Annotated in this window: 47 protein-coding genes and 1 pseudogene (2 of these 48 cut by a window edge); 24 read left to right on the top strand and 24 right to left on the bottom strand. The window is 62.7% G+C overall.

All coding sequences use genetic code 11. The annotated features are described in order from the left end of the window. Window positions 1-1,727, top strand: partial view of a translocation/assembly module TamB domain-containing protein gene (locus PSV38_RS19395; RefSeq protein WP_300550432.1) — the 3' portion only. 2,506 nt of this gene lie to the left of the window's left edge; 1,727 of the gene's 4,233 nt are visible here — the last part of the coding sequence; the start codon falls outside the window, past its left edge; it ends in the stop codon at window positions 1,725-1,727. A gap of 12 nt (window positions 1,728-1,739) precedes the next feature. Here PSV38_RS19395 and PSV38_RS19390 read toward each other — a convergent pair whose 3' ends face one another. After that, window positions 1,740-2,117: a DUF3592 domain-containing protein gene (locus tag PSV38_RS19390; protein WP_300550430.1), complete on the bottom strand. Its 378-nt coding sequence runs from the start codon at window positions 2,115-2,117 to the stop codon at window positions 1,740-1,742. Window positions 2,118-2,169: 52 nt separating this feature from the next. Between PSV38_RS19390 and yfbR the strand changes: the two genes are divergently transcribed. Both yfbR and PSV38_RS19380 read left to right on the top strand, forming a co-directional pair. Then, window positions 2,170-2,763, top strand: coding sequence for a 5'-deoxynucleotidase (gene yfbR / locus PSV38_RS19385; protein WP_300550429.1), 594 nt, complete (start codon window positions 2,170-2,172; stop codon window positions 2,761-2,763). Window positions 2,764-2,765: 2 nt separating this feature from the next. Next, window positions 2,766-3,701, top strand: a complete 936-nt coding sequence (locus PSV38_RS19380) for a 3'-5' exonuclease (protein WP_300550427.1) — start codon at window positions 2,766-2,768, stop codon at window positions 3,699-3,701. A gap of 21 nt (window positions 3,702-3,722) precedes the next feature. Here PSV38_RS19380 and PSV38_RS19375 read toward each other — a convergent pair whose 3' ends face one another. The 16 genes and pseudogenes from PSV38_RS19375 to PSV38_RS19305 form a co-directional block, all read right to left on the bottom strand. Next, the gene (locus tag PSV38_RS19375) at window positions 3,723-4,043 is read right to left on the bottom strand and encodes a hypothetical protein (RefSeq protein ID WP_300550425.1); all 321 of its coding nucleotides are present in this window, start codon (window positions 4,041-4,043) and stop codon (window positions 3,723-3,725) included. A 51-nt stretch (window positions 4,044-4,094) separates the two neighbouring features. After that, window positions 4,095-5,048, bottom strand: coding sequence for a DUF808 domain-containing protein (locus tag PSV38_RS19370; protein WP_300550424.1), 954 nt, complete (start codon window positions 5,046-5,048; stop codon window positions 4,095-4,097). 71 nt (window positions 5,049-5,119) lie between these two features. After that, a complete protein-coding gene (gene fumC, locus PSV38_RS19365) occupies window positions 5,120-6,511 on the bottom strand; it encodes a class II fumarate hydratase (protein ID WP_300550422.1) in 1,392 nt (463 codons plus the stop codon). Between the two features lie 81 nt (window positions 6,512-6,592). Then, window positions 6,593-7,654, bottom strand: a complete 1,062-nt coding sequence (locus tag PSV38_RS19360) for a chemotaxis response regulator protein-glutamate methylesterase (RefSeq protein WP_300550420.1) — start codon at window positions 7,652-7,654, stop codon at window positions 6,593-6,595. 10 nt (window positions 7,655-7,664) lie between these two features. Next, entirely contained in the window at window positions 7,665-8,171 is a 507-nt protein-coding gene (locus PSV38_RS19355) for a chemotaxis protein CheD (RefSeq protein WP_300550418.1), read from the bottom strand. Window position 8,172: 1 nt separating this feature from the next. Next, the gene (locus PSV38_RS19350) at window positions 8,173-8,985 is read right to left on the bottom strand and encodes a protein-glutamate O-methyltransferase CheR (RefSeq protein ID WP_300550416.1); all 813 of its coding nucleotides are present in this window, start codon (window positions 8,983-8,985) and stop codon (window positions 8,173-8,175) included. A 51-nt stretch (window positions 8,986-9,036) separates the two neighbouring features. Then, on the bottom strand, window positions 9,037-9,564 hold the full coding sequence (locus tag PSV38_RS19345) for a chemotaxis protein CheW (protein ID WP_300550414.1): 528 nt from the start codon (window positions 9,562-9,564) through the stop codon (window positions 9,037-9,039). Between the two features lie 10 nt (window positions 9,565-9,574). Next, a complete protein-coding gene (locus PSV38_RS20485) occupies window positions 9,575-10,831 on the bottom strand; it encodes a methyl-accepting chemotaxis protein (RefSeq protein ID WP_366526674.1) in 1,257 nt (418 codons plus the stop codon). A 45-nt stretch (window positions 10,832-10,876) separates the two neighbouring features. Further along, window positions 10,877-11,569, bottom strand: a pseudogene (locus PSV38_RS20480) (PAS domain-containing protein); the annotation flags it as partial. A gap of 194 nt (window positions 11,570-11,763) precedes the next feature. Next, window positions 11,764-14,046 carry a chemotaxis protein CheA gene (locus tag PSV38_RS19335; protein WP_300550410.1) on the bottom strand — a complete coding sequence of 761 codons (2,283 nt, stop codon included), beginning with the start codon at window positions 14,044-14,046 and terminating at the stop codon, window positions 11,764-11,766. Beyond that, window positions 14,039-14,359 carry an STAS domain-containing protein gene (locus tag PSV38_RS19330; RefSeq protein ID WP_300550409.1) on the bottom strand — a complete coding sequence of 107 codons (321 nt, stop codon included), beginning with the start codon at window positions 14,357-14,359 and terminating at the stop codon, window positions 14,039-14,041. The genes PSV38_RS19335 and PSV38_RS19330 overlap by 8 nt, the downstream gene beginning before the upstream one ends. A 133-nt stretch (window positions 14,360-14,492) precedes the next feature. Then, window positions 14,493-14,870: a response regulator gene (locus PSV38_RS19325; protein ID WP_300550407.1), complete on the bottom strand. Its 378-nt coding sequence runs from the start codon at window positions 14,868-14,870 to the stop codon at window positions 14,493-14,495. 20 nt (window positions 14,871-14,890) lie between these two features. Beyond that, window positions 14,891-16,066, bottom strand: coding sequence for a methyl-accepting chemotaxis protein (locus PSV38_RS19320; RefSeq protein ID WP_300550405.1), 1,176 nt, complete (start codon window positions 16,064-16,066; stop codon window positions 14,891-14,893). Between the two features lie 66 nt (window positions 16,067-16,132). Continuing rightward, window positions 16,133-18,562 (bottom strand): response regulator, encoded by a 2,430-nt coding sequence (locus tag PSV38_RS19315; protein ID WP_300550404.1) that lies wholly within the window; start codon window positions 18,560-18,562, stop codon window positions 16,133-16,135. Between the two features lie 53 nt (window positions 18,563-18,615). Then, entirely contained in the window at window positions 18,616-19,035 is a 420-nt protein-coding gene (locus PSV38_RS19310; protein ID WP_300550402.1) for a response regulator, read from the bottom strand. Between the two features lie 96 nt (window positions 19,036-19,131). Then, a complete protein-coding gene (locus tag PSV38_RS19305; protein WP_300550399.1) occupies window positions 19,132-23,424 on the bottom strand; it encodes a CHASE domain-containing protein in 4,293 nt (1,430 codons plus the stop codon). A gap of 475 nt (window positions 23,425-23,899) precedes the next feature. On the opposite strand from PSV38_RS19305, the gene PSV38_RS19300 reads away from it, so the two are divergent. The 11 genes from PSV38_RS19300 to PSV38_RS19250 all read left to right on the top strand — a co-directional run bounded on the left by PSV38_RS19300 (window position 23,900) and on the right by PSV38_RS19250 (window position 38,412). Next, complete coding sequence (locus tag PSV38_RS19300) at window positions 23,900-24,238, top strand: hypothetical protein (RefSeq protein ID WP_300550397.1); 339 nt, start codon at window positions 23,900-23,902, stop codon at window positions 24,236-24,238. Window positions 24,239-24,331: 93 nt separating this feature from the next. Further along, window positions 24,332-25,204, top strand: coding sequence for a transglutaminase family protein (locus PSV38_RS19295; RefSeq protein ID WP_300550396.1), 873 nt, complete (start codon window positions 24,332-24,334; stop codon window positions 25,202-25,204). Between the two features lie 55 nt (window positions 25,205-25,259). Continuing rightward, entirely contained in the window at window positions 25,260-26,258 is a 999-nt protein-coding gene (locus PSV38_RS19290) for an LD-carboxypeptidase (RefSeq protein WP_300550394.1), read from the top strand. A 34-nt stretch (window positions 26,259-26,292) separates the two neighbouring features. Continuing rightward, entirely contained in the window at window positions 26,293-28,482 is a 2,190-nt protein-coding gene (locus PSV38_RS19285) for an ABC transporter substrate-binding protein (RefSeq protein ID WP_300550393.1), read from the top strand. 16 nt (window positions 28,483-28,498) lie between these two features. Further along, window positions 28,499-29,482, top strand: a complete 984-nt coding sequence (locus tag PSV38_RS19280; protein ID WP_300550391.1) for an ABC transporter permease — start codon at window positions 28,499-28,501, stop codon at window positions 29,480-29,482. Window positions 29,483-29,496: 14 nt separating this feature from the next. Continuing rightward, window positions 29,497-30,954, top strand: coding sequence for an ABC transporter permease (locus PSV38_RS19275; protein WP_300550389.1), 1,458 nt, complete (start codon window positions 29,497-29,499; stop codon window positions 30,952-30,954). Between the two features lie 10 nt (window positions 30,955-30,964). Beyond that, complete coding sequence (locus PSV38_RS19270; protein WP_300550387.1) at window positions 30,965-32,818, top strand: ABC transporter ATP-binding protein; 1,854 nt, start codon at window positions 30,965-30,967, stop codon at window positions 32,816-32,818. Window positions 32,819-32,882: 64 nt separating this feature from the next. Next, entirely contained in the window at window positions 32,883-34,667 is a 1,785-nt protein-coding gene (locus PSV38_RS19265; protein ID WP_300550385.1) for an extracellular solute-binding protein, read from the top strand. 3 nt (window positions 34,668-34,670) lie between these two features. Then, window positions 34,671-35,711: a microcin C ABC transporter permease YejB gene (yejB, locus tag PSV38_RS19260; protein ID WP_300550383.1), complete on the top strand. Its 1,041-nt coding sequence runs from the start codon at window positions 34,671-34,673 to the stop codon at window positions 35,709-35,711. Next, window positions 35,711-36,778, top strand: coding sequence for an ABC transporter permease (locus PSV38_RS19255; RefSeq protein ID WP_300550382.1), 1,068 nt, complete (start codon window positions 35,711-35,713; stop codon window positions 36,776-36,778). Before yejB ends, PSV38_RS19255 begins: the two co-directional genes overlap by 1 nt. Then, window positions 36,775-38,412 (top strand): dipeptide ABC transporter ATP-binding protein, encoded by a 1,638-nt coding sequence (locus PSV38_RS19250; RefSeq protein WP_300550380.1) that lies wholly within the window; start codon window positions 36,775-36,777, stop codon window positions 38,410-38,412. Before PSV38_RS19255 ends, PSV38_RS19250 begins: the two co-directional genes overlap by 4 nt. Here the strand turns inward: PSV38_RS19250 and PSV38_RS19245 are convergent. Together PSV38_RS19245 and fabI are read right to left on the bottom strand one after the other, a co-directional pair. Beyond that, window positions 38,402-40,060, bottom strand: a complete 1,659-nt coding sequence (locus PSV38_RS19245; protein ID WP_300550378.1) for an NAD(P)/FAD-dependent oxidoreductase — start codon at window positions 40,058-40,060, stop codon at window positions 38,402-38,404. The two genes, PSV38_RS19250 and PSV38_RS19245, sit on opposite strands and share 11 nt — an antisense overlap. 58 nt (window positions 40,061-40,118) lie before the next feature. Further along, window positions 40,119-40,910, bottom strand: coding sequence for an enoyl-ACP reductase FabI (gene fabI, locus PSV38_RS19240; RefSeq protein ID WP_300550376.1), 792 nt, complete (start codon window positions 40,908-40,910; stop codon window positions 40,119-40,121). A gap of 241 nt (window positions 40,911-41,151) precedes the next feature. Between fabI and rimP the strand changes: the two genes are divergently transcribed. From rimP to dusA, 8 genes are all read left to right on the top strand, one after another. After that, complete coding sequence (gene rimP / locus PSV38_RS19235) at window positions 41,152-41,745, top strand: ribosome maturation factor RimP (RefSeq protein WP_300550374.1); 594 nt, start codon at window positions 41,152-41,154, stop codon at window positions 41,743-41,745. Further along, the gene (gene nusA / locus PSV38_RS19230) at window positions 41,742-43,217 is read left to right on the top strand and encodes a transcription termination factor NusA (RefSeq protein ID WP_300550372.1); all 1,476 of its coding nucleotides are present in this window, start codon (window positions 41,742-41,744) and stop codon (window positions 43,215-43,217) included. Before rimP ends, nusA begins: the two co-directional genes overlap by 4 nt. A gap of 55 nt (window positions 43,218-43,272) precedes the next feature. Beyond that, on the top strand, window positions 43,273-46,308 hold the full coding sequence (gene infB / locus PSV38_RS19225) for a translation initiation factor IF-2 (RefSeq protein WP_300550371.1): 3,036 nt from the start codon (window positions 43,273-43,275) through the stop codon (window positions 46,306-46,308). 88 nt (window positions 46,309-46,396) lie between these two features. Then, on the top strand, window positions 46,397-46,804 hold the full coding sequence (gene rbfA, locus PSV38_RS19220; RefSeq protein WP_300550369.1) for a 30S ribosome-binding factor RbfA: 408 nt from the start codon (window positions 46,397-46,399) through the stop codon (window positions 46,802-46,804). Further along, on the top strand, window positions 46,801-47,763 hold the full coding sequence (gene truB, locus PSV38_RS19215; RefSeq protein ID WP_300550367.1) for a tRNA pseudouridine(55) synthase TruB: 963 nt from the start codon (window positions 46,801-46,803) through the stop codon (window positions 47,761-47,763). Before rbfA ends, truB begins: the two co-directional genes overlap by 4 nt. Before the next feature lie 21 nt (window positions 47,764-47,784). Further along, complete coding sequence (gene typA / locus PSV38_RS19210) at window positions 47,785-49,608, top strand: translational GTPase TypA (protein ID WP_300550366.1); 1,824 nt, start codon at window positions 47,785-47,787, stop codon at window positions 49,606-49,608. Window positions 49,609-49,651: 43 nt separating this feature from the next. Then, a complete protein-coding gene (locus tag PSV38_RS19205) occupies window positions 49,652-50,749 on the top strand; it encodes an enoyl-CoA hydratase/isomerase family protein (protein ID WP_300550364.1) in 1,098 nt (365 codons plus the stop codon). Between the two features lie 14 nt (window positions 50,750-50,763). After that, window positions 50,764-51,798 carry a tRNA dihydrouridine(20/20a) synthase DusA gene (dusA, locus tag PSV38_RS19200; RefSeq protein WP_300550362.1) on the top strand — a complete coding sequence of 345 codons (1,035 nt, stop codon included), beginning with the start codon at window positions 50,764-50,766 and terminating at the stop codon, window positions 51,796-51,798. A 77-nt stretch (window positions 51,799-51,875) separates the two neighbouring features. Here the strand turns inward: dusA and rplI are convergent, their stop codons facing one another. The 5 genes from rplI to ppsA all read right to left on the bottom strand — a co-directional run bounded on the left by rplI (window position 51,876) and on the right by ppsA (window position 55,949). Further along, a complete protein-coding gene (rplI, locus tag PSV38_RS19195; protein WP_300550361.1) occupies window positions 51,876-52,328 on the bottom strand; it encodes a 50S ribosomal protein L9 in 453 nt (150 codons plus the stop codon). A 12-nt stretch (window positions 52,329-52,340) separates the two neighbouring features. Continuing rightward, window positions 52,341-52,634, bottom strand: coding sequence for a 30S ribosomal protein S18 (rpsR, locus tag PSV38_RS19190; RefSeq protein ID WP_230182552.1), 294 nt, complete (start codon window positions 52,632-52,634; stop codon window positions 52,341-52,343). Between the two features lie 12 nt (window positions 52,635-52,646). Further along, a complete protein-coding gene (gene priB, locus PSV38_RS19185) occupies window positions 52,647-52,928 on the bottom strand; it encodes a primosomal replication protein N (protein WP_366526673.1) in 282 nt (93 codons plus the stop codon). 41 nt (window positions 52,929-52,969) lie between these two features. Next, window positions 52,970-53,341, bottom strand: a complete 372-nt coding sequence (gene rpsF, locus PSV38_RS19180) for a 30S ribosomal protein S6 (protein WP_300550357.1) — start codon at window positions 53,339-53,341, stop codon at window positions 52,970-52,972. A gap of 202 nt (window positions 53,342-53,543) precedes the next feature. Beyond that, on the bottom strand, window positions 53,544-55,949 hold the full coding sequence (ppsA, locus tag PSV38_RS19175) for a phosphoenolpyruvate synthase (protein WP_300550355.1): 2,406 nt from the start codon (window positions 55,947-55,949) through the stop codon (window positions 53,544-53,546). Between the two features lie 202 nt (window positions 55,950-56,151). On the opposite strand from ppsA, the gene PSV38_RS19170 reads away from it, so the two are divergent. Together PSV38_RS19170 and PSV38_RS19165 are read left to right on the top strand one after the other, a co-directional pair. After that, complete coding sequence (locus tag PSV38_RS19170; RefSeq protein WP_300550354.1) at window positions 56,152-56,970, top strand: pyruvate, water dikinase regulatory protein; 819 nt, start codon at window positions 56,152-56,154, stop codon at window positions 56,968-56,970. Continuing rightward, a protein-coding gene (locus PSV38_RS19165; RefSeq protein WP_300550352.1) for a fused MFS/spermidine synthase crosses the window boundary here: on the top strand, window positions 56,970-57,671 show its 5' portion. It continues 117 nt past the right edge of the window; the window shows 702 of its 819 coding nt (coding positions 1-702); its start codon is at window positions 56,970-56,972; its stop codon lies off the right edge, out of view. Before PSV38_RS19170 ends, PSV38_RS19165 begins: the two co-directional genes overlap by 1 nt.

Raw genomic sequence — 57,671 nt, 5'->3', positions numbered from 1 at the left:
AGTTGAGTTGGCGCGAGCCTCGCCGAGCTGGCGTGACAGGCGGTCAGACCAAGGTCAGCATCGAGCTGGAGCCCATCAAGCTGGCCGAAGTGTTGGCGCGCTGGCAGCCGCAGTCTGGCTGGGGGGGCGACTTGACCGTGGTGGGCCAGCTGCACATGCAGCACAGTCCTGAACAGCCTTGGCGGGTCGATGGCCAGCTGGTTCGGCGCGATGGCGACCTGAGCCTGGCCGAGACCGCGATCGAAGGCAGCATGGTTCAAACCTTGGGCATCAAGCAAGCACGCCTGGAGCTGAAAGCCCGCGAGGGTGTCTGGACCTTGTCCGAGCAGTTTGACGGACGCGTGGTGGGTCTGGTGAACGGCCAGCAAATCGTGCGAACGCAGTCGCGAGACAGCCTGCCCTCCGCGGGCGACAGCCTGGCCGGCACGCTGGACGTGAAGATTGCCAATCTGCGCCCGTGGGGCGTTTGGGCCCCACCGGGGTGGCGCTTGTCTGGGCAAGTGCAGGCCAATGCGGTGCTGTCGGGTACTTTGGGTGCGCCTTTGTACAAGGGTCAGGTGAATGGACAGAACCTGGGGGCCAGTCATGCCTTGCTGGGCGTCAATTTGTCGGAGGGCCTCTTGCAGTTGAGCCTGGATGGTGACCATGCCCGCCTGACGCAGTTCAAGGCCAAAGGCGGTGAGCCAGGCGGCAGCATCAGCCTGGACGGAGATGCGCTGTTGGGTGCCCAGCCCGAAGCCCGGCTGAACCTGTCCGTTGATCACTTTGCCTTGCTTCAGCGGGTGGACCGCCGCCTGCTGGTCAGCGGGCAGGGCAAGCTGATTTTGGGCGCGGAAGACATCAAGGCCGATGGCCGCTTCATGGTGGACGAAGGACTGATCGACATCAGCAAGGCGGACGCCCCGACCATTGGCGACGACGTCAATGTCCTCAATCGACCGGGGGATGCGCCTGCCAATGGCGAGCAAACCGCAGATGCCAGCGCCGTGTCGCCCAAACGCAAAGTTCAGGCGAACATTGAGGTCGACCTGGGGTCCAAGCTGCGCCTGAAGGGCCGGGGCCTGAATTCGCTGCTCGTGGGCAAGCTGACTTTGACCACGCCCAACGGCCGGATGGCGCTGCATGGCACGGTCAAGACCGAGTCGGGCTCGTACGTGGCGTATGCGCAGAACTTGGTGATTGAGCGGGGCTCGATCGCTTTCACGGGCCCCATCGACAACCCCCGGCTGGACATCCAGGCGATGCGCGCCGAATCACCCACCGCGGCAGCGTCTGACGTGAAGGTGGGCGTCACCATCACCGGAACGGCGCAGGACCCGCGTGTGCGGCTGTATTCCGACCCGGCCATGTCGGAGACCGAAAAACTGTCCTGGCTGATCCTGGGCCGTGGTCCGGCTGGCCTGGGTGGGGCCGACATTGGTTTGCTGCAGACCGCCGCGTCGGCCTTGCTGGCGGGCGAGGGCGGCACCCCCAAGGATTCGGTGCTGGGGGCCATCGGCCTGGACGAATTGTCGGTGCGACAGTCCGACAACGGCGACGCGCGCGAAACCGTGGTCAACGTGGGCAAGCAGATCTCGCGCAAGTGGTACGTGGGCTATGAGCGCAGCCTGAATGAAACCGCGGGCAACTGGCAGTTGATCTACCGGCTGGCGCAGCGCTTCACCTTGCGGGCGCAGGCGGGGCAAGACAATGCGCTGGACCTGATCTGGTCCTGGCGGTTTGATTGAAGAGGCCTGGCCCTAGCCCGAGATCAGCACGCTGGATTGCGGCTTGGCAGGATCGTAGAACACCGGCACCTGGGTGCCAGCCGGAAACTTTAGCTGAATGGCCAGCGCTTCAGCCTCCGTGCTGAAGCGGGGCAACAGGGCGCGGATGCGGTTGTTTTTGTAGTTCTGGCCGTTGACGCTGTAGCTGTAGTTGATGTCGATCCGCCATTCACGCGTGAAGCTGGCCCCGTCGTTCGACTCGTTCTCTGCCACCACCCGCGAGTCGATGATCAAGCCGGTAGCTGTGGGCCACTGCGGGCTGGCCTTGCGGTCCTGGTAGCCGCGCCACATCAGGAGGGCCAGCCCCGCAACAACCGCGCCGATGATCCATTTTTCCCAGTCGATGCTCATGGTCTCAGTGTGCCGCAAAGGCGCGACAGGACATTGGCGATATATTCCCCGCATGTCGAACACCAGCCCCTTTTACGCCCACCTGGCCCGCCTGCGTTTCATCAAGCGCTGGGGCTTGATGCGCAACGCCGTCGAAGAAGATGTGGCCCAGCACAGTTGGGAAGTGGCCGTGCTGGCCCATGCTCTGGCGGTGATTCGCCGCGATGTGCTGGGCGTGCCGGTGGACCCCAACGCGGTCGCCGCGCGCGCCTTGTTCCACGACGCGACCGAAGCCATCACGGGCGATCTGCCGACCCCAGTGAAGTATTCGCCGGCCATGCGCCAGGCCACGTCCCATCTGGAGCACGAAGTCAGCCAGGAAATGCTGGCCCTGCTGCCAGCGGCCATCCAGCCCGCGCTGCGCGAGGTCTTGGACCACGAGCAATGGCCTGCCGACCATGCCCAACTGGTCAAGGCCGCCGACCGCCTCGCCGCTTGGTTGAAGTGCCGGGCCGAACTGCGCTACGGCAACACCGAGTTCGAGCAGGCCGCTCAGCAGATCAAGGGCAAGATCGACCAGCACATGATCCCCGAGGTGCGTTACTTCCTGGACCACTTCGGCCCGGCCTTTGAGCTAACGCTCGACTCCCTGATGCGTGGCGACTGACCATGAACGACACCGCTTTGCTCGATCCCTCCTTCGACACCCCCGAAGCCCTGGCCAAGGTGCTGGAAGCGCATCCCGACTACCGTGTGCTGCGCCGTCTGGTGCCGCGCAAAACCTTCGGCCACAAGGCCACGGGTGCCAAGGCCAAGGTGCTGATCCTGGACACCGAAACCACGGGCCTGGACTGGCGCAAGGACAAGATCATCGAATTGGCCCTGCTGCTGGTGGAAGTGGACCTGGAGGCCGGCCTGCCCATCCGCATACTGGAGGTCTACGACGAGCTGGAAGACCCCGGCATGCCCATTCCCGAAGCCGCCCTGCGCGTCACCGGCATCACCGATGAGATGGTCCGTGGCCAGCGCTTGAACGAAGCGCGCATTGCCACCTTGCTGGAAGGTGTGTCGCTGGTCATTGCGCACAATGCCCGTTTTGACCGCGCCTTCGTGGAAGGCCGCCTGCCTGCTTTCGCGGCACTGCCCTGGGCCTGCTCCCTGGCTGAGATTGACTGGAGCGAAGAGGGCCGCGGTTCCGCCAAGCTGGAATTTCTGGCGGCCGAACTGGGCTTGTTTTACGACGCCCACCGGGCCGAGATGGACTGCCATGCCTTGCTGGCGGTGCTGAGCCAGCCCTTGCCAAAATCAGGCCACTCTGGGTTGAAAGCCCTGCTGAACGCCGGCCAAACCACCAGCTACAAGGTGATGGCCACCGGCTCGCCGTTTGATTCGAAAGACGCCTTGAAGGCGCGTGGCTATCGCTGGGACGCCGAGCGCAAGGTTTGGCACACCAGCGCCAACGATGCCGAGCTGCTGGAGGCCGAGTGCACCTGGCTCAAGGCCTCGGTCTATGGTCGGCGTGCGGCGCGCATCGAGATCGAGCAACTCACGGCCATCGATCGGTTCGCCCCACGCTCAGGGCTGCTTCAACTGCGGGATCTGTGAGTCAGTCTGGCCCAGGGTTCTTCAGCGCAGGATGTTGTAGCCCCGGCCCGTCAGGCAGCGCTTGAGCACGCTCATGCGGTCGGCATCATTGGCGGCTTTGCGGCCGATGATGCCCATCGACACCTTCTCGGCAGCGGTGCCCACGGCCCGACTGGCCGTCGTGCTCATGCTGTTGATGTCCTGGTTGGCAATGGCCGCGCACTCAGCGTAGTCCTTGTCATAGATGACCGTGTCGATCTTGCTTTTGTCGACCAGGTCATAGCCGGTGATGGGCACCATGGCGACGTTGGGTTCCAGGCTGGTGCAGGCGGCCAGCGTGGTAACCAGGACGACCGCGGCCAAGAGAGGACATGTGCGCTTCATAGAACCTTGCGCTGGTGGCGATGTCTGATTCTAGGCAGACTTGGCCTGGCCCTTGATGCGCTGAAACAGCGTGACCGCCACCAAAGTCACGCCACCGGCAACAATGCCCACAATGGCATCTACCAGGGTTGGGGTAAGCACCTTGAGCACGCTGCCAATGCCTGAAATGCTGCCCGCGCTTTCAGCCAGGTGGTGAATCCAGTCGTGTGCGGCCGGGATGCCGTGGGTCAGGATGCCCCCACCCACCAGGAACATGGCGATGGTGCCCGCGACGGTGAGCAGGCGCATCAAATGGGGAGCCGATTTGACGATGACTTCGCCGACGCTTTTCTGAACCTGGCCCAGCGAGCCCGGACCCGCGGTGCGGGCCAGGTACAGGCCACCGTCGTCCAACTTGACAATGCCGGCCACCAAACCATAGACCCCCACGGTCATGATGATGGCAATGCCGACCAGCACCGTCAGCTGCGTGGTGAAGGTGGCGCCTGCAACGGTGCCCAGGGTGATGGCGATGATTTCAGCCGACAGGATGAAATCGGTGCGCACGGCGCCCGAGATCTTGTCTTTTTCATATGCGACCAGATCGACCGCCGGATTGGCCAGGGCTTCGACCAAGTCTTGGTGGTGAGCCTCGTCCTCGGCATGGCTGTGCATCAGTTTGTGGGCCACTTTTTCAAAGCCCTCGAAGCACAGGAACAGGCCCCCGATCATGAGCAATGGGGTCACAGCCCAGGGCGCAAAAGCACTGATGGCCAGCGCGGCGGGCACCAGGATGGCCTTGTTGCGCGCCGAGCCTTTGGCCACGGCCCAGACCACAGGCAGCTCCCGGTCGGCCTGCACACCGGACACCTGCTGGGCATTCAGGGCCAGGTCATCGCCCAACACGCCGGTGGTTTTCTTGGCGGCCACCTTGGTCAGTAGGGCCACGTCGTCAAGGATGGTGGCGATGTCGTCAATGAGGGCAAGGAGGCTGCTGCCGGCCATGGGTGAGTCCTGGTATGTAAAGCGGGATGTGCCCCGAAACCTGCATCCTATCGGACTTCAACGGCCGGTTTTCAGCGTGGTCCCAGCATCTGCGCGGGATCGACCCAGCGGTCAAATTCCTCGCCGGTGACGGCATTCAGTGCCAGCGCGGCTTCGCGAAGCGAGCTGCCGTTCTTTTGCGCATGCTTGGCCACGGCCGAGGCCTTGTCGTAGCCAATGTGCGGCGCCAGCGCCGTGACCAGCATCAGCGAGCGTTGCAGCAGCTCTTCTACGCGGGCGTGGTTCACGGTGATGCCCTTGACGCAGTGCTGGCCAAAGCTGCTCATGGCATCAGACAGCAATCGCACGCTGTCCAGCGTGTTCAACGCGATGAGGGGCTTGTAGACATTGAGTTCGAAGTGGCCCTGGCTGGCTGCAAAGCCGATGGCCGCATCGTGGCCCATGACCTGAGCGCACACCATGGTCATGGCCTCAACTTGGGTGGGGTTGACCTTGCCGGGCATGATGGAGCTGCCGGGTTCGTTTTCCGGCAGTTGCAATTCACCCAAGCCAGCGCGCGGGCCGCTGGCCATCAGGCGGATGTCGTTAGCGATTTTGGTCAGGGCCACGGCCAGCATGCGCAAGCTGCCATGAAAAGCCACCAGTGCCTCGTGCCCAGCCATGGCGGCAAACAGGTTGTCGGCTTGGTGCAAAGGCAGTTGCAGGTGCTGACCCAGCAGTGCGGCCACGCGGGTTCCGAACGCCGGGTGCGTGTTCAAGCCAGTGCCCACGGCTGTGCCGCCAATGGCCAATGCATGCACCGATTGCAAAGCGTGATCGATGGCTTGGTGGCACAAGGCCAACTGGGCCTGGTAGCCGCCGAACTCCTGGCCCAGGGTCACGGGTGTGGCGTCTTGCCAATGGGTGCGGCCAATCTTGACCACATCGGCATGCGCCGTGGCTTTCTCTGCCAGCAAGCTGCGCAGGACCTCCAGCGTGGGCAACAAGCGTGTCTGCGCCTCCCTGGCCACGGCCACGTGCATGGCCGTGGGGAACACATCGTTGGACGACTGGCCGAGGTTCACGTCGTCATTGGGGTGCACCAGGCGTTGGTCGCCCAGGCTGCCCCCCAAGGCTTGCGAAGCCAGGTTGGCGATGACCTCATTGACGTTCATATTGCTTTGCGTGCCCGAGCCGGTTTGCCACACCGACAGCGGAAACTCGGCATCGAACTGTCCCAGGGCCACTTGCTGCGCGGCGCTGGCAATGGCTTGCGCTTTGGCCGAGTCCAGCAGGCCCAGATCCTGGTTGGTGCGCGCGGCTGCCCATTTGATCCACGCCAGAGCATGGATCAGGGGCAGGGGCATGCGTTGCTCGCCAATGGCGAAGAAGTACAGGCTGCGCGCGGTCTGGGCAGCCCACAGGGCCTCTGCGGGCACATCGATGGGGCCGAAGCTGTCGGTCTCGGTGCGGGTGGCGGTCATGCGGGTCTCCTCAGGCAAGGGGCCAGCATAGCCTTGGCAAAATCACCCTTCCGCGCAGGGGGCGGTTGGATGATCCCGTGGTCAGCCGCGAGCGTCGAACTGCAACACCGCTGCCGACATGCGCTGCAGTGGCAGCACTTCGTCGACGGCGCCGAGTTTGATGGCTTCCTTGGGCATGCCGAAGACCACGCAACTCGCTTCGTCCTGAGCGAGCGTGCGGGCGCCTCCGTCGTGCAGCAATTTCATGCCGCGCGCGCCGTCGTCACCCATGCCGGTGAGGATGATGGCCAGCACGTCTTTGCCAGCGCACTCGGCGGCGGAGCGAAACAGCACGTCCACTGACGGCGTGTGGCGGTTCACGGGCGGACCATCGACGACGCAGGCGAAGTACTGGCCTCCCGCCTTGCGCAGCTTCATGTGGCGCCCGCCCGGGGCGATGAGCACGACACCGCGTTCGAGGCGATCTCCGTCACGTGCTTCGCGCACGTTGACTGCGCACAGCCCGTCCAGCCGTTGCGCATACATGGCGGTGAACTTCTCCGGCATGTGCTGCACGATGGCAATGCCCGGGCTGTCGGCCGGCAAGGCGGTGAGCATCAGTTCCAGCGCTTGGCAGCCGCCGGTTGAACTGCCGATCACCACCGGCTTGTTGACCGACAGCGTGTGCAGGCCGACCACCGCCGGGCGCGGCGCCGCAGGCCGATCACCCTGGGTGGGCGCGGTGGCCGATCGGGGCGCGTGAGGCCGGGAGCGAGCCGCTGTTTTCAGCGTCTGCACCAGCTCGCGCCGTGACTCCTCGAGGTACTGCTTCAAACCCAGCCGGGGCTTCGATACCACGGCCACCGCACCGGCAGCGAGAGCCTCGAGTGCGATCTGGCTGCCAGTGGTGGTGAGTGTCGAGCAGATCACGGTGGGAATGGGCGACTCCTCCATGATCTGCCGCAGGAAGGTCAGCCCATCCATGCCCGGCATCTCGATGTCCAGCAGCAGCACGTCCGGTCGGGTCTTGCGGATCACCGGGGCGGCGATCAGCGGGTTGGGCGCGCTGCCCATCAATTCGATCTCGGGGTCACCCTGAAGCAGGTGCATCAGTGTCTGGCGCACCACAGCGGAGTCGTCCACCACATAAACCTTGATTGCCATGCTTTTTTCCTCAAGCCTCGCCCAGGCGCACTTGTGGCGCCTGCGGACCAACCGTCCAGGTGATGCGGCGGTAGGCGGTACCGCCGATGTCTTGGCCGACCAGCGCGATGCGCAATTCGTCCAGCGTTTGCAGCGCCCAATCGGCGTTTTTCGCGCCGACATGGGTGTGTTTGAACAGCGACGGAAACATGTTGCCGCCGCCGAACAGGTAGGCCTCGCACAAGTGCGCGCTGATGCCGCGGCCACGCAGCAGCGCGAACATCGCCGCCATGGCCGGTTCGGCATGGCGGGTGTCGGCATCGTTCACATCCACCGTCGGGGTGCCCGAGTGCACGATGTGGCACATCGCCGCCACGGTGCGCCGGGGGTCGGTGAGAATGATGGCCACGCACGAGCCCAGCAACGTATCGAGCCGGTCACCCCGGCACGCAAGCACCACATCACCGGGGTGCAACACATGCACCGTCGCTGGCACCGCCCACGCATTGACGGGGGGGCTTTCGCCCTTGATGGCCATGTCAGGCCACCGGTTTGCGAAAGGCGCCTGGGATCACCGTTTGCAGAGGCGTGTTGCACGCTACCCGGCCCTCGGCCGTGCCAATGAAAAAAAGCCCCCCCGGGCGCAGCTGGGTCAGTACCCGGTCAACCACCTCGCCCTTGGTTTTGACGTCGAAGTAGATCAACACATTGCGCAAGAACACCACGTCGAAGGGCCCCAGGCCTTGGATCTCCTGGCACAGGTTGAGCTGACCGAAGCGCACGCGTTCGCGTAACTTGCTCTGTATTTGAACCATGCCCTCCGACTCGGCATCGCCACGCAGGCAGTAGCGTTTGAGTCGCTCAGGCGAGACGTTGCGCAGCCGGTCCTGCGGATAGATGGCCTCGGTGGCGCTGCGCAGTACGCGGTCACTGATGTCGGTGCCCAGAATGCTCCACTCGTTGCCGATGCGCCCTTGGGTCTGCATGTCGGCCAGCAGCATGGCTGTGCTGAAGGCCTCGTCGCCAAAAGAGGCGGCCGCACTCCACACCGCCAGCGTGCGCGGCCGGGTTCGGTTGATCTCCTCTTCCAGCAGGTCGTAGTGCGCCGGCTCGCGGAAGAAGTAGGTCTCGTTGGTGGTCAACAAGTCCACCGCCATCTGGAACTCACCAGCGTCGGTTTGGCCAGCGATCAGCGCGAAGTAATCTTCGAAGCCGTCCATGCCCAACCTTTGGATGCGCGGCGCCAGCCGGGACGAGATCAGCGGTTTTTTGCTGTCGCTGAACGACAGCCCGATGGCGTCGTACATCAGCGTGGCGATCTTGCGGTAGGTGTCGTCGCGCAGGGCTTCCATCTCATGGGCTTTCGTTGCCGGGCGCCCCGATGGCGCAACCGTTGGTCGGGTTCAAGCTGCGACCGAGTCTTGCGAGGCTTCGCAAAGTTGTGCCATCTCGGTGACGTCGAAGGCCTTGTCGGGTTCCAGGATGATGACGAAGCGGTTGCCCACCTTGCCCATGCCCTGGATGAAGTCGCGGCGCACCGCACTGCCGAAGTTGGGCGGCGGCTCGATCTGATCACGGGCGATGTCGATGACTTCGCTGACCGCGTCGACCAGCAGCCCGAGTTCTACCCGCTCGCCCTCTCGCAGGGCATCGAATATCACGATGCAAGTCTTCTTGTCGACGGTGGCTCGAGGCCGACCGAAGCGCGACTGCAGGTCGATGACCGGTACCACCGCACCTCGCAGGTTGATGACCCCTCGCACGAAGTCCGGCATCAGCGGTACCGCGGTCATCGGCCCGTATTGGATGATCTCGCGCACGGTTCGGATGTCCATCGCGAACACCTCCTCGCCGAGTGCGAAGGTCAAGTACTGGGCCGGTGCTTCGGCTGCCGCGGCACTCGCTGCGGCGACACTCTGGTGGTTTGCCATGGTGCTTGCCTCAATAGGGACGGAAGTTGCCGTTGGTGCCGGTAGCGGCGACCCTGGAGGCCGATGTGCTCGCTTTGACTGTCGAGCGCATCGGCGAGTTGCTGGTGCGCCGATCTGAGGCCGAGGCCACGGCTTGCTTGCCATTGCGCACCGGCTCGGCGCCGCCCAGGTTGAAGAAGGCCACCGATTGCTGCAATTGCTCGGCCTGGCCCGACAACTCTTCGGAGGTCGCTGCCAGTTCTTCGGATGCCGACGCGTTCTGCTGCGTGGCCTTGCTCAACTGGCTCATCGCGCCGCCGATCTGTGTCACCGATTGACTTTGCTCGCTTGAGGCTGCGGCAATCTCTTGCACCAACTCAGAGGTTTTCTGGATTGAGGGCACGATCTCGTCGAGCAGCTTGCCTGCGCGCTCGGCAGTGCTCACGCTGTTGCCTGCCAGGTCACCAATTTCCTTGGCGGCTTCTTGGCTGCGCTCGGCCAGTTTGCGCACTTCGGCGGCAACGACCGCGAAGCCCTTGCCATGCTCACCGGCACGAGCCGCTTCGATGGCGGCGTTGAGCGCCAGCAGGTTGGTCTGGTAGGCGATGTCGTCGACGATTGAGATCTTCTGCGCGATCTGCTTCATCGCGGTGACCGTCTGCGTCACGGCCGATCCGCCATCGGCGGCTTCCTTGCTGGCCTTCGTGGCCATGCCGTTGGTGACCTTGGCGTTGTCACTGTTCTGTGAAATCGAGGCCGACATCAGGTCGATCGATGCGGTGGTCTCTTCGACCGACGATGCCTGCTCGCTGGCCGATTGCGACAGGCTTTGCGCGGTGGCACTGACCTGGCTGGCGGCGCCAGTCAGTGCGTCGGCCGCGGCGCGTACTTCTTCAATGATGCTGGCGAGCTTCTCGCAGGTCATGTTGGCGTCGTCCTTAACCTGTCCGAAGGTGCCGTCGGCCTCACGGGTGATGCGCTGGCCGAGGTCGCCGCAGGCCAGTCCGGCGAACACCCGACCGACATCCTCGATGATCGCGGCGAGCTTGTCGGTCGTGGCGTTGGCGTCGTCCTTGACCTGACCGAAGGTGCCGGCATAGTCGCTGGTGATGCGCTGCGTCAAATCGCCAGCTGACAATGCGCCGAATACCCGGCCGACATCGGAGAAGATCACGCCGGTGGTTTCCATCAGCGAGTTGACGCCGGAGCACAGCGACTGGATCGGGCCGGACTTGCCTTCCATCGGGATGCGCTGCGACAGGTCGCCGTTGCGGGCGGCCGAGGTCACCTGCTGGGCCTGCTCAACCGCCTGCTTGAGCAAGTTCGCGGCCTTGACTTGATCGGTCACGTCGGTGGCGATCTTGACGACCTTGAAGACACGTCCCATTTCGTCCTTGATGGGGGCATACACCGCCTGGATCCAGATTTCCTCACCGCCCTTGGTGATGCGTTTGAACACCTCGTTCTGCGCCTTGCCATCGTTCAGGTCGCGCCAGAACTGCGCGTAGGCCGACCCGGCGGCCTGCTGCGATTCGACGAACATGCGGTGATGCTTGCCGACGACCTCGTCCTGCCGGTAGCCAAGGGTCTTGAGAAAGTTGTCGTTGGCCTTCACGACGGTGCCGTCAAGCTTGAACTCGATGTAGGCGTACGACGTGTCGATGGCGGCCAGGATGCCTTGCGCGTTCTGGCGCTCGATTTCAGCCTCGGTGATGTCGTAACGCACGCCAAGGTACTTCATCGGCTTGCCGTTTTCACCCAGGATCGGCGCCACCACTGCATCCACGTAGTAGGGCGTGCCATCCTTGGCGCGGTTCTTGATGACGCCGCGAAAAATCTCACCGCGCCCAATGGTCGACCAAAGTTGCTTGAACGTTTCCTTGGGCATGTCCGGGTGGCGCGTGGTGTTGTGTGGCTGCCCGATCAACTCCTGGCGGCTGTACTTCGACACCTCGACGAATTTGTCGTTGACTGTGACGATGTCGCCCTTTTTGTCGGCCTCCGAGACGATGCTGGTGACGTTCATGATGTCGGTGCGCACCTTCAGCTCGGATTCAACCTCGTCGAGCCTCGACTTGAGCTGGGCCAGCGTGGCCTCGGTGTCGCTGCGAGCTGACTCCAGTTTTTTCATCTCGGCCGTGGCGTGTTCCACGGCGTCATTGGCTTTCTGAAGTTCGGCGCGGGCAAAAAGGCGTGCGAGCCAGGAAGAATTGGTGGCGGTCATGAGGTTTGTCCTTGCGAAGTGGTTGCGGCGCAGTGCGGTGCGGGTGGGGAGGGCGGGGCATGGCCCGGGACGGCGGCGGCCTGTTCCGCCAGACTGCACAGGGAATTGACATCAAAAATGAGTGCGACCTCACCGCTGCCAAGGATCGACGAGCCCGACATGCCCCGCAGGCTGCGGAACATCCGGCCGAGCGGTTTGATCACGGTCTGGTGTTGGCCGAGCAGCACGTCGACCATCACGCCGTAGCTTTTCGAGCCGGACTTGATGACGACCACGCTGACGCGTTCGGGCTCGGCTGAATCCAGGCCGTAGAGCGCGCGCAAGTCGAGCACCGGCAGTGCCCGGCCACGCAGTTCGACGACGCGGCGACCAAATCCATCAGGTGCACTGATGGCCGAGCGCGCCTCGATCACTTCAACCACCGACTCAAGCGGGAAAATGAATTTCGACGCACCCACACCGACCAGGAAGCCGTCGATGATGGCCAGCGTCAGCGGCAAGCGAATCTCGATGCGGGAGCCTTCGCCCGGGTCGCTGTAGACCGTGACGGTGCCGCGCAAGGCTTCGATGTTGCGCCGGACCACGTCCATGCCAACGCCGCGGCCGCTCAGGTTGGTGACTTTCTCAGCGGTCGAGAAGCCTGCCTCGAAGATGAGCTTCAAGATGTCGGCGTCGGGCGGTGTGACGCCGTTCTCGACCAGGCCGCGCTCCCAGGCTCGTGCCAGCACGCGCTCGCGGTTGATGCCGCGGCCATCGTCGATGATGCGGATCAGGATGCTGCCAGACTCGTGGCACGCTGACAGCGTTAACTTACCTTGCGCCGTTTTGCCATTGGCCAAGCGCTCGGCGGGAAGCTCCAGACCGTGGTCGAGCGCGTTGCGCACCAGGTGCATCAGCGGGTCGGCAATGCGTTCGACCACGGATTTGTCGAGTTCGGTTTCGCCGCCCAGGATTTCGAACTGAACGTCTTTGCCCAGCTCGGCTGCAGTGTCGCGCACCACGCGCCGAAAGCGCGCAAAGGTTTCACCGATCGGCACCATGCGCAGTTGCAGCGTGCCATTGCGGATGTCTTCGATGAGTCGACTGATCTGTGCGTTGGCTTCGATCAGCGAACTTTGGCGCGTCTGCCTGGCCAGCAGGGCGGCACCGGCGCCAGCGATGACGAGCTCACCCAGCAAGTTGATCACCAAATCGAGCCGATCGGCCTGCACGCGGATGAAGTGCGTATCGTCGCCGGGCGGCGCCGCGTTTGTGTTGCCACCATCGCGCCCGCGCTGTTGCGCCTGTTTGCTCAGGGCCGCATTCACGACCAGCGGGCTGAGCCCGGCGTCTTGCTGCAAGATTTCGCCGAGCGGCGGTGCGCTGCCTGCGGTCGCCGCAGCGCCAACTTGCAGTGCCAGGCCGTGGGCCAATTGTGTACGGCTGATGGCGCCCACGGCCACCAGGATGTCGCCCAACCGGGGGAAGTCCGGCATCGAGTCGATCAGCGCCAGGAAGTTGGCCACGCCAGCGCCCGGTTCGATCAGCTGAAGCACGATGTCATCGCGCACGAAACTGAAGGCGGCATCAATCTGGTCACGCGGCGCGCTGGTCTCGAAGCCGAACTCGAAGCCGAGGTGGCAGGTTTCCGGGTCGATGGCGTCCAGCGTCGGCACGGCCTCGGTGTCGCAAGCCAGTGCTGCGATTCGGCCCATGCCGCCCAGGTAATTGATGATCGACAACGGGTCCATGCCGTTGCGGAAGGTGTCGGGCCCGAAGCGCACCGAGACGTGCCAGCGTTCGCTGTTGGTGGTGAGACCGGTCGCGGTGGTCGCAGGGGTTGCGAGTGTCGCATCGACGCCGGCCTCTGCGGAGACGGGGTCCGGGGCCCCATGCTGCGATGCGGCGTGGAGCCGTTGCACCAGCAGGCGGCTCGTTTCGGCGGCTTCCGATGTCGTGGCGCTGCCGTCACTGGCGGCGTTGACCAGCTCGTGAATTTGGTCGTTGCACTGGAGCAGCAACGTGCTCAGCTCAGGCGTCAGCACGATTTTGGCTTCGCGGAGCAGGTCAAGCAGGCTTTCGACATGGTGGGTGAATCCGACCACGTCGTTCAAGCCGAAGATGCCAGCCGATCCCTTGACGGTGTGCGCGCAGCGGAACAGCGCGTCGAGAAGTTCGCGGTCATCTGGCGCGTCTTCCAGTTGCAGTAGCAGTTGCTCAATGCCGACCACCTGTTCCAGGGCCTCGCTGATGAAGGCGGGCAACACGTCGGCGATGAAGTCCTTGTCACTGTCAGTCATGTTCGGCTCCGGTGAGCACCAGTGCGCCGACGCCGAGCGCCGTGCAGGCATTGCGCAGTGTTTGGCTAGGGGCGGCCAGTTGCAGCGTGAGTCCGCGTTCGTGAAGCGTGCGTTGCAGCGCCAGAAGCAGTTGCACGCCGGCGCCATCTACCGTGTCGACGCCAGAGGCATCGAAGGGCGGCAACTCGGCGGTGCTGGTCAGCCCGCTGGATTCGCTGGCCAGCCAGGCCAACCACTGCGCCCGCGTCTCAGTGGCCGTGAAGATGCTCAACTCGGCGGGCAGCGGAGGCGGGGAGGGAGGTGCATTGGCCATGAGGGCTCCTTGAACTCTGCGCCGAACGTTTGTTCGGCGGGGGCTGGGCGCCCTGTTGGCTTTCAATTCTGAACCCGCCAGCCCAGCGTTAAAGCCGAATATGGTGGCACTTCGAAGTGCTGATCGGACGCCATCAAGGCAAGATCAGCTTGGACACAGCGTTGAGCATCTGCGCCGGGTTGAACGGCTTCATGATCCAGGCCTTGGCGCCAGCGGCGCGGCCCTTGTCCTTGGCGGCATCTTGCCCCTCGGTGGTGAGCATCACGATCGGCGTGAACTTGTAGGCCGGGTTCTGCTTGACCGTGGTCACGAACTCGATGCCGCCCATGACGGGCATGTTCACGTCCGAGATCATCAGGTGGATTTTCTTGCCCGCCGACTTCTCAAGCTTGTTGAGGGCGTCCTGGCCGTCGCAGGCTTCGATGACTTCGTAACCTGCGCCGGTCAGGGCAATGTTCACCACCGCACGAAGGCTGGCGGAATCGTCGACGATCAATATGGTCTTTGCCATGGGGGCCTCACCTGTTCAGTTCAAAAGAATTCAATTTCTTCGGCGGCCTGCGCATCCGTGGCGGCAGAGCCATTGGTCGACGCACTGGCACACCTGCCCGCACGCTGGTCATTCATGGTGTACTGACCCTCCAGGTCTGCCAGCCATTGCTGCGGCGTGGGCATGGGTTCCTCCCCCGACTGCAGCGTGCGTTGAAGTCGCACCAGATCGCTGTCAATCACCGAAATGATCTGGCTGACCCGGTCCTGGAACTGCAGGTTGATCAGCAGGTTTTCGGTCTGGGCCCGGATGTCGTTGCCTTGGGCGAGCATCGTTTCGGCGTTTTCACCGAGCGCGCGGACATGGGTGAGCACGTCTTGCACCACGCGGCTCGACAGGTCGATCGCCGCTTGGTCATCTTCGGTGGCCTGCTCGGCGGCCCCTACGGTAGCTTTCATCATCGATTCAACCTGCGCCATGCGCTGGGTGATGCGCTTGCCCGTTTCGGCCGAGTTGTGCGACAGGGCGCGTATTTCCTTGGCGATGACAGCGAAGCCGCGCCCACTTTCACCGGCGCGTGCGGCCTCGATCGCGGCATTGATGGCCAGGATGTTGGTGTGGGCCGCGATCAGGCCAACTTCGGTCGCCATTTCCTGCAACTCCTTGGTGGCAGTCACCAGGCTGTTGACACTGTTGACCAGCGTGGCCTTGCCATCGAGTATGTGCGACATGGCCGACACCACCGGACGCAGTTGGCGCTCGCACAAGGTCAGCAGGCTGATCGTTGCACGCTTGGCCTCGGTATCTCCTGCGCCGATGAAGCCCGCTGCCTTGAACTGCTTGTTGATGGACGAGAAGCTCAGCACGAGCTGCGTCACGGCTTCTTCGGTCTGACCCTTGACTGCGCCAACATGGTGCAGCCACACTGGAAGCACGCTCTCCAGCAGCGGCTTCAATTCGCTGTCGGCGGACTGATCGGCGCACGCGGCGGTTTCTGCCGCGTCTTGCGGCTGAGCGGCTGCAGCGCCGCGCCACCAAGCCCAGGCACTGCACACGGTCACACCGGCGAACGCGGTGATCTCGAGCGCGCCGGTGCCGCTGAACAGCGGCAGCGCGGCGCAGGCGGTGGACAACAACAGCACCGCACGCTGAAGCCAGGGGGCAGCGAGTGCCGCACTGGTCAGCGAGGTGATTTCCCCTGTTGATGATTTAATCATGGCAGTTCAGCCCCTCAAATCGAAACTTGCGAGACCTGCGCGTGGGTTAGCGCAGGCCATGGCGACTCAATCCAGATCGCGGCCATAAACGCCGTTGACCCGCTGGACGATCCGCGCCAGCAACGGTTCCAACTTAACCACAATGCAGCGCGCTTGCTCCAAGTCGCTGCCGTTCTTGAACGCCTGAAGTGCCTGGAAAAGCCGGGCCATGCCCAGTGCGCCGACCGTTCCTGCCGAAGACTTGGCTCGGTGCCCCAGCTCGCCCAGTGTCGCGAGGTCTTTGCGCGCCAAGGCATCGTTGATCTCTGAAAGAGTTGTCGGCATGGTCTTGATGAACATGAGAGAAAACTTTCGCACTTTGTCCAGGTTGCCGCCCACGCTGCCAAAGAGAATCGACAGGTCGATCTCCTCGGGATCGCCGACCAGGTAGGCAGGCGGGATGGACGCTGGCGCGGCGGGTGGGGGCGGTGTCGGGTCTGCTTCGGCCTGGGGTGACGCAGCCTCTTGCGCGGGCGCCGGGGCGCCCTGCGGTGTCAGCCATCGAGCCACCATGGTATAGAGCCTGTCAGGTACCAGCGGCTTGGTGATGAAGTCATCCATGCCGGCCTCGATGCACTTGTGCCGGTCCTCGTCGCGGGCATTGGCCGTCATCGCGATCACCCGGGTTGCGGCCAGTTCCGCCGTGGCGCGAATCTGCCGCGTCGCTTTCAGGCCGTCCATCACCGGCATCTGCATGTCCATCAGAACGCAGTCGAAGCTGCGCTGGTGCATCAGGTCAAGTGCCTCCTGGCCGTCGTTGGCCACGCTCATTCGGGCGCCTCGGGCTTCCAGCAATTCGCTGGCAATCTGTCGGTTGAACGGGTTATCGTCGACCACCAGAATGTGGCTGCCGCAAATGCGCTCGAGCTCGGCTGGCGACACAGGGGCAGGCGTCTTGTCTGTCACCTCATCGGACCAGCCCAATTGGGCCGTGAACCAGAACAGGCTGCCCTTTCCAGGCTGGCTTTCCACGCCGACCTCACCACCCATCAACTCAGCCAACTGCTTGCAGATCGCCAGGCCCAGCCCAGTACCGCCGTACTTGCGTGTGATCGAAGAATCGGCCTGCTGGAACGACTGGAACAAGGGGGCCATTTCGGCTTCGCTCATGCCGATGCCAGCGTCTTGCACCTCGAAGCGCAGCAGCCTTCCAGTGGGCGCGCGCTTCAGGCTGATGACGCGCACGGTGATATCGCCGACAGGCGAGAACTTGATGGCATTGCTGACGTAGTTGATCAGCATCTGGCGCAACCGCAAGGCGTCGCCGAGCATCGGGCGCGACAAGCCCGGGGCGATCTCGAAGCTGAGCCGCAGGCCTTTCTTCTGCGCGCTGTCGGCCTGCAGGGTGGCAACGCTGGTGAATACCTCGTCCAGCGTGAGATCGGCCTGATCAAGCTCAAGCATGCCCGCTTCGATTTTCGAGAAATCGAGGATGTCGTTGATGATGCCCAGCAGGTGCTGCCCAGACTGGTTGATTTTTTCCAGATAGTCGCGCTGCCGCGGGCTCGGGTCGGCCTGTAGCGCCAGATAAGCCATGCCGAGAACGGCGTTCATCGGCGTGCGGATCTCGTGGCTCATGTTTGACAGGAAGTCGCTCTTGGCCTGGCTGGCAGCCTCGGCCAGTTGCCGCGCCTGGTCCAGCTCGCTTGTGCGCACCAGGATGCGCGATTCGAGGCTCGCGTTCAAGTCGGCCAATGACTGCACGGCGCGCCGTCGATCAGTCACGTCGCGAAAGCTGTGCAACCGCCCGCTCAGCTTCCCATTGGTGTGCAGCGCCGTGGCGAAGTGCTCGAAGAAGCTCCCGTCCTTGAGCGCGATGGTGGCGTACTCCCCGCCACCGACCAAAGGCGAGCCGTCTCCCCCTTCGCGCGCAAGGACATGATCGTCGTCTGCCTGTGCATGCATGAATGCAAAAAACTGCGCCTCATCGGTCTTGGTGCACAGTGCTGGAGGCACCTTCCACATGCGCGCGAAGCGCTGGTTCATGACGGTGATTTTTCCAGTCAGATCAGTCACCAGCAGGCCCTCGGCGGTGGCTTCAAGGGTGGCCTCGAGCAGCGCGCTTGAGCGGGCCAGGTCAAGGTGGGTCTTGACTCGTGCCAGCACCACCGCGGAGCTGATGGGTTTGACGATGAAATCCACCGCACCCAGTTCGAGGCCGTAGGCTTCGTCTAAGGGTTCGTTGTTGGCGGTGACAAAAATCACCGGGATGGCGCTGGTGGCCGAATCTGCCTTGAGTTGACGGCAGACTTCGTGGCCGTCAACTTCCGGCATCACCACGTCCAGCAGAACGAGGTCGGGCGGGTTGTCTCGACACATGGCCAGCGCCTGATTGCCGCCGGTGGCCATGAGCACGCGGTAGTGTGTCTCCAGGACCCGGTACAACACCATGATGTTGGCAGGGTGGTCGTCCACCACCAGCAGGGTGAACCTCTTCGAAGGGGACGGCGGACTCATTGAATCGGGTCGCGGCTGCTCCGACTCGCAGTGGTTCGCAAGTTGCATGACACTCAACGCAGCTTTGACAGCGCTTCCGACAGGGCCTGCTTGTTGACCGGCTTGGAGATGGTTGCCAAGATTTTCAGGCGGTGAAATTTCCCCATCAGGGACGCCGAATTCAGGGTGCGAGAGTCCATGCCCGAGACCAGTATCACGCCGCCCGCGTACTTGCGTTCGGCCAGTGCCTCCATGAACTCAAAGCCATCGGAGTCTGGCATGCAGAGGTCGCACAGCACCACTTCGGGTTTGACCGCAGATTGGTCGAACACCTGGGCGCCAGAGATGCCGCTGTTGGCGGTCTTGATATCGGACAGACCCAGCTCAGACAACATGTCGCCGACAAAGTCGAGCATGAAATCGTCGTCATCCACCAGGAGGGCGCTGGTGGGTGGGCTGGACACAGGGGCAGGAGTTGGTGCAGAGCTTTTCATGGTCGGCGTTCCGAGTTGGCAATGGTGCTTGTACGGGTTGCCGTAAAACTGCTCGGCTGTTTGGTTATCGACAGCCAAGCACTGAAATTTAGGCGCTTACTTTGCAACCGCCGCAGTCAAGGCCTCGCACAAAGCCAGTGCACGCTTGAAGTCGAGCATGGCCATGGCGTCAGCCAGGGGTTGCAGGGCGGTTTCCAGCCGTGGTGCGTGGTTTTGCTGCAGCTGCTCGAAGACGTTGATGGCCCGCATGTCGGCGCTGCGCAGCAGGTCCGTCAGTTCGCGCACCGCCTTGCGCAGGTCTTCGGCGCTGCTGATGGTCGGGTTGACGGGGGCATGGGTCGTCTCCTGCAAGGCTTCGGACAGCCGCGTGATCGCTGGCAGGGCCGTGGCTGCGGCGCTGCGCAGGGCGTCGGCCAGCGCAGCGTGCTCGTTGGGTGCCTCGGGCCTCAGCAACGCCCTCTCGGCCTCGGCCGCCACGCTGGCCAGCCGCGTCAGGCCGAGTGTGGCGGCCAGGCCCTTGATGGTGTGCATGAGGTGGCTGGACTCCACACGCTCTTGCTGGTGCAACAGCGTGTCGAATTGCTCGGGCCAGGCTGCCAGGTCTTTCGCGACCGACCCCAGCAGGCGTTGATACGCGCCGAGGTTGCCCCCCATGCGTTGCAGCGCAGCGGCCAGATCGATGCCGTTACGCGAAGCCTCGGCCAGCAGTTCGTCCGACAGGTCCGTGGCCGCCATGGCTCGGGCCCCCATGGGTGTGCCGACACGGCGGGTCCAGCGTTGCAGGGTGCTCACCAGGTGGTTCAGGTCGAAGGGCTTGCCCACATGGTCGTTCATCCCGGCGGTCAGGCAAGCCTCTCGGTCAGACGCCATGGCGTTGGCGGTCATCGCGATGATGGGCAGGTCGGTCCGCCGCAGATCCTGGCGAATGCAGCCGGCGGCGGTGTAGCCGTCCATCACCGGCATCTGCAAATCCATCAGCACGGCGTCGAATGGCGGGTTGGCTGCGGCCACGGCGGCCACGCCGAGTTCGCCGTTGTCGGCCAGGGTGACGCTGGCGCCTTCGTCCTCCAGCAGTTCTTGCGCGACCTGCTGGTTGTTCAGGTTGTCCTCGACCACCAGCAGGCGCATGCCTGCCAGGCGCAGCGTCTTGGTTGCCATCGGTTGGATCACAAGCTCGGGGTGGGTCAGCGCGATGCGCGCATCGGCCACGGCGTCGTACAGCATCGTGGCCGTCACCGGCTTGACCAGGTAGCCGCTCAGCTGGGCCTGCTCCTGCGCACTGCGCTGGGCCAGCATGTCGCGGCCGTGGGCGCTGACCATGACAATCAGCGCGCTCTGGGCGACACCCGGCATCTGGCGCAGGCGCTGGCTGGTTTCCCAGCCGTCCAGGCCTGGCATCTGCCAGTCTACGAACACCGCCTGGTAGGCGCCCCTGGCCGCCGCGCGCTCCTCGACCAGCGCGATGGCATGGGTGCCGCTGGCCGCCACATCGGCCTGCCAGCCCAGCGAGCTCACCATGTCGGACAACAACTCCCGCGCGCAGGCGTTGTCGTCGATGATCAGGGTCTGAAGCGCGGTCATGTCAGGGGTCGGCCGTGCCTGCGGTTCATCGGCCGCCACCTCGGCCAGTGGCAAGCGCAGCTGGAAGTGAAAGGTGCTGCCCTGGCCGAGCACGCTGTCCAGGCGCAGCTCGCCGCCCATCATGCTCACCAGGCGCTGGCAGATGGCCAGCCCCAGGCCGGTGCCGCCGAAGCGCCTCGTGGTGGAGGCCTCGGCCTGCGAGAAACCCGTGAAGATGTGGGCCTGGTGCTCGGGGGCGATGCCGATGCCGCTGTCGCGCACCGCCACGCCGAGCAGCACGTCGTGCTCGGTGAGCTCGAGCGCGCGCAGGCGCAGCACGACCTGGCCAGCGCTGGTGAACTTGATGGCGTTGCCGCCCAGGTTGATGAGCACCTGCTGCAAACGCATGTCATCGCCCAGCAGGCCGCGCGGCAGGGCCGGGTCGATGTCGTAGAGCACTTCGATGTTCTTGGTGCCGACGTTGGACGACAGGATCACCGAGAGGTCGCGCAGCAGCCGGTCAGGGCGGAACGGGCGGGGGTCGAGCGTCATCTTGCCGGCGTCGATCTTCGAAAAGTCGAGGATGTCGTTGAGCAGTCCGAGCAGCGAATGCGCCGCGCCTTCGGTCTTGCTGGTGTAGTCGAGCTGGCGCGCATTGAGCGTCGTGTTTTGCAGAAGCTTGAGCATGCCCAAAATGGCGTTCATCGGCGTGCGGATCTCATGGCTCATGTTGGCCAGGAATTGGCTCTTGGAGCGTGAGGCCGCCTCGGCCGCCTCAGTGGCCTTGACGAGCGCTGTGATATCAACCCGAAAGCCGACAATGTGGCCGTCAGGCGTGCGGCGCTCGACGATGCGCAGCGTGCGGCCATCCGACAAATGTTGAATCACCGTGGAATTGGCGCCCTGGTGCGCCGCAACGCGCTCAGCGACCCATTCTTCAACCCGGCCAACGGCAGCGGTGTAGTCGCCGCGCTGAGCGCCGGCGCGCACGATGTCTTCGAAGCGCGCACCGGGAACCATCAAGTGGGCTACACCGCGGTAAAGCTGGCGGTACTTGTGGTTGCAAAGCACCAGCCGGTCGTCCGGGTCGTAAAGCACGAAGGCCTCGTCGATGGCTTCGATCGAGCCGCGCAGCACGGCCTGTGCGCGCCCAGCCTCGGACTCCAGAGCGCGGCGCGCCGTGATGTCGGTGGCGATCTCCATGAATCCGAGCAGCGCGCCGCGATCATCGCGCGTGGGTTGCACTTCGGTATCGACCCAAAAATCCCGACCGTCCTTCGCGCAGTTGAGCACTTCGACGCGGCACGCCGAACCAGCCGCCGCGGCATCACGCAAAATCTTGATCGTGGCCGGGTCAGCCTTGTCGCTGCCGAGCAGCGCACCTGGGGTGTGGCCTTCGGCCTCGGCCAGCGTGTAGCCGGTGATCCGCGTGAAACCTTCGTTCACCCAGGTGATGCGCAGCGCAGCGTCGGTGATGATGACGGCGTTAGAGGTGTACTGCGCCACGCGCGCCAGGCGGTCAAGGTCAGCGGTCATGCGCCGCGCCTGGTTTTGTGCTCGCACGCGACCCACCGCCAGCAACCACACGGTGAGCGCCATCAGCAAGCTTGCCAGCGCCCCTACCACAGCGATGACGGCAACGTTGGAACGGTCGATCGCGTCATCGAACGCTGGTGTGGTTCGGATGCGCAGCGCGAGCGTGCGCCCGCCCACCTTGAAGGTGCGCAAGGAATCGAACTGGCGGACGGCAAAGTCAGCGGCCGTCAACGTGCCGTGGGCGCCGACTTTGTGGAGGTGGTCGTCGAGGTCGAACAACAGTTGGCGGGATTGCGTCGCGTCGTCGTCGAAGAGTTCGAAGTCGAGGCTTCGGTCGGCCGCCTCGGTCACGCCGTGCATCAGCTCGGCGACAACGATGGGGGTGTAGAGCAGGCCGACCAGCGTGTTTTGGCGCTGCTGCGGCGTGGTGGTGTCGGCGCCGCGCTGGAAGACCGGCATTAACAGAAGGAGGCCCGGGCCTTGGTTGCCGTCCTGCACGAGCGTGATGCGGCCTGTGAGGGCAGGCTCGCCACTGCTGATGGCTCGTTCTGCCGCCTCGCGCCGCACGGCTTCCTGGCCGATGTCGAAGCCCCAGGCGGCGCGGTTGTTGGCCAGAGGCTCGATGTGCTTGATGATGTACAGGTCGGGTGCGTTGCCACTGCTGCGCACGGCGAAATCGGGTGCGCCGTGCGCGCGCATTTCGGTGGTGAAGGTGTCGAGATCGCCACGCATGACGCGCTGGATGAAACCGAAGCCGTGCGTGCCGGGAAATTCGGTCGCCAGGGAGCGCTCCTCGACGTAAGCGCGAAACCCTTTGGCGTCGATTACCACGCCGCCCACGTACATGGCGCGCGCACCGTTCATGCCAAACAGCGGCTGCACGAAGCGACGCTTGATCTCGGCCTCAATGCGCTCGGCGCCGCGCTCGAATTTGGTGCGCGCCGCGTCGCCCAAAGCGTGCTGTTGCCAGACAACGGCGAAGGCCGTTGCCGCCAGGCCCAACAGCTGCGCGGCAGCTGTCATCGCCACGGCCAAGCGCACACCGCCACCGCCGGTGCTGCGTGCAAGCTGGGGTGCCGCTGCCAAAAGCGGGCGCCTGGCGGCGACCATGCAGCGCCAATAAACTGTGGGGCTGGCCAACAGCACGAGCAGTGAGGTACCCAGCAGAGGGCTGATGGAGGCCGCGTCATCCAGGCCGAGCAGGGGCAGGCCCAGCGCAATGATGGCCGAGGTCAGCGCCACAATGGCGATGACCTCGGCGAGCAGTCGGATGGGATTGAGGTTGGGTTTCATGTCGATTGCCGACGTGAGTTCGATACCCGACCGGAGCATCGCGGGCGCCTGCCTCCCTGAGTCAGGCCGCTCAGATGCGCTCGTGCAGGGTTTGCAGCCGCACCCAGTATGGAAGCCGGGCGCCGGACATGAAGCGCCGAGCTGGACTTGGTTCGCCCCCCATCTTGGCGCGCGGCCCTGCACGCCTCAGTCGCTTTGCGAAATCTGACCCACATCCCGCATCAGCGGCACATGGCGGCCAGCGGCGGCAGAGTCAGACGGGCTCTTGGCAGTTTTTGCCGAAGAAATTACCATTGACCGCGCTGTTTCCAAGCGCAGTACATGCCTTGTAGCCTCCCCGCGTTTGATGTCTGGGCATGCTGATTGCTGGTGCTAACCATTGCAGTGCCGGAAGTGTCAAGTTGGAGGTCTGAAAACTTGTTTACAGCTCATTTGGATAATTTGTCACAATACAGCCCACGCTAGAAGTACCAGCATGAACCCGAAACCCAAGAAGCGCTCCGGCAACGATACCCAGATTACCCTCGGTGAAGGATGGCGGCAATTTGCCATGCCCCGTGAAGACCTTACTTTCATGGGGACCATTCGCCGTGGCATGGAAATCGGTGCTTTGGCGAAAGACCACGCGGGCGCCTACCTGCTGGTCAATGGCGACATCCGCCAAACCCTGAACAGCAGCCGCGTCGAAGCCAAATTGCGCTCGGCGGTGGTTCGCCATCCCAGGGTGCCCGTGGTTCAGGGCCCCACAGCGGCCGAGCGTGCTGCCGTGGTCGTGGTCGTGAAGCCGCGTCGGCGCATTGTGGTTCCCAGTTGATCATTTCTTCGCATGGCATGCCTCATGCTTGCAAGGACTATGATGCATCACGGGATTTCCCTGTGACAACGACTCAATGGAAAGCAGGTGGCCATGGTCAGGCTGAAGTTTTCCATCTCCTTGAACTACGAGATCAAGGACCCCACGGCTGATTTCATCTTCAATCTGCACGCGGCCCACACCCTCAATCAGACGGTGGTGCAGGAAACCCTCTACGTCAGCCAACCCGTGCCTTTGCAGCACGTGACCGACCACCTGGGCAACCGTTTCACGCGACTGCGGGCAGGCCAAGGGCCGATGATGGTCCGGTATGAGGCCACCGTGGACATCGCTCAGGTGTTTTCATCACCGACCAGCCTGGGCGAAGCGCCCATTTCGCAGTTGCCGATGTCGGTGCTGCCTTACATCTACCCCAGCCGCTACTGCCAGTCAGACCAAATGACGATGCTGGCCACGCGCGAGTTCGGGCACCTGCGGCAAGGGTATGTGCGCGCCCAGGCCATCCAGGACTGGGTGCAGGCGCAGACCAAGTTCACGTCGATGAGCTCCAATTCGAGCACTTCGGCCCTGGATACCTTGAATCAGCACGTGGGCGTGTGCCGCGATTTTGCGCATTTGATGATTGCGTTGTGCCGGGCCGTGAATCTGCCGGCTCGTTTTGCCACCGGCATCGACTATGGTGCCGACCCGGCCCTGGGCCCCACGGATTTTCACGCCTATGTGGAGGTTTTTGTGGGCGGGCGCTGGTACATCTTTGACCCCTCGGGCACGGCCATTCCCATGGGCTTTGTTCGCATTGGCACCGGGCGCGATGCGGTGGACGTGGCGTTTTCCACCATCTTCGGAATGGTGACCTCCGAGTCACCCGTGATCAGCATCATTGCGCTGACCGAGCCTGGCAGCCCCTGGCTCATGCCCTTCCGTTGCACGGACGCTTTGTCCACTGCGGGTGAGCATCCGATGTGAGGTGGTGGTCGTCCCGTAGACTCTCGGCTTTCAGCGTTGACTCCGTGAGGCCCGCGTGTCGAATTCGCACCATCCGCATGACCACTCCCATTCGCAGGATCACCCCCACGGTCACGATCATCCGCACTCGCTGATTTTGTTCAGCCCGGCGGGGGTGGTGGCCAAGGCGCCCGCCGTTCGCCGAGCGGCCAAGCGCCTCAAGGCCTTGGGCTTTGACACCCAGGTTGACGAGTCCGCACTGGCCAAGTACCAGCGCTTTGCCGGTGACGACGAGACTCGTCTGCAGGCCTTGCATCGCATCGCGATAGCGGCCCCCTGCGTGGCCCTGGCCACCCGAGGCGGCTACGGCCTGAGTCGCCTGCTTGACCGCATTGACTGGACGCTGATCGCCGAAAGTGTGGAGCAGGGGACCGCGTGGGTGGGCCACAGCGACATGACAGCCCTGCAACTGGCCGCCTTGGCCCATGGGGCCACCGGCCCCATGAAAGTGGCCTCTCATGTGTCGTCCGGTTTTTGGGCGGGCCCCATGGCCTGCGACGACTTCGGCAACGAAGAGTTGCCCGATGGCGGCGATGACGTCACCCAGGAGTGCTTTGTCGAAGCGGTGACTGGCCTGCTCGAAGGCGTGGGCTTCAGGACCGAGGCGGGCTTTGATGGCTTGGAGGTGACTGGCCGTTTGTGGGGTGGCAACCTGTCCATGGTGCAGGCCCTGCTGGGCACGCCACATTTTCCCAAGGTCAAGGATGGCCTGCTGTTCCTGGAAGACGTCAACGAGCATCCCTACCGCGTCGAGCGCGCCCTGTTGCAGTTGCACCAGGCGGGCATCCTGGACAAACAAAAGGCGATCGTTTTGGGCGACTTCACCAACTTTCGCAAGTCGCCTCTGGACCGGGGTTACAACCTCAAGGCCATGGTCGCTTACCTGCGCACCATCACCAAGACGCCCATCCTGACGGGCCTGCCGTTTGGCCATGTGCCCACCAAGCTGTGCCTGCCCATCGGGCGCAAAGTCCAGATGGTGGCGCAGGGGCGCGATGTGTTCATGATGTGGTGAAGCCGTGAGGCGGGGGCGGCTCTGGGGTGGTGTGTTGGCCTGCTTGCTGGCGGTGTTCGGCCTGGCCGGCTGCAACAACAGCCCCTGGGAGACCGGTGCGGCAGCGGAAAACACCTTGTACTCGGCGGTCAGGGAAAGCTCGCCCCGCCACCTCGATCCCACCGCGTCGTATTGGGCACCTGAGACGCCCTACACCTATCAGATCTACGAGCCACTCTATGGCTACCACTACCTGAAGCGGCCTTACGAGTTGATCGGCAAAGCGGCCGAGGCGGTCTCCCAGCCCCGCTACCTGGACAAGAACGGTCTTGATTTGCCAGACGATGTCCCCGGCGATCAAATCGCAGAAAGCGTCTACGAGATTCGGCTCAAGCCTGGCATCCTGTTCCAGCCCCATCCCTGTTTTGCGCTCGATGAGCAAGGGCGACATCGCTACCACGCGATGAAGCTGGGCGAGCTGGCTGGGCGCTTTTCACCCTTGCAGTTCCAGCACCAGGGCACGCGCGAGTTGGTGGCCGAAGACTATGTGTATGCGTTCAAGCGGCACGCCACCACGCGCATCACCACGCCCATCTTCGGCATTTTCTCCGAGCACGTGATCGGGCTGAAAGACTACCGGGCCCTGGTCAAGAACGAGGATGCCAAGCTGCGCGCGAACCTGGATCCTGCGAGCTTGGACAAGCCGTTTCTGGACTTCAGGCAGTGGCCGCTGGCCGGGGTCACCGCGCCTGAAAAGCACCTGCTGCGCATCCGGCTCAAGGGCAAATACCCCCAGTGGAATTACTGGATGGCCATGACCTTCACGGCCGCCATTCCCTGGGAGGCCGATGCCTTTTACGCCCAGCCCGGCATGGCCACGGTGGGCTTGAGCCTGGACACCTGGCCGGTGGGCACGGGGCCTTACATGATGGTCGAATTCATCAAGGATCGCCGACATGTGCTCAAACGCAACCCCAATTACCGGGGCGAGCCTTACCCTTGTGAAGGCGCCCCGGGTGACAAGGAAGCAGGCTTGCTCAACGATTGCGGCAAGAAAACGCCCTTCATCGACACCCTGGTTTCGACCGTAGAACGAGAAGCGCTGCCGCAAAGGGCCAAGTTCCGCCAGGGTTTTTACGACATTGAGGTGTTCGAGCGCACAGACACCGGCATGGACTACCTGGTGGCCAAGCAAGACTCTGACGAGATCCGCCGCGAGTACGACGCCAAAGGTTTCCGCCTGGACCGCCTGAACGGTGTGGACAGCTACGAGATCGGTTTCAATATGCTGGACCCGGTCATCGGTCATGGCAAGACGCCTGAACAGCAAAACCGCCATCGAAAATTGCGCCAGGCCATCTCCATCGCCATCGATTGGGACGAGTACTCCAAAATCTTTCCCAGCAAGGCGGGCATCTCGGCCATGGGGCCCTTGCCCAAAGCCATTTTTGGTTCTCGAGAAGGGACGCTGGCCGGGGTCAACCTCATCACGCATCGGATAGTGGATGGCCAACCGGTGAGGCGCTCCATTGAAGAGGCCAAAAGATTGATGGTGGAGGCGGGCTACCCCGATGGCCGCGATGTGAAGACCGGCCGACCACTGGTGCTCAACTACGACTTTTATGTGCTGCCCACGCCCGAGCGCAAGGTCGAGATCGACTGGGTGGTGCGCCAGTTCGCCAAGATCGACATCCAGCTCGAAGTGCGCGCCACCGACAACAACCAGTTCCAGGACAAGGTGCGCAAAGGCAAGCACCAGGTCTTCTGGCAAGGCTGGGTGGCCGACTACCCTGATGCCGAGAACTTTCTGTTCTTGCTCTATGGCCCCAATGGCAAGACCCGCTCTGACGGCGAGAGCTATGCCAACTACGACAACCCCGCCTATGACCGGCTTTTCTTCAAGCTCAAGCTGATGGCCGATGGCCCTGAAAAGCAATCGGTCATCGACCAGATGGTCAAGATCGCGCAGGAAGATGCCCCCTGGAGTTTTGGCTATTTTCCGCACGCATCGGCGGCGGTCCAGCACTGGGTCCACAACTCCAAGCCCTCGCTGATGGTGCGTGACCATGGCCGCTACCTGCGCCTGGACTTGGCCGAGCGCCAGCAGCGGCAAGCGCAGTGGAACCAGCCCCTCTGGTGGCCCGTGATCCTGGCGTTGACGGCACTGGCGGGGTTGATTGCCTGGCTTCTTCACAGCCTGAAACGCCGCGATCGCCTTAGCGCGCGCGGCGACCTCATCACCTGAGCCAAGGCGACCCACGATGCTGTCCTACGCCATCCGCCGCCTCGTCTATGCCGCCCTGGTGTTGCTGGGGGTGAACCTGTTCACGTTCTTCTTGTTCTTCACGGTGAACACCCCAGACGACATGGCGCGTTTGAACATCGGCGGCAAGTACATCACGCAAGACGTGATCGAGCATTGGAAGGTCGAGCGCGGCTATGACAAACCGCTGTACTGGAACGACGCCAAACAGGGCACCGAGCGCGCCACGCAAACCATCTTCTGGGAGCGCTCGGTGTCTTTGTTCACCTTGAACTTTGGCCGATCAGATGGTGAAAGCGCCGGCGACATCGGGCTGGAAGTGGGGCGGCGAATGTGGGTGAGCCTGCAGATGGCGGCGCCTCTGTTCATCTTGCAGGTGCTCGTCAGCGTGGCTTTTGCGATGCTCTTGGTGATGTTCAGGCGCACCCGGCTGGATTTGGCGGGGGTGGTGCTGTGCGTGGTGATGTTGTCGATCTCCAGCCTGTTCTATGTGATCGTGGGCCAACTGGTGTTTTCGCGCGTGCTCAAGCTGGTGCCCATTTCGGGTTACATGCCTGGACTGGACGCCATCAAATTTCTGGTGCTGCCCGTGCTGCTGTCGTTGCTGGCGCGGCTGGGTGGCGAGGCCCGCCTGTATCGCGCCATGTTCCTGGAAGAGATGGGCAAGGACTACGTTCGCACCGCGCGCGCCAAGGGCCTGTCCGAGTCAGTGGTGTTGCGGCGGCATGTGCTTCGCAATGCGCTGATCCCCATCATCACCAGCGCGGGGTCCTACTTGCCGTACGTGTTCATGGGCAGCCTGGTGTTCGAAAGCTTTTTTGGCCTGCCCGGCTTGGGCGCCTACGTGATTGAGGCCATCACCAAGCAAGACTTTGCCGTGGTGCGGACCATGGTCTTCCTGGGCTCTTTGCTGTATGTCGCCACCTACGTGTTGATTGACCTGGCCTACACCTGGGCCGATCCGCGCGTGCGGCTGGGTTGAGGAAGGAAGCCACCATGCCCAAGATCGTTTTGCTCTGGACTGATGCGGCCGTGTGGCTGCTGGTGCTGGCCTTGCTGGCCTATGCGTGGGCCGTGGTTCGCAACCCGAACCTGTCGGCCAACTGGCGCAAGGTGTTCCGCGATGCCCCGGCCTTGGCTTCGTCTTTGGTGCTGGCACTGTGCCTGGTGGTGACGCTGGCCGACAGCCTGCACTACCGTCTGCCTTTGCCGCATGCGCAAGGTGCCCCCGACGGTGTGGTGGCCTACGACACCCGCACGCACTCCCTGCTGGACGCGGGCTTGTCAAAGCTGATCGAGTCGCGCGAGGTCACGTATTCGCGCCCGCTGGCTTACGTGAGTTTCACCAAGGAAACCGTGACGGCGGCCGATGGCCGCGTTGAACGGATGGCACCCAGGCTGAAGCACGGCGGTGCGCACCTCACCCGGCCAGAACAGCAATGGCGGCAGGATGTGTTGGTTCGCGCGGGCGTGGGGCTGCTCAAAGGCGCCGCGCTCGCCACCCTCTTGGCGGGCTTGCTGGTGGTGTGCCTGGCCCGCAGCCGCCGATCCACCCTGAGCGAGGCCTTGACCAGTGTGTGGCGCAATGAAGGCGAGATTCCGTGGCGTGCGGCCTTGTGGGCCATTGTTGTGCTCGCCTTGCTGATCGGTGCGGTTACTTCGCTGATGGGTTGGTACCACGTGCTGGGCACCGACACCACCGGCAATGATGTGCTGTATCAGGCTCTGAAAAGCATCCGCACCGCCTTTGTGATCGGATCGCTGGCCACCGTGGCCACCTTGCCCCTGGCCGTCGTGCTGGGCATCATGGCAGGCTACTTTGGTGGCTGGGTGAATGAAGTCATCCAGTACCTGTACACCGTGCTGTCATCGGTGCCCAATGTGCTGTTGATCGCGGCCTGCGTGCTGATGGTGCAGGTCTTCCTGGACACGCACCCGGACCTGTTCGAAACAGCGGTGGAGCGGGCCGACCTCAAGCTGTTTTTGCTGTGCGCGGTGCTGGGCCTGACGGGTTGGGCCGGCTTGTGCCGCCTGCTGCGCGGCGAAACACTCAAGCTGCGCGAGCTGGATTATGTGCAGGCCGCCAGTGCCTTTGGCGTCAGCCACACGCGCATCATGCTGCGCCACATCTTCCCCAACGTGGCCCACCTGATGCTCATCGTCACGGTGCTGGAGTTTTCATCGCTGATCCTTTACGAGGCCGTGCTGTCCTACGTGGGCGTGGGCGTTGATCCCTCGATGAACAGCTTTGGCGGCATGATCAATTTTGCCCGCAAGGAAATGAGCCGCGACCCGGTGGTCTGGTGGTCCTTTGCGGCAGCCTTTGGCTTCATGGTGACCGTGGTGCTGGCCGCCAACCTGTTCGCCGATGGCGTGCGCGATGCCTTCGACCCCCGCGCCCGCAGTTTTCGCCCGCGCCTGGCCGTCCGGCCACCGGCCCCATCCGCACCCTGAGGGCCAGCCCATGTTGCAAACGCAAGACCTCAAGGTGGTGCTGGACGCGGAAACGGGTTTGGTCAAGGCCATTGACGGCTTAAGCCTGGCGATCGAACGCGGCGAGACCTTTGCCCTGGTGGGCGAATCAGGTTGCGGCAAAAGCATGACGGCCTTGGCGCTGATGCGTCTGCTGCCCGAGAACGCCCGCGTCATCGCGGGTGATGTCTTGCTGGACCAGGACAGCCTGCTCGACCTGCCGGAATCGGCCATGCGGCGCGTGCGTGGCGCCCGCGTCGCCATGATCTTCCAGGAGCCTGCCACCAGCCTGAATCCTGTCATGCGGGTTGGCGATCAGATCCTTGAAACGATTCACACCCACACGGCCTTGCGGGGCCAGGCGGCGCAGGCCAAGGCGATTGATTGGTTGGCGCGGGTAGGCATTCCCGCGCCCTCGCGCTGCATGGACCGCTACCCTTTCGAGCTCAGCGGTGGCCAAAAGCAGCGCGTGATGATCGCCATCGCCTTGGGGGCCGAGCCCGATTTCCTGGTCGCCGACGAGCCCACCACCGCGCTCGACGTCACCATTCAAAAGCAGATCCTCGACCTGCTGGTGGATTTGCAGCGTGAGCGCCGCCTGGGTTTGCTGCTCATCACCCACGACCTGGCCGTGGTGTCCGGCATGGCCCACCGGGTGGCCTTGATGTATGCAGGCCAGATCGTGGAAGTGGCACCTGCCGAGCAGTTCTTTCAGCGCCCACGCCACCCGTATGCCGAGTTGTTGCTCAAGGCCCTGCCAGACGCTCACAAGCGTGGTGGTGCGCTGGCGGCCATCAAAGGCAATGTGCCTCCCCTCTGGCTGGAGTTCAAAGGCTGCCGATTCGCGCCACGTTGTCAGCGGGCGCAAAGTCCTTGCCATGAGGAGGCCCCTGAGTTGCTGGCCATCAAGCCCGGCTTGGCCAATCACGAGGTTCGTTGCTTTTTCCCTGCGGGCGCGGACGGTTCAGCCGAAGCAGCCCCTCTCTTGGTTCCACAAGCCTTGGCGTCTCGCGCAGTCGCTGGCCCAGGCACCGAACCCTTGCTGGACGTCCGTCACCTCAGGGTGGTGTACGTGCCGCGCAACGGCCTGTTCTCCCGCGCCAAGCCCACCTTCACCGCGGTGGCTGACGTCTCCTTGCGCGTGCGTGCGGGGCAAACGTTGGCCCTGGTGGGCGAGTCTGGCTGCGGCAAAACCACCTTGGGCCGCGCCATCATGCAGTTGCTGCGCGGTTCGGCCCAGATCCAGGGCCAAGCCTTGCTGAATGGGCAAGACCTCTTCAAGTTGCAAGGGAAGGCTTTGCGCCAGGCCCGCCGCGACATCCAGATCGTTTTCCAGGATCCCTTCGCCTCACTCAACCCGCGATTGCGTGTTCAAGACATCCTGGAAGAGGGCTTGCGCTCTCTGCGTCCGGAATGGCTGCATACGGAGCGACAACAGCGCTTGCGCCTGCTCATGGACCAGGTCGGCCTGCGCCAGGATGCCCTGGACCGCTTCCCCCACGAGTTCTCGGGTGGTCAGCGCCAGCGCCTGGCCATCGCCCGCGCCTTGGCTGTGGAACCCAAGGTGCTGGTGTGCGACGAGCCCACCTCGGCACTCGATGTTTCCGTGCAGGCACAGATCCTGAACCTGCTCAAGCAGTTGCAGGCCGAGCGTGGCTTGGCCTACCTGTTCATCACCCACAACATCGGCGTGGTGGAGTACCTGGCCGATGACGTGGCCGTGATGAGGCGAGGGCAGATTGTCGAAACCGGTCCTGCCCCCGAAGTGCTTGGATCTCCTCGCGATGACTACACCCGAGCCCTGTTGTCGGCGGTGCCTCGCCTGAGCGCAGGCGGGGCGGCCTGATGCGATCTGGCCCTATGGCAGAATCATTCGCATGAGATTCTTCTGGCTGGTTTGTCTTTGGTGCATGTCAACGGGAGCCCATGCTGCCCACGCCTACGCACAGTTCGGCGACATCAAATACCCGCCGGGCTTTGACCACTTCGACTACGTCAACCCTGCCGCGCCCAAAGGTGGTGAGATCTCGCTGGTGGCGCCAGTCCGGGTCAGCATCTTTGACAAATACAACCCCTTCACGCTCAAGGGCTCCGCACCGTCCGGCTTGAGCGAATTGATGTTCGAGTCTTTGCTCACCGGCACCTTTGATCAGCCCACCACCGCTTACGGCCTGCTCGCCGAGGATGTCGCTGTTGCGGCCGATGGCCTGTCTGCCACCTTCAAGCTCAACCCCCTGGCGCGGTTCCACAACGGCGATCCGGTCCTGGCGCTGGACGTCAAAAGCTCCTTCGATCGGTTGATGAGCAAGGAAGCCTCGCCGGTGTACCAGTCGGCCTTCGGCGACATCAAAAGTGTGACCGTGCTCGACCAGCGCACGGTGCGCTTCGACTTCCGGCGTCGCAATGCCGAGCTGCCTTTGGTGGCAGGTTCCGTGCCCGTGTTCAGCCACAAATGGGGCATGGAGGGCGGGAAGCTCAAGCCGTTTGACCAAATGATCATGGACATGCCCATCGCCTCTGGGCCCTACCGCATTGGCCGTGTCAACTTCGGCAAGGACATCACCTACCAGCGCGACCCGGGCTATTGGGCGCAACAGCTCAATGTGCGCAAAGGCCAATACAACTTCGACCGCATCACCTTCAAGATCTACAAAGACAACACCGCTCGCCTGGAGGCGTTCAAGGCGGGTGAGTTCGAGTTCATCCAGTCCAACATCGCGCGCGAATGGGCCCGGGCCTACACCGGGGCCAAGTTCAAGAACGGCGACTTCATCAAGGTGGAGCTGCAACACCGCAATGCGGGCGGCCTGCAATCCTGGTTGTTCAACACCCGAGTGCCCAAGTTCAAGGATGCGCGTGTGCGCGAAGCCGTCGGCCTGGCGATGGACTACGAGTGGATGAACCGGCAGCTCTTCTACAACTCCTACTCGCGGGTGCGGGGTTACTTTGTCGGGGGTGACTTCGAAGCCAAGGGCCTGCCCGGCGCGGACGAGTTGGCCTTGCTGGAACCCTTGCGCCGTCAGTTGCGTCCCGAGGTGTTCACCCAGACGGTGCCGCAACCACCCAACACCACGCCGCAAGGCAGCCTGCGCGCCAACCTGCTCAAAGCGCGCAGCTTGCTGGCCGATGCCGGCTGGACTTACCGTGATGGTGCCCTGCGCAATGCCAAGGGTGATCCATTCCAGATCGAGATCCTGGACGACACCGGACAGGGCGCGTCCATGAGCCGCATCGTCACCCCTTTCATCCAGAACCTGGGCAAGCTGGGCATCGAGGCGCAATTCAAGCTCATCGATTTTTCCCTGTTCCAGAAACGCCTGGACAGCTTCGATTTCGAGATGACCAGTTTGAACCTGCCAGGCAGCCTGTCTCCGGGGGCTGAGTTGATCGACCGCTATGGCAGCAAAGCCGCGGCCACGCCAGGCTCCAGCAACTTCGTGGGCATCAAGGATCCTGCCGTGGATGCCTTGCTTGACCAAGTGGTCACGGCGGTCGACCGGCCCCGGCAAATCGCTGCCTTGCGTGCGCTTGATCGGGTCTTGCGCTTTGAGCACTACAACGTGCCAGCCTGGTACTCGGGTGTGCACCGCGTGGCCTACCGCGCCCACCGATTCGCCCAGCCTGAAGTCAAACCCTTGTACTACAAGGCCGAAGATTGGGCCTTGTCCACCTGGTGGGCCCAACCGGGTAAATGACGCATGTGGGCCTACATCATCAAGCGCTTGTTGCTCATCATCCCCACTTTGCTGGGCGTGCTGACCCTCACCTTCGCGGTGATCCAGTTCGTGCCGGGCGGGCCGGTCGAGCAAATGGTCTCGCAGCTCAAGCAACGCGGTGAAGGTGGCGAAAGCGCCATCTCGCAAGGCGCGGGCTACCGGGGTCGCCAGGGCGTGGACCCGGCCCAAATCGAGGAGATCAAGAAGCTGTATGGCTTTGACAAGCCGGTTCACGAACGCTACGTGACCATGCTGGCCTCCTTTGCCCGCTTTGACCTGGGCAAAAGCTTCTTCCACCACAAGGACGTCTGGGAGTTGGTCAAGGAAAAGCTGCCCGTCTCCATCACCCTGGGCTTGTGGACCTTCGTGCTCAGCTACCTCATCTCCGTGCCTTTGGGCATTGCCAAGGCTGTGCGGGCCGGTAGCCGCTTCGACATGGTGACCAGCCTGATCGTGCTGGTGGGCTATGCCATCCCCGGCTTCGTGCTGGGCGTAGCGCTGCTGGTGCTGTTTGGCGGCGGAAGCTTCCTGGCCTGGTTCCCCCTGCGCGGTTTGACGTCCTCAGGCTGGGAAGACCTCAGCCTGGCGGGCAAGGTGGTGGACTACCTCTGGCACATCGCCTTGCCGGTCACCGCCAGCGTGCTGGGTAGCTTCGCGGTCATCACCATGCTCACCAAGAATGCCTTCCTTGAAGAGATCCGCAAGCAGTACGTGCTGACCGCCCGCGCCAAGGGCTTGAGCGAACGCCAGGTCTTGTGGAAGCACGTGTTCCGCAATGCGCTCATCCCCATCATCACGGGTTTCCCGGCGGCCTTCATCGGCGCCTTCTTCGCGGGTTCGCTCCTGATCGAAACCCTGTTCTCGCTCGATGGCCTGGGCTTGCTGGGCTATGAGTCCGTCATCCGCCGCGACTACCCCGTGGTCTTGGGCACCTTGTACCTGTTCACGCTGATCGGCCTGGTCACCAAGCTCATCAGCGATCTTTGCTATGTGTGGGTCGATCCCCGCGTGAAGTTCGATTGATGGCCACGACCACCGCAACCACCTCGGCATCCCCGGTGTCCTTGTCGCCCTCACGGCGCGCTTGGCTGCGTTTCAAGCAGCAGCGCCTGGGCTACTGGAGCTTCCTGATCTTCGCGGCCTTGCTGGTCATGTGCCTGTTCGCCGATTTGCTCTCCAACGACAAGCCCCTGGTGGCCCGCTACAACGGCCAGTGGTACGTGCCCATCGTCCACAACGTCCCTGAGACCGAGTTTGGTGGCGACTTCGAAACTCCCACCGATTTCCTCGATCCTTTCATCGCTGCGCAGTTCAAGAAGACGCCAGACAATTTCGCCATCTACCCGATCAACCGCTACCACCACTCGACCATCAACTACTTCGCGAAGTCACCCAACCCCTCCGAGCCATCCAGCGACAACTGGCTGGGCACCGATGACCGGGGCCGCGACGTCGTGGCCCGGCTGCTGTATGGCTTTCGGGTGTCCATCGGCTTTGCCCTGGCGCTCACGGCCATTGGGGTGGTGGTGGGCGTGGCAGCCGGTGCGGTTCAAGGCTTCTACGGCGGCAAAACCGACCTGGTCTTCCAGCGTTTCATCGAAATCTGGGGATCGATGCCCGAGCTGTACTTGCTCATCATCTTTGCCGCCATGTTCAATCCGAGCCTGGGGCTGTTACTGGTGCTGCTCAGCCTGTTTGGCTGGATGGGCTTGTCCGACTACGTGCGGGCTGAATTCTTGCGCAATCGCCAACTGGACTATGTTCGTTCGGCGCGCGCCCTGGGCCTGAGCAACTGGCAAATCATCTGGCGCCATGTGCTGCCCAACAGCATGACGCCGGTGGTCACTTTTCTGCCATTCCGCATGAGTGCGGCCATCCTGGCGCTGACCTCGCTGGATTTCTTGGGCCTGGGCGTGCCGCCGGACACCCCCAGCCTGGGAGAACTGCTCGCCCAGGGCAAGAACAACCTCGATGCCTGGTGGATCTCCTTGTCGACCTTCCTGGTGCTCGTGGTCACGCTGTTGCTGCTCACCTTCATGGGCGATGCCTTGCGTGACGCGCTTGACCCTCGCAAGGAGCTGGAGTCGTGAGCGCCGTCAAGCCCCTTCTGTCGGTGCGTGACCTGCGCATCCGCTTTGGCAGCAAGACGGTGGTGCAGGGCGTCAGCTTTGACCTGATGCCCGGTGAGAAGCTGGCGCTGGTGGGTGAATCGGGCTCGGGCAAAACCATCACCGCGCTCAGCTTGCTCAAACTCGTGCCCCAAGCCCACACCGAAGGCTCCGCCGTGCTGGACGTGGTCCCCGATGGGCCCCGCGATTTGCTGGGCCTGTCTGAGCAGCAACTGCGCGGCGTGCGTGGCCGCGATGTGGCCGTGATCTTCCAGGAGCCCATGACGGCGCTCAACCCGCTGTTCACCATTGGCGACCAGATCGCCGAGGTGATCGAGCTGCACGAAGGGCTGTCTAAAAGCGAAGCCTGGCAACGTGCCGTGGCCCTGTTGGCCAGCACCGGTATTCCCGAGCCAGATCGCCGCGCAGGCGCCTACCCGCATCAACTGTCAGGCGGGCAACGCCAGCGCGCCATGATCGCCATGGCCCTGGCCTGCCAGCCCAAGCTGCTGTTGGCCGACGAGCCCACCACCGCCTTGGACGTTACCCTGCGTCAACAGGTGCTGGGCTTGCTGGACGACCTGCAGCGCAGCCACCAGATGGCCGTGCTGATGATCACGCACGACCTCAACTTGGTACGCAACTTCGCCGACCGCGTGGCCGTGATGGAAAAAGGCCTGCTGGTGGAGCAGGGCACGGTCGATGAGGTGTTTGGTAACCCCCAGCACCCTTACACCCGCAAGCTGCTCGACAGCCGACCGCACCGTGATGTGGTCGAGGCTTCGGCCAATGCGGCACCGCAACAGCCTGTGCTCCAGGCCAAACAATTGCGCGTGGGCTACCGCGTGCCCAAACCTGGCTTCAAAGGCTGGTTCAGCCATGGCGAGTATGTCGCCGTCAAATCGGCTGATCTGCAGCTTGCGCCCGGGCAAACTTTGGGCGTGATTGGCGAGTCAGGCTCCGGCAAATCCACCTTGGCCCTGGCCGCCCTGGGCCTGCTGCCCTTTCAAGGCCATCTGCAGATCACCGGCCAAAGCTGGCAGCTCAACGCACGGGCCGACAAGCCGCTCAGGCGCACCATCCAGGTGGTGTTCCAGGATCCCTTTTCCTCACTGTCGCCCCGCATGACGGTGGAAGACCTGGTCACCGAAGGCCTCACCATTCACCACCCCGGCTTGAACCAGGCTCAGCGCCGAACACAGGCCCTGGCCACCCTGGCCGATGTGGGCTTGACCGAAGAGCAGTTTCCTCAACTGCTGGAACGCTATCCCCACGAATTTTCTGGCGGTCAGCGTCAGCGCCTGGCATTGGCCCGGGCCTTGGTGGTCGATCCCCAGGCCCTGGTGCTGGACGAGCCCACCAGCGCGCTCGACGTCACCATTCAGAAGCAGATCCTGTCGCTGTTGCAACGCCTACAGCGCGAGCGAGGCCTGAGCTACCTGCTCATCACCCACGATGTCGAGGTGGTGGCCGCCATGGCGCACCACATCATCGTCATGAAAGACGGCGACATCGTCGAGTCCGGCCCGGCGCTGCAAGTGTTGCAGTCTCCGCGCCATGACTACACCCGGGCCTTGCTGGCGGCAGTGCCAGCGCGGGCCGTGATCAAGTCCTGATGCTGGCGAGCATCTCGCGGCCCAAAGCCTCGGCCACCTCGATCCCATCCACGCCAGCGGACATGATGCCGCCCGCATACCCAGCGCCTTCACCAGCCGGGTACAAGCCCTTGACGTTCAGGCTCTGGAAATCCTTGCCGCGCGTGATCCGCAATGGTGACGAGGTGCGTGTCTCCACCCCCGTCAGCACCGCGTCCGGCATTGAGAAGCCTTTGATCTGCTTTTCAAAGGCGGGCAGGGCTTCACGGATGGCGGCCAGGGCGTAGTCAGGCAAGCTGCCATTGCCTGTCTGGGCCAAGTCGGTCAGGTGCACGCCCGGCTTGTACGACGGCTGCACGCTGCCCAAGGCCGTGCTGGGCCTGCCCTTGATGAAGTCGCCCACCAATTGGCCTGGCGCCGCATAGGTGCTGCCGCCCAAGTCGTAAGCGCGCGACTCCCAGAAGCGCTGAAAAGCCATGCCGTCCAGCGGGCTCACGGGGCCGTCGGTCAAGCCATCTTGCCGATAGTCTTGCGGTGTGATGCCCACCACGATGCCCGCGTTGGCATTGCGCTCATTGCGTGAATACTGGCTCATGCCATTGGTCACCACGCGCCCTGGCTCGGACGTGGCCGCCACCACCGTGCCGCCGGGGCACATGCAAAAGCTGTAGACGGCCCGCCCATTGCTGGCATGGTGCACCAGCTTGTAGTCGGCGGCGCCCAGGATCTCATTGCCCGCGCTCGGGCCAAAGCGGGCGCGGTCGATGAGTCCTTGCGGGTGCTCAATGCGGTAGCCGATCGAAAAGGGTTTGGCCTCCATGTAGACACCGCGTTCGTGCAGCATCGTGAAGGTGTCGCGGGCACTGTGTCCCAGCGCCAGCACGACATGGTCTGATCGCAAGGCCGCCCCCGATGCCAGGGTCACGCCGCGGATGTGCCCATCTTCGATCAGCACGTCGGTCACCCGTTGCTGGAATCGAATCTCACCGCCCAGGGCCTCGATGTCCGCGCGCATCTTCTCGACTATGCTCACCAGGCGGAAGGTGCCGATGTGCGGCTTGCTGACGAACAGGATTTCTTCGGGTGCGCCAGCTTTCACGAACTCGGTCAGCACCTTGCGCGTCAGGTGGCGGGGGTCGCTGATCTGGCTCCACAACTTGCCATCGGAGAAGGTGCCCGCGCCACCTTCACCAAACTGCACGTTCGATTCGGGATTCAGAACGCTTTGCCGCCACAGGCCCCAAGTGTCCTTGGTGCGCTCGCGCACTTCCTTGCCACGCTCCAGCACGATTGGCCGCAAGCCCATCTGGGCCAGGATCAGCGCGGCAAAGATCCCGCACGGCCCGAAGCCGATGACCAGAGGGCGAGGGCGTTGATCGGCAAAAAAGTCTGCAGGCGCGTGCCCCACGAAGTGGTAACTGGTGTCGGGCGTGGGCCGCACATGCTGATCAGCGCTGAATTGCGCCAGCACGGCTGCTTCATTGCGCAACTCGCAGTCCACGGTGTAGATGAGCACCACGGCGGATTTTTTTCGCGCGTCGTAGCTGCGCTTGAACACCGTGAACGCGGCCAGGTCGGCATCGTCGATGCCCAGCCTGGCCACCACCGCCGGGCGCAAGGCGTCCTCGGTGTGGTTCAGGGGTAGTCGAAGTTCAGTGAGTCTCAGCATGGTCGCAGTCGGTGGGCCAGGGCAATTGGCCAGAACCGCGCATTTTACGGGCCTGGCGTCACTCCGTGCCGTTGCCCATGCCACTCATGGCGTGGCTGAAGCCGCCATCGACGTAGGTGATTTCGGCCGTCACCCCAGCGGCCAGGTCGGACATCATGAAAGCAGCCACATTGCCCACATCCTCAATGGTCACATTGCGGCGCGCAGGCGCACTTTGCTCGACCACGTCCAAAATCTGCCGAAATCCCTTGATCCCTGACGCGGCCAGGGTTTTGATCGGCCCGGCGGAAATGCCGTTCACCCGGATGCCCTTGGGGCTCAGACTGGCGGCCGTGTAGCGCACGCTGGCTTCCAGCGAGGCCTTGGCCAAGCCCATGGTGTTGTAATTGGGCACAATCCGTTCTGACCCCAAATACGTGAGCGTCAGCAGCGCGGCGGTGCTGTTGAGGTAGGGCAGGGCAGCTTTGGCCATGGCCGGGAAGCTGTAGCTGGAGATGTCGTGCGCAATGCGGAACGACTCGCGCGAGAGGCCTTCCAGGAAGTCGCCCGCGATGGCCTCCTTGGGGGCAAAACCGATGGAATGCACGAATCCATCGAAGGTGGGCCAGGTTTTGGCGATGTCGCTGAACATGGCAGTGATCTGCTCGTCGCTGGCCACATCGCAGTCAAAAATCATGCTGGAGCCAAACTCCTTGGCGAATTCGGTGGTGCGCTCCTTGAAGCGTTCGCCCACATAGCTGAAAGCCAGCTCGGCGCCTTCGCGGTGGCAGGCCTTGGCAATGCCGTAGGCGATGGAGCGGTTGGACAACAGTCCCGTGATCAACAGACGTTTGCCGGCGAGAAAGCCCATGGAGTCTCCAGTGTCAGTGCTAAACCAGCGCGGATTCTGTCATGCCACGAGAGCGGAGCGGTAAATTCCGGGCACAACCCTTGCTGACGGGTCCGGGTGAGGCTAGAATACCGGCTTCGCTGATTACGTCAGGTGGGCGGATGACTCCAGCCCATTTTTTTCGCTTGTCATTTTTTGATCGGCTTTGATTCTGCCTAAAAACAGGGTTTCAAGTCGGTCCCAGATTGCGTATTGAGAGTTGATGAGTTTGGTCAAAGCTGTTGAAAACACCGTGACTGGTTTAGGTTACGAGTTGGTGGATTGCGAGCGCACCCCGCAGGGGCTGCTGTGCGTGTACATCGACCGCCTGCCTGATGGTGTGTACGACTTGCCGGGCGAATACGTCACGGTGGAAGACTGTGAAAAGGTCAACCGCCAGCTTCAATATGCGCTGGAAGTGGTCAATGTCGATTACAGCCGCCTGGAGGTTTCGTCGCCAGGGCTGGATCGGCCATTGAGGACATCTGCGCATTTCGAGCGTTTCGCTGGCGTCGAAGTCGAGGTGTCTCTGAAGGTTCCATTCCAGGGCCGCAAGAACTATCGTGGTGTTCTTGAGGCGGTCGAGGTGCCTGAAGGTGAAGCAGCTCCCGAGGGTGGATCCTGGCAACTGGTTTTCCAGGTGGGCGAAGGCAAGAACGCAGTAGAGCAAGCATTGGGTTTCACGCTCGATGAAGTCCGCGACGCACGACTCGTGCCCGTGGTGGACTTCAAAGGACGAGGCCGCCGGGTGGCAACCCCGGAGGCTGGTGAAGTAGCCGTGGATGAGGCGCAAGATCTCGGAGGTCAGAAAAAATGAACCGCGAATTGTTGATGTTGGTTGATGCGATTGCGCGCGAAAAAAGCGTGGAACGCGACATCGTGTTTGGAGCTGTTGAATCGGCACTGGCTTCGGCCACCAAGAAGCTGTATAGCGGCGAGGTGGACATCCGTGTCGCCGTTGACCGCGAAGATGGCAACTACGAAACTTTCCGTCGTTGGCACGTTGTGCCCAACGAGGCTGGTCTGCAACTGCCCGACGCAGAAATCCTGCTGTTCGAAGCCCAGGAGCAGATCGAAGACATCGAAGTCGATGATTACATCGAAGAGTCGATCGAATCCATGCCGATTGGCCGCATTGGTGCTCAAGCCGCCAAGCAGGTCATTCTGCAAAAGATCCGCGATGCCGAACGCGAGCAGCTGCTGAACGACTTCCTGTCGCGTGGCGACAAGATTTTCGTGGGCACCGTCAAGCGCATGGACAAGGGCGATGTGATCGTCGAGTCCGGTCGCGTTGAGGGCCGCCTCAAGCGCAGCGAGATGATCCCCAAAGAGAATCTCCGCGCCGCCGACCGCGTCCGTGCCTACATCCTGGGTGTGGACTCTGCCGTGCGTGGCCCGCAGATCATGCTGTCGCGCAGCGCCCCTGATTTCATGATCGAGCTGTTCCGCCAGGAAGTGCCCGAGATCGAACAAGGCCTGCTCGAGATCAAGAGCTGTGCCCGTGACGCCGGTTCGCGCGCCAAGATCGCTGTGCTGTCGCATGACAAGCGTGTTGATCCGATCGGCACCTGCGTTGGCGTGCGTGGTTCGCGCGTCACCGCCGTGACCAACGAATTGGCCGGCGAGCGTGTCGACATCGTCTTGTGGTCTGAAGATCCGGCCCAATTTGTGATTGGTGCGCTGGCCCCGGCCAACGTGCAATCCATCTTCGTGGACGAAGAAAAGCACGCCATGGACGTGGCCGTGGACGAGGAAAACCTCGCCATTGCCATCGGCCGTGGTGGCCAGAACGTGCGCCTGGCGTCAGAATTGACGGGCTGGCGCATCAACATCATGACGAAGGAAGAATCGGCGCAAAAGCAAGCCGTTGAAACCGACGTCATCCGCAAGCTCTTCGTCGACAAGCTCGACGTGGACGAGGAAGTGGCCGAGATCCTGATCGCCGAAGGCTTCACCAGCCTTGAAGAGGTGGCCTACGTGCCACTGCAGGAAATGTTGGAAATCGAATCGTTTGACGAAGACACGGTCAATGAGTTGCGCACCCGCGCAAAAGACTCACTGCTGACCATGGAAATCGCCAAGGAAGAAGAAGTCGAGACTTTGTCGGAAAATCTGAGGGGTCTGGATGGCCTGACCTCGGAGTTGATCACCAAATTGGCGGAAGCCGGGATTCACACCCGTGACGACCTGGCCGATCTGGCCGTCGACGAGCTGACCGAAATCACGGAGGTGGGCGATGAACAAGCCCGCGCCTTGATCATGAAGGCTCGTGAACACTGGTTTGCCTGATCATCCGCCCGCACTCGACCTCTCATTTAGCAAGTACATCGCAAGGATTAACACAATGGCCGTGACCACCGTCGCACAACTCGCCGCGGAGCTCAATCGCCCGGCAGCGACACTGCTGGAGCAGCTGCATTCAGCGGGCGTGCCGAAAGCTTCGCACGAAGACGTGCTCACGGAGGCCGACAAAGAGCGCCTGCTGGACCACCTTCGCCATGCCCACGGATCGGCCGCGGCTGATCGCAAGAAGATTACCCTGACCCGCAAGTCGACCACCGAAATCAAGCAGGCAGATGCCTCGGGCAAAGCCCGCACCATCCAGGTCGAAGTGCGCAAGAAGCGCACTTTCGTCAAGCGCGATGATGTCGGTGGCGCCGAGGAGGCAGTTCCTGAAATCGACGAAGCTGATTTGCAGCGTCGCGAAGAAGAAGCTCGTCAGGAAGTCGAAGCCCTGCGTGCGCAGGAGGAGGCCCTGAACGAACAGCGTCGCCAGCGCGAAGAGCAAGAGCGCATCCAGCGTGAAGTGGCCGAGGCTGCGCAAGCCAAGGCTGCCGAAGAGGCCGCGCGCTCTGCACAAGACACTGCCCAGCAAACCACGCAGCAAGAGGCTGTGGCCCGCCGCGCTGCGCAAGAAGCTGCAGCAAGGGCCGAGTCCGCTGCGCTGACCGCGTCATCCAAGAACCGCAATACCCGCAAGACTGCAGCGGTGGTGGCCGAAGTAGTCGCCGCGCCTGTGGTGGCGCTGGCTGAAGGTGGCGATGGCGCAGATGGTTCTTCTGTCGAGATAAGCACGACGGCGCCTACGGTAGTGACTACCGTCCCCGCCGCAGCGGCTGCTTCGGCGACGGCTGCTGCTGCGCCAGTCAAGCCCTCCGGTGTCCGCGTGGTCAAGGCCGCGACGATCGAAGCGGAAGAAAAGCAACGCATTGCCGATCTGGCAGGCCGCCGCAAGGCTGCCGAAGACGAAGCCGCCGCGATTCGCGCCATGATGTCCGCGCCTCGCAAGGTGTTGACCGCGGCCAAGCCTGTCGAGCCACCCAAAGTAGCTGAAGCGAACAAGGAAGGCATCAAGGGCACCATTCACAAGCCCAAGGGCGCGCCTGGTGCGCCCGCAGCACCCGGTGCCGCTAAGCCTGGCGACAAGAAGTCCGTCAAGTCCGAAAAGCTCTCATCGAGCTGGGCGGATGACGCCAAGAAGCGTGCCGCCGCTGGCAACAAGGGCCCTGCAGGCCGTCCTGGTGGTGCCAATGGTTGGCGTGCGCCGGGTGGCCGTGGTGGCCGCCGTGGTGACAACCGCAACAGCGATCACCAGTCCAACTTCGTCGCTCCGAGCGAGCCGCAAGTCATTGAAGTGCATGTGCCCGAAACCATCAGCGTGGCCGATCTGGCGCACAAGATGTCGGTCAAGGCTTCCGAAGTCATCAAGCACTTGATGAAGCTGGGTCAGATGGTCACCATTAACCAGCAGCTTGACCAGGAAACCGCCATGATCCTCGTCGAGGAACTGGGCCATACCGCAGTCGCTGCCAAGCTGGACGATCCGGACGCCTTCCTCGAAGAAGAACACGCCGCTCAAACTGGCGAAATGTTGCCCCGCGCGCCTGTGGTCACGGTCATGGGTCACGTTGACCACGGCAAGACCTCGCTGCTGGACTACATCCGCACCAGCCGCGTGGCGGCCGGTGAAGCAGGTGGTATCACGCAGCACATTGGTGCGTACCACGTTGACACGCCTCGCGGCATGATCACCTTCCTGGACACCCCAGGCCACGAGGCCTTCACGGCCATGCGTGCCCGCGGTGCCAAGGCCACCGACATCGTCATCCTGGTGGTGGCGGCGGACGACGGCGTGATGCCGCAGACCAAGGAAGCCATCCACCATGCCAAGGCGGCTGGGGTGCCGATCGTGGTCGCGATCAACAAGATCGACAAGCCCGATTCCAACCTCGAACGCGTCAAGCAAGAGTTGGTGGGTGAGCAAGTCGTGCCTGAAGAATACGGTGGTGATTCACCCTTCGTGCTGGTGTCGGCCAAGACCGGTCAAGGCATCGATGCCTTGCTGGAACAAGTGCTGCTGCAGGCCGAAGTGCTGGAACTCAAGGCGCCGACCGAAGCCATGGCCAAGGGCCTGGTCATCGAAGCGCGCCTGGACAAGGGCCGTGGTCCTGTCGCGACCGTGCTGATTCAAACCGGCACGCTCAAGCGCGGTGACGTGGTCCTGGCCGGTGCAAGCTACGGCCGTGTTCGTGCCATGCTGGACGAGAACGGCAAGCCCATCGCCGAGGCTGGCCCGTCCATCCCCGTTGAAATCCAGGGCCTGACCGAAGTGCCTTTGGCAGGCACCGAATTCATGGTGCTGAGTGACGAACGCCGTGCCCGTGAAATCGCGACCTTCCGCCAAGGCCGTTACCGCGACGTCAAGCTGTCCAAGCAACAAGCCGCCAAGCTCGAGAACATGTTCGAGAACATGGGCCAAGGCGAAGTGCAAAGCTTGCCGCTCATCATCAAGGCCGACGTGCAAGGCTCTCAAGAAGCCTTGGGTCAGTCCTTGCTCAAACTGTCAACGCCCGAGATCAAGGTGCAGATCGTTCATGCCGCCGTGGGTGGCATCAGCGAGTCCGACGTCAACCTGGCCATCGCCTCCAAGGCGGTGCTGATTGGCTTCAACACCCGTGCGGACGCTGGCGCTCGCAAGCTGGCCGAGCACAACGGCGTGGACATCCGCTACTACAACATCATTTACGACGCCGTGGATGAAGTGAAGGCGGCGATGTCGGGCATGTTGGCGCCCGAGCTGCGCGAAGAAGTCATCGGTTCTGCCGAGATCCGCCAGGTGTTCATCGCATCGAAGATCGGCACGATCGCGGGTTGCATGGTCTTGTCCGGCGTGGTCCGCCGCAGTGCGCGTCTGCGTCTGCTGCGCGAAAACGTGGTCATCTACACTGGCGAACTCGACGGCCTCAAGCGCTTCAAGGACGACGTCAAGGAAGTCAAGGAAGGCTTCGAGTGCGGCCTCAACCTCAAGGGCTACAACGACATCAAGGAAGGCGATGTCCTGGAGTTCTTCGAAATCAAGGAAGTCGCCCGCACCTTGTAAGGCATTCACGTGCCTTCGGGCCCGACCCGCGACCCCGCCCACCCCAGGCGGGGTTCGTGCTTGAGGGCCTGTGCTTCAGGAGTTCACCATGCGCCATAAAAAATCAGCTCCCAACCGCAGCCACCGCGTCTCTGACCAGATTCAGCGCGATGTGGCTGAGCTCATCCGCGATCTGAAGGATCCGCGCATCGGCATGATCACGATCAACCATGTTGATGTGACTCCCGACTACGCCCACGCCAAGGTGTTTTTCTCGGTGCTGACCGGTGATTCGCAAGCTTGCGAGCTTGCCTTGAACGAAGCCGCGGGTTTTGTCCGCAACGGCTTGTTCAAGCGCCTGCAGATCCACACCGTGCCGACCTTGCATTTCCACTTTGACCGCACCACCGAACGCGCGGCCGAGCTCAGTGCCTTGATCACCAAGGCTGTGAACGACAAGGCCAAGGACGCTGAGCCGGATGCCCCCCAAGAAGGCAAAGAGGCCCAGCCCGAATGAACACCCGGCCCCCGCGTCAACCGCGTCGCGCTCTGCACGGCGTCATCTTGCTGGACAAGCCTTTGGGCCTGTCAAGCAATGACGCCTTGCAGAAAGTGCGCCGCCTGATGCGCGCCGAAAAAGCGGGCCACACCGGCACGCTGGACCCTTTGGCCACGGGCTTGTTGCCCCTGTGCTTCGGGGCCGCCACCAAGTTTTCGCAGGTGTCTTTGGACGCCGACAAGGCCTACCGCGCCACGCTCAAGCTGGGCCAAACCACCACCACGGGTGATGGCGAAGGGCAGATTGTTCATGAGCGACCAGTTCAAGTCGATGACGCCGCCATTGCCCGAGCATGCGCCGCCATGACTGGCGAGATTGACCAGGTGCCACCCATGCACTCAGCGCTCAAGCATGAAGGCCGCGCCCTGTACGAATACGCCCGTGAAGGCATCGAGATCGAGCGCCCTTCGCGCCGCATCACCATTCACGCCATTGACATCGTCGAATGGCAAGCTGACAGTCTCACGCTGGACGTGCGTTGCAGCAAAGGCACCTACATCCGCACCCTGGCCGAGTCCATCGGCGAGCACCTGGGTTGTGGCGCCTACCTGCAAGGCCTGCGCCGCACAGGCAGTGGCGGCACGACGCTCGAAGGCGCCGTGACCCTGGAAGCCCTGCAAGCCATGACCGAAACCGAGCGCGACACCCACCTGCAAGCTGCCGACGTGCTCTTGTCCGATTGGCCCGCCGTGGTCCTGGACGAAAGCGAAGCCGGTCGCTTCCTGACCGGCTTGCGCCGCCGGGTGAAGCTGGACGACGCTCCCCAAGTTCGGGTCTACGGACCCAACCCCTCGGCCGCCAACGGCCAGTTGCCCCGGGTGTTGCTGGGCAGCGCCCACATCAAGGCCGGTGAATTGATCCCGACCCGTTTACTCAGCCCTGCCGAAGTGCAGGGTCTGTTGACCCCAGTTCTTTGATTTCAGACCAGTGAGCCTCGCATGAGCAAACAAATCCGCAATATCGCCATCATCGCCCACGTTGACCATGGCAAAACCACCATGGTTGACCAACTGCTGCGCCAGTCGGGCACCTTCGCCGACCACGAAAAAGTGGTCGACACCGTGATGGACAACAACGCCATCGAACGCGAGCGGGGCATCACCATCCTGGCCAAGAACTGCGCTGTGAGCTGGGAAGGCACCCACATCAACATCGTTGACACCCCGGGCCACGCCGACTTCGGTGGTGAAGTCGAGCGCGCGCTGTCCATGGTCGACGGCGTGGTGCTGTTGATCGACGCGCAAGAAGGCCCGATGCCGCAAACGCGCTTCGTGACCAAGAAGGCGCTGGCCCTGGGCCTCAAGCCCATCGTGGTCGTCAACAAGGTCGACAAGCCCGGTGCCAAGCCCGATGCCGTGGTCAACGCTGCTTTCGACCTGTTCGACAAGCTGGGCGCCACCGACGAGCAACTGGACTTCCCCGTGGTGTACGCCTCGGGCATCAACGGCTGGACTTCGCTGACCGAAGGCGCGCCTGGTGAAAAGTGGGGCGAAGACATGTCTGCCCTGTTTAACACGGTGCTCAAGCACGTGCCCGCTCAATCGGGTGACCCTGCCGCCCCGCTGCAATTGCAGATCTCGGCGCTGGATTTCTCGACCTTCGTGGGCCGCATCGGCGTGGGCCGCATCAGCCAAGGCACGGCCAAGCCGGGCCAGGACGTGGTCGTGATGGAAGGCCCTGAGGGCAAGGCCATCAAGGGCCGCATCAACCAGGTGTTGACTTTCCACGGTCTGGACCGCGTGCAAGTGACCGAAGCCGGTCCCGGCAACATCGTGCTGATCAACGGCATCGAAGACATCAACATCGGCGTGACGGTGACGGACCGGGACAATCCCCAGCCCTTGCCCATGCTCAAGATCGATGAGCCGACGCTGACCATGAACTTCTGCGTGAACAACTCGCCTTTGGCGGGTCGTGAAGGCAAGTACGTGACCAGCCGTCAGATCTGGGACCGCCTGCAGAAAGAGCTGCAACACAACGTGGCCCTGCGCGTGAAGGAAACCGACGAAGACGGTATCTTCGAAGTGATGGGCCGTGGCGAACTGCACTTGACCATCCTGCTGGAAAACATGCGCCGCGAAGGCTTTGAGCTGGCCGTGTCCAAGCCTCGCGTGGTGTTCCGAGAGGTCAATGGCGAGAAGCTCGAACCCATGGAGCTGGTGACCGCCGACGTCGAAGAAATCCACCAAGGTGGCGTGATGCAGGCCCTGGGCCTGCGCAAAGGCGAAATGGTCAACATGGAGCCGGACGGCCGTGGCCGCGTGCGCCTGGAATACCGCATTCCGGCGCGTGGCCTGATCGGCTTCAGCAACGAGTTCATGAACTTGACCCGTGGTTCTGGCCTGATTGCCTCCATTTTCGATGGCTACGAAGCGCACAAGGGCGACATCGGTGGCCGCAAGAACGGCGTGCTGATTTCGATGGACGAAGGTGAAATCTTCACCTACGCCTTGGGCAAGTTGGATGACCGTGGCCGCATGTTCGTCAAGCCGAACGATCCGGTGTACGAAGGCATGATCGTCGGCATCCACAGCCGCGACAATGACCTGGTCGTGAACGCCACCCGCACGAAGCAGTTGACCAACTTCCGCGTCTCGGGCAAGGAAGACGCGATCAAGATCACGCCGCCTATCGACCTGACGCTGGAGTACGGCGTTGACTTCATCGACGATGACGAGCTGGTTGAAATCACGCCCAAGTCGATCCGGGTGCGCAAGCGATTCCTCAAGGAAAGCGATCGCAAGCGCAATCGCAGCGCTTGAGTTCGTTCAGATCCTGATTTGACGCGTTGAGAGGTCGTTCACCATGATTGAAGTTCGCATGGTGGGTTCGGTGGGCGTGATTCGCCTGAACCGGCCCAAGGCGCTCAACGCGCTCAATCTGGAGATGGTCAGGGCACTGACCGAGGTGCTGCGGCGCTGGGAGCATGATCCTGCCGTCGTGGGCATCGTGCTGCGTGGCTCGGCCCGACCGGGCGAGGACGCGGCCAATTTCTGTGCGGGCGGTGACATCCGCTTCATGCACAGCGCAGCTTTGTCGGGCGATTTGCGGCTCGACGATTTCTTCACCGAAGAATACGCACTGGACCACCTGCTGCACCGCTATCACAAGCCCATCGTGGCGTGGATGGAGGGCGTCGTGATGGGTGGCGGCATGGGCCTGGCCCAAGGCGCGCGCCTGCGCGTGGTGACCGATCGTGCCCACCTGGCCATGCCCGAGACGCGCATCGGCCTGTTCCCCGATGTGGCTGGTGGCTACTTTTTGTCGCGTTGCCCGGGCCGGGTGGGCGAATACCTGGGCGTGTGTGGCAAAGGCATCGCTGCGGCCGAGGCCTTGGCCTGGGGCTTGGCGGATGCCTATGCACCAGCCCACGACCTGGATCCCTGGCTGGAATCGCTGGCCCAGAAACCTCCCAGCACCGACGCCGGCTTTTTGCGCCGCGCCCGCGCGATGCTGAGCCTGGCAGATCAGTCAGGCATCAGGCCTTCTGTGCTGTTGGCTGAGCGCGAGCGCATTGACCGCCACTTCGCGCAGAACACCGTCGCCGAGATTTTGTCGTCGCTGGCCACGGATGACAGCGAGTGGGCGCGCCAGACCATCCACCACATGGCGGGCAATTCGCCCCTGATGATGTGCGTGACCCTGGAACAGATTCGCCGTGCACGCGCCATGAGTCTGGCGCAAGTGTTCCGCATGGAGCGCGACATGGTGCGCCATTGCTTCGGTTTGCGCCAAGGGCGCGAGAGTGAAACCGTCGAGGGCATCCGCGCCCTGGCGGTCGACAAGGATCAGCAACCGATGTGGAATCCCATCACCACGTCTGAGGTGAGTGCCGAGATGGTGCAGGCATTTTTTGAAAGCCCTTGGCCACAATGGCAGCACCCCTTGCGCGATCTGCGCTGAAAACAAAACAAGAGATGGACTCGCAACACAGCGCGTGGCGCCTCAGCGTGGCGCCCATGATGGACTGGACGGACCGGCATTGCCGATACTTTCACCGCCAGCTCAGCCGTCACGCGCGCCTGTACACCGAGATGGTGACCACGGGTGCGCTGCTGCATGGCAATGTGCCCCGTCACCTGGATTTCAACGGTGAAGAGCACCCGGTGGCTTTGCAACTGGGTGGCAGCGAGCCTGCAGACCTGGCCGCGTGCGCCAAGCTGGCTCAGCAATGGGGCTATGACGAGGTCAATCTCAACTGCGGGTGCCCCAGCGAACGGGTGCAGCGGGGTGCTTTTGGTGCTTGTCTGATGGCCGAAGCGCCTTTGGTGGCCGATGGCGTCAAGGCCATGCTGGATGCCACGGGTGGTAGCGCGCGTATGCCGATCACGGTCAAGCACCGCATCGGCATCGACCAGGGCGAGAGCTACGATTTTGTCCGCGACTTCGTGGGCACCATTGCGGACGCTGGCTGCGAAGTGTTCATGGTGCATGCCCGCAATGCCTGGCTGAAGGGGCTGAGCCCCAAGGAAAACCGCGAAGTGCCGCCGCTGCGCTACGAATTCGTGCACCAGCTCAAACGCGATTTTCCCCACCTGACGATCGTGCTCAATGGCGGCATCAACGACAACGCGCAGATTGCAGACCAACTCAAGCCCAACGCGGTCTTCGATGGTGTGACGCTCGATGGTGTCATGGTGGGCCGAGCCGCCTATCACCAGCCGTGGATGATGGCCAACTGGGACGCTCTGTTCTATGGCGACGAGTCATTCGGCCACGATCGGCGCCGCGAGGACCTGGAGGCCGCCATGGTGGCGTACTGCGAACGTGAAATCGCGCGCACGCAAGGCATGGAAGGGGCTGCTGTGCGCTGGCCCTCTGTGATTCGGCACATCCTGGGGCTGTACAACGGCCTGCCTGGTGCGCGGCGCTGGCGCCAGGTCTGGTCCGACCATCAACTCAAGGCTTTGTCGCCTTCAGAGGTGATGCGTTTGGCGCATGAACGCCGCTGATTGAACTGATTGAGTAAGGCATGAAAAAAGGCACCCGAAGGTGCCTTTGTCGTGCGGTGTGAAACCGGACTGATGGATCAGGCGACTTCGCCAACCACGGTCACGATCACGTCCACCACCACGTCGGTGTGCAGAGCCACCGACACGCTGTGGTCGCCAATGACCTTCAAAGGACCATTGGGCATGCGCACTTGGGCCTTGACCACATCGTAGCCAGCCTTCTTCAGGCCTTCGGCAACGTCGGCATTGGTGACCGAACCGAACAGGCGGCCGTCAACGCCAGCCTTTTGGCTCACGGTCACGGTCTTGCCGTTCAGGCGGTCGCCCAGGGCTTGTGCAGCAGCGTGCTTGTCGGCTTGAGCCTTTTCGATCTCGGCGCGGCGAGCTTCGAATTCAGCGATGGCCTTGGTCGTGGCACGACGGGCGCGGCCCGAAGGGATCAGGAAATTACGGGCGTAGCCGTCTTTGACCTTGACCACGTCACCCAGGGTACCCAGGTTGACGACTTTTTCGAGGAGGATGATTTGCATGTCGAAAACTCCTTAGACCTTGTGCTGGTCGCTGTAAGGCAGCATGGCCAGGAAGCGAGCACGCTTGATGGCGGTTGTCAGCTGGCGTTGATAGATCGCGCGCGTGCCGGTCAGGCGAGCGGGAATGATCTTGCCGTTTTCGGCGATGAAGTCGCGCAGGGTGTCGACATCCTTGTAGTCGATCTGCTCAACACCGGTGACGGTGAAGCGGCAGAAGCGCTTGCGGCGGAACAGCAACGATTGGGTGTTGCGTTTGCCTTTACGGTCTTTGGAGAACTTACCGTTCTTGGAACGAGGAGCGGGCATTTGATGACCTCTTTAAACAGTGTCGTTGAGTTCGGTGATGTGCAGCAGCACGCCGCGTCCGTTGCGAGGAGCTCCCAGGAAACCAGCCAGCCCAAGGGGCACGCCAATTTCGCATCGGACCAATTGCTCAGCAATCGGGCCTAAGGCCACCGCCTTGATGTCCAGCGCCACCTTGCGGGCTTGCTGGGCTTCGACGACATCCGATTCATGTTTCAGAACCAGGTCGAGGGCGGGTAATCCGGCCGGGGTGTATCTCAGCGCTTTGCGTTCAATGATCTGGGCTGTCAACAGCACACGGTTCATGAGAGCGCGGACGCGATGCCTTGCGGCATCAATCAGGCAGCAGCTTGTTGCTCTTGGTGACTGGCCTTGCGGGCTTCATCACGCTCAACTTGCTTCATCATGATGGACGGGCCGGCCGGAGCCTTGGCGTTCACCACAGTCAGGTGACGCAGCACGGCGTCATTGAACTTGAAGCCGGTCTCGAGTTCAGTCAGGGTTTCGTTGTTCGTCTCGATGTTCAGGCACAGGTAGTGCGCCTTGGCAAGCTTGACGATCTGGTAGGCCAACTGACGGCGGCCCCAGTCTTCGACACGGTGCACTTGGCCGCCGGTGGAAGTGATCAGGGTCTTGTAGCGCTCCAGCATGGCTGGAACTTGCTCGCTTTGATCCGGGTGGATCAGCAGCACGATTTCATAGTGACGCATAAATGCTCCTTATGGATTCCCCGCCCGGCGCCTTGAATGGTCACCGGGAAGGATGGAAGCCGTCGCGAAGCGTCAAACCCGCAAACGGCAAGGGCTGCTCAAAAAGTCTGAGTAGCAAATGGGTAGCCTAAAATTATAGCGCGAATATGCTGAATTGAAAAGGGCGCCCCTGGGGCGCCCTACAGCCTGCCAGCAGGCAAGCTTATTTGCTGGCCAATCGCTGCCAGGTTTCAACCACGGTGTCCGGGTTGAGTGACATCGACACGATGCCTTCGTCGGCCAGCCAGTCAGCGAAATCCGGGTGGTCGCTCGGGCCCTGTCCGCAAATGCCAATGTATTTGCCCTGGGCACGGCAGGCGGCGATGGCGCGCGAGATCATGGCCTTGACGGCCGGATCGCGTTCGTCGAAGTCCTGGGCCAACACTTCCAGGCCGGAATCGCGGTCCAGGCCCAAGGTGAGTTGGGTCAGGTCGTTCGAGCCGATGGACATGCCGTCAAAGTATTCCAGGAACTGGTCGGCCAGGATGGCGTTGCTGGGCACTTCGCACATCATGATGATCTTCAGGCCATCCTTGCCGCCTTGCGATTCGCGCACCAGGCCGTGGTCGGCCAGCATGGTGGTCACTTTTTCGGCCTGCTTCAAAGTGCGCACGAAGGGCACCATGATCTCGACGTTGCTCAGGCCCATGTCATTGCGCACGCGCTTGAGGGCTTCGCACTCCATCGCGAAAGCCTCGCCGAATTCGGCGCTGATGTAGCGCGAGGCGCCACGGAAACCCAGCATGGGGTTTTCTTCTTCCGGCTCGTAGCGGGAACCGCCGATCAGCTTCTTGTACTCGTTGGACTTGAAGTCGGACAGGCGCACGATGACGGGCTTGGGCCAGAAGGCCGCCGCGATGGTGGCGATGCCTTCGGCCAGCTTGTCGACGTAGAAAGCGCGCGGGCTGGCGTGGCCACGGGCGACCGATTCGACGGCCTTCTTCAGGTCATTGTCGACATTGGGGTAGTCCAAGATGGCCTTGGGGTGCACGCCAATGTTGTTGTTGATGATGAACTCAAGGCGGGCCAGGCCCACGCCACTGTTGGGCATCTGGGCGAAGTCGAAGGCCAGTTGGGGGTTGCCCACGTTCATCATGATCTTGATGCCGACGTGGGGCATTTCGCCGCGCGTGACTTCGGTGATCTCGGTTTCCAGCAGACCGTCGTAGATGTGGCCGGTGTCGCCTTCAGAGCAGGCCACGGTGACCAAGGCACCATCCTTGAGCTTTTCGGTCGCGTTGCCGCAGCCGACCACGGCTGGGATGCCCAACTCGCGCGCGATGATGGCGGCGTGGCAGGTGCGTCCGCCACGGTTGGTGACGATGGCGCTGGCGCGCTTCATGACGGGTTCCCAATTGGGGTCGGTCATGTCGGTGACCAGCACGTCGCCGGGCTGCACGGTGTCCATGTCGGCCAACGAATGCACGACACGCACGGGGCCGGTGCCGATCTTCTGACCAATGGCGCGGCCTTCGGCCAGCACGGTGCCGGTGCTCTTGAGCTTGTAGCGCTGCTCGGTCTTGCCTTGCTGCTGGCTCTTCACGGTCTCTGGGCGGGCCTGCAAGATGTAGATCTTGCCGTCGATGCCGTCCTTGCCCCACTCGATGTCCATGGGGCGGCCGTAGTGCTGCTCGATGATGACCGCGTATTTGCCCAGCTCGGTCACGTCTTCGTTACTAAGGCTGTAGCGGTTGCGCAGTTCGTGCGTGGTGTCGATGGTGCGCACCAGCTTGCCGCTGGCGGCTTTCTCTTCAGGCGTGGCGAACTCCATCTTGATCAGCTTGGAGCCCAGGTTGCGGCGGATCACGGCCTGCTTACCGGCCTTCAAGGCGGGCTTGTGCACGTAGAACTCGTCGGGGTTGACGGCGCCCTGAACCACGGTTTCACCCAGGCCATAGCTGGAGGTGATGAAAACCACGTCTTCGAAGCCTGATTCGGTGTCGATGGTGAACATGACGCCCGCAGCGCCCAGGTCGGATCGCACCATGCGTTGCACGCCGGCCGACAAAGCCACCACGTCATGGGCGAAGCCCTTGTGCACGCGGTAGGAGATGGCACGGTCGTTGTACAGCGAGGCGAACACTTCCTTCATCTTGTGGAGGATGTCTTCGATGCCGACCACGTTCAGGAAGGTTTCCTGCTGCCCGGCGAACGATGCGTCGGGAAGGTCTTCTGCTGTGGCGGACGAGCGCACGGCGAAGGAGGCTTGCAGGTTGGCTCCGGCCAGGGTGACGAAGGCATCGCGAATGGCCTGGCCCAGGTCGGCTGGGAAGGGTTGGGCCTCGACCCAGCCACGGATTTCGGCACCCGCTTCGGCCAGGGCGCGGACGTCTTCGGTGTCCAGGGCGGCCAAGCGCTTGCTGATGCGGTCGGTCAGGCCGTCGTGCTTGAGGAATTCACGGAAGGCGTGGGCGGTGGTGGCGAAGCCCGTGGGCACGCGCACGCCATCGGGCAACTGCGAAATCATCTCGCCCAGGCTGGCATTTTTGCCGCCAACGGACTCGACATCGGTCATGCGCAGTTGTTCAAAGGGCACGACCAGGGCGGTCGGCTCAAAGAGGGTAGACATAGACAAAGCTCCAAGATAAAAAACCGGTCTGTGACAGATCCACCCGGGGCCCTGGAATTGTGTTTATGGGGCCTTTAAAGAGATCTGCGCACGAAGTTGATCGGATTGTAGGGCGCAGCCTATGATCCTGGCTTGTTCAAGCTCATTCCAGAGTCCTTGACCCGCGCGTCTTCACGCATTCGGGGGGAGGCGGAGTTGCACCATGTCCGATCGCAGTGTTTTTTTCGTGTCCGATGGCACCGGCATCACCGCCGAAACCCTGGGCAATTCCATCCTGGCCCAGTTTGCGGTCAAGCCGCGCCATGTGCGCCGCCCCTTCATCGACACGGTGGACAAGGCGTTCCAGGTGGTGCGTGAGATCAATGCCGCCAGCGAGCGCGAGGGCAAGCGGGCGGTGGTGTTCACCACCTTGGCCAACGACGATGTGCTCAACATCCTCAAGGCCTGCAACGGCAAGGTCTTCGACATGATCAAGACCTTCGTGGAGCCGCTGGAAGAAGAATTTGGCCTGAAGTCCAACCACCGGGTGGGCCGCTTCAGCGACGCCAGCCAGGACCGCGAGTACAACGACCGCATCGACGCCATCAATTTCACGCTGGAGCACGATGACGGCCAGTCGGGGCGCAACCTGGCGACCTCGGACGTGGTGCTGGTGGGCGTGAGCCGCAGTGGCAAGACGCCGACCTCCTTGTACCTGGCGATGCAGCACGGCATCAAGGCGGCCAATGTGCCCCTGATCCCGGAAGACTTCGAGCGTGGCTTTTTGCCGACCATGCTCAAGCCACACAAGAAGAAATGCTTCGGCCTGACGATTGACCCCGTGCGCCTGTCCCAAATCCGCAATGAACGCCGACCAGGCAGCAAGTACGCCAGCCTGGAGAACTGCCGCCAGGAGGTCAATCAGGCCGAGGCCATGATGCGCCGCGAGGGCATCGCCTGGTTGTCGTCCACCCACAAATCGATCGAAGAAATCGCCACCACGATTCTTCGAGACCTTCGCCCTGACCGTTTGATCTACTGATGCCTGAATTCGAAGACTCGCGCCCCTTTGCCGAGACCAATGCCTTGAAGCCTTTCATCAGCACCGACGATGATTCGATGTCGATGCAGTTCGACCTGAAGCTGATCCAGAGCCGCATGCGCCTGGATGACCCGATCGCGCTGGACCTGCAGTACACGCGGGCCATGATGGCGTTTTTGATGCTGAACCCCGAGCCCCGCTCGATCCTGATGGTCGGGCTGGGTGGTGGCTCGCTGGCCAAGTACTGCCATGCCCACCTGCCGCAGGCGGACATCACGGTGGTGGAGATCAATCCCCATGTGATCGAAGTGCGTGATGCCTTCAAGGTACCGCCTGACAGCGATCGTTTTCGCGTGGTGTGCGGTGATGGCGCGGACTTCATCGCGAAGACCCCGCGGGGTACGCATGACCTGATCATGATTGATGGCTTCAACTACGATGGCCAGCCCGAAACGCTGGTGTCCGTCGATTTTTACAAGAGCTGCCGCAAGGCCCTGGCCGAGTCCGGCATCCTGGTGGTCAACTTGCAGGACATCGAGCCGGAATGCACCAAGCTGGTCGGACGCATCTGGCAGGTCTTTGGCGAGCCGGTGATGGCGCTGGACATCGAGTGCGGTGGCAACCGCATCGTGGTGGCCAGCACCGATGAGGTGTTCCGCGACTGCGCGGGCAGCTTTGGCAAGCGCTGGGCGGAACTGTCG

The organism is Aquabacterium sp. (genome assembly GCF_029946005.1).
Lineage (GTDB): Bacteria > Pseudomonadota > Gammaproteobacteria > Burkholderiales > Burkholderiaceae_C > Aquabacterium.
This window is presented reverse-complemented; position numbering and strand designations above follow the sequence as displayed.

What these genes read in the sequence shown, in the direction of transcription:
- PSV38_RS19390 (WP_300550430.1), bottom strand. Translation starts at nt 2,117, where the DNA reads ATGAGCATCGACTGGGAAAAATGGATCATCGGCGCGGTTGTTGCGGGG.
- yfbR (WP_300550429.1), top strand. Translation starts at nt 2,170, where the DNA reads ATGTCGAACACCAGCCCCTTTTACGCCCACCTGGCCCGCCTGCGTTTC.
- PSV38_RS19380 (WP_300550427.1), top strand. Translation starts at nt 2,766, where the DNA reads ATGAACGACACCGCTTTGCTCGATCCCTCCTTCGACACCCCCGAAGCC.
- PSV38_RS19370 (WP_300550424.1), bottom strand. Translation starts at nt 5,048, where the DNA reads ATGGCCGGCAGCAGCCTCCTTGCCCTCATTGACGACATCGCCACCATC.
- fumC (WP_300550422.1), bottom strand. Translation starts at nt 6,511, where the DNA reads ATGACCGCCACCCGCACCGAGACCGACAGCTTCGGCCCCATCGATGTG.
- PSV38_RS19360 (WP_300550420.1), bottom strand. Translation starts at nt 7,654, where the DNA reads ATGGCAATCAAGGTTTATGTGGTGGACGACTCCGCTGTGGTGCGCCAG.
- PSV38_RS19355 (WP_300550418.1), bottom strand. Translation starts at nt 8,171, where the DNA reads ATGGCCATCAAGGGCGAAAGCCCCCCCGTCAATGCGTGGGCGGTGCCA.
- PSV38_RS19350 (WP_300550416.1), bottom strand. Translation starts at nt 8,985, where the DNA reads ATGGAAGCCCTGCGCGACGACACCTACCGCAAGATCGCCACGCTGATG.
- PSV38_RS19345 (WP_300550414.1), bottom strand. Translation starts at nt 9,564, where the DNA reads ATGGCAAACCACCAGAGTGTCGCCGCAGCGAGTGCCGCGGCAGCCGAA.
- PSV38_RS19335 (WP_300550410.1), bottom strand. Translation starts at nt 14,046, where the DNA reads ATGACTGACAGTGACAAGGACTTCATCGCCGACGTGTTGCCCGCCTTC.
- PSV38_RS19330 (WP_300550409.1), bottom strand. Translation starts at nt 14,359, where the DNA reads ATGGCCAATGCACCTCCCTCCCCGCCTCCGCTGCCCGCCGAGTTGAGC.
- PSV38_RS19325 (WP_300550407.1), bottom strand. Translation starts at nt 14,870, where the DNA reads ATGGCAAAGACCATATTGATCGTCGACGATTCCGCCAGCCTTCGTGCG.
- PSV38_RS19320 (WP_300550405.1), bottom strand. Translation starts at nt 16,066, where the DNA reads ATGATTAAATCATCAACAGGGGAAATCACCTCGCTGACCAGTGCGGCA.
- PSV38_RS19315 (WP_300550404.1), bottom strand. Translation starts at nt 18,562, where the DNA reads ATGAGTCCGCCGTCCCCTTCGAAGAGGTTCACCCTGCTGGTGGTGGAC.
- PSV38_RS19310 (WP_300550402.1), bottom strand. Translation starts at nt 19,035, where the DNA reads ATGAAAAGCTCTGCACCAACTCCTGCCCCTGTGTCCAGCCCACCCACC.
- PSV38_RS19305 (WP_300550399.1), bottom strand. Translation starts at nt 23,424, where the DNA reads ATGAAACCCAACCTCAATCCCATCCGACTGCTCGCCGAGGTCATCGCC.
- PSV38_RS19300 (WP_300550397.1), top strand. Translation starts at nt 23,900, where the DNA reads ATGAACCCGAAACCCAAGAAGCGCTCCGGCAACGATACCCAGATTACC.
- PSV38_RS19295 (WP_300550396.1), top strand. Translation starts at nt 24,332, where the DNA reads ATGGTCAGGCTGAAGTTTTCCATCTCCTTGAACTACGAGATCAAGGAC.
- PSV38_RS19280 (WP_300550391.1), top strand. Translation starts at nt 28,499, where the DNA reads ATGCTGTCCTACGCCATCCGCCGCCTCGTCTATGCCGCCCTGGTGTTG.
- PSV38_RS19275 (WP_300550389.1), top strand. Translation starts at nt 29,497, where the DNA reads ATGCCCAAGATCGTTTTGCTCTGGACTGATGCGGCCGTGTGGCTGCTG.
- PSV38_RS19270 (WP_300550387.1), top strand. Translation starts at nt 30,965, where the DNA reads ATGTTGCAAACGCAAGACCTCAAGGTGGTGCTGGACGCGGAAACGGGT.
- PSV38_RS19265 (WP_300550385.1), top strand. Translation starts at nt 32,883, where the DNA reads ATGTCAACGGGAGCCCATGCTGCCCACGCCTACGCACAGTTCGGCGAC.
- yejB (WP_300550383.1), top strand. Translation starts at nt 34,671, where the DNA reads ATGTGGGCCTACATCATCAAGCGCTTGTTGCTCATCATCCCCACTTTG.
- PSV38_RS19255 (WP_300550382.1), top strand. Translation starts at nt 35,711, where the DNA reads ATGGCCACGACCACCGCAACCACCTCGGCATCCCCGGTGTCCTTGTCG.
- PSV38_RS19245 (WP_300550378.1), bottom strand. Translation starts at nt 40,060, where the DNA reads ATGCTGAGACTCACTGAACTTCGACTACCCCTGAACCACACCGAGGAC.
- fabI (WP_300550376.1), bottom strand. Translation starts at nt 40,910, where the DNA reads ATGGGCTTTCTCGCCGGCAAACGTCTGTTGATCACGGGACTGTTGTCC.
- rimP (WP_300550374.1), top strand. Translation starts at nt 41,152, where the DNA reads ATGAGTTTGGTCAAAGCTGTTGAAAACACCGTGACTGGTTTAGGTTAC.
- nusA (WP_300550372.1), top strand. Translation starts at nt 41,742, where the DNA reads ATGAACCGCGAATTGTTGATGTTGGTTGATGCGATTGCGCGCGAAAAA.
- infB (WP_300550371.1), top strand. Translation starts at nt 43,273, where the DNA reads ATGGCCGTGACCACCGTCGCACAACTCGCCGCGGAGCTCAATCGCCCG.
- rbfA (WP_300550369.1), top strand. Translation starts at nt 46,397, where the DNA reads ATGCGCCATAAAAAATCAGCTCCCAACCGCAGCCACCGCGTCTCTGAC.
- truB (WP_300550367.1), top strand. Translation starts at nt 46,801, where the DNA reads ATGAACACCCGGCCCCCGCGTCAACCGCGTCGCGCTCTGCACGGCGTC.
- typA (WP_300550366.1), top strand. Translation starts at nt 47,785, where the DNA reads ATGAGCAAACAAATCCGCAATATCGCCATCATCGCCCACGTTGACCAT.
- PSV38_RS19205 (WP_300550364.1), top strand. Translation starts at nt 49,652, where the DNA reads ATGATTGAAGTTCGCATGGTGGGTTCGGTGGGCGTGATTCGCCTGAAC.
- dusA (WP_300550362.1), top strand. Translation starts at nt 50,764, where the DNA reads ATGGACTCGCAACACAGCGCGTGGCGCCTCAGCGTGGCGCCCATGATG.
- rplI (WP_300550361.1), bottom strand. Translation starts at nt 52,328, where the DNA reads ATGCAAATCATCCTCCTCGAAAAAGTCGTCAACCTGGGTACCCTGGGT.
- rpsR (WP_230182552.1), bottom strand. Translation starts at nt 52,634, where the DNA reads ATGCCCGCTCCTCGTTCCAAGAACGGTAAGTTCTCCAAAGACCGTAAA.
- rpsF (WP_300550357.1), bottom strand. Translation starts at nt 53,341, where the DNA reads ATGCGTCACTATGAAATCGTGCTGCTGATCCACCCGGATCAAAGCGAG.
- ppsA (WP_300550355.1), bottom strand. Translation starts at nt 55,949, where the DNA reads ATGTCTACCCTCTTTGAGCCGACCGCCCTGGTCGTGCCCTTTGAACAA.
- PSV38_RS19170 (WP_300550354.1), top strand. Translation starts at nt 56,152, where the DNA reads ATGTCCGATCGCAGTGTTTTTTTCGTGTCCGATGGCACCGGCATCACC.